A 57,671-nucleotide genomic window follows, 5' to 3' on the forward strand; every position below is an offset into this window, starting at 1 on the left:
GACCCGCTGCGCACCGACGCCGACCCGGATCGCGCCTACGCGCGAATCCGCCGTTCTCGCAGGCCGATCGGCGCGCTGCTGATGGACCAGAGCGTGATCGCCGGTGTCGGGAACGTCTACCGGGCCGAAGTGCTCTTCCGGCACGGCATTTCGCCCTACCGTCCCGGCGTCGATCTGAGTGCCGAAGAGTGGCGCGCCCTCTGGGCGGATCTGGTCGAGCTGATGCCGGTCGGTGTGGCGACCGGGCGCATGCACGTGGTGCGCCCCGAACACGACCACGGCGAGCCGTCTTACGCCCCCGATCGTCCGCGCACCTATGTGTACCGCCGCCCCGGCGCGGGTTGCCGAGTGTGTGCCGGACCGGTTGCTCACGCGGTGCTGGAGGGGCGCAACCTCTTCTGGTGCCCTGCCTGCCAGCCGAGTTGAGCGCGTTCCGCGCGTCTGCCGGGCCCCGGTGCGCCCGCGGGCGCACCGGGTTGCCGAGTTCAGCCGGCGACGGCCGCGTCTACCTCCGGTTCGTCGGAATCGGAGAACGCGAACCGTCGCCCACCCGCCGTCTTGGCCGTGTACATCGCCCGGTCGGCGCGTCGGAGCAGATCGGTGAAGTCGCACGGGGCGCCCGGCGGGTTGTAGGCGGTGCCCACACTCGCGGAGACCGGCACCGGGCCCGCCGACGACCACACCGGGTCGCGCAGCGCACCCACGATGCGGTTGGCGATCTCGGTGAGGGTCTTGCCGTCCCGGTTCACCGCGAGCACGAACTCGTCACCGCCGTACCGGCAGATCACCGTGTCCGGCGGGCACACCTCCCGCAGCCGGTTGGCCAGCTCGACCAGCACCTCGTCGCCCACCGCGTGCCCGTAGCCGTCGTTGATCTGCTTGAACCGGTCCAGGTCGATCAGCAGCAGGCCGACGCAGCTGTTCGGGTCGGTGGCCATCCTGCGCACCTGATCCTGGAGCAGGGTGCGGTTGGCCAGGTCGGTCAGCGCGTCGTGGGTGGCCTCGTGGCGCAGCCGGTGCTGTAAGGCGGCGATCTCCTGCACGCGCAGCGACACCTTGGCCGACAGGCTCTGCTCCTGCTGGGCCAGCGCCCGCTCCTGCAAGGCCTGGGCGTAGCTGTCGATGGCCTGGCTGGCCACGAACGGCCAGCGGGTCGCCACCAGCGAGCCCGGCCTGCCCGACGGGAAGCCGAGCAGCCAGCGGCTGGCCTGGGCCAGCATCCTGGTCCGCTCGAAGGGCGGCTCGGCGAGGCGCGCGCCGAGCATCCGCGCCTCCGGCACGGGGAAGGGTTCGTGCTTGGCCAGATACAGCAGCCGTTCGACCAGCTCGATGAGAACAGGTTCCAGCTGCTGCGGTGTCGTGTGCGAGCCCGGCTCGGAGCACACGGCCCGTGCCCAGGCGCGACACATCGCGGCGACTGGCGGTTCGATGTCGGTCGCCATCGTCTTCACCGATCGCGGGCGACGTCGGTACCCGGGTGCCCTGTGTGCACACAGGTGCCGGCTTCACCCCGATCACTACTGCTACGCGGTTCTGTCCACCTCGCTCGGTGCACGCTCACCGCCCCCTTTCCAGATACCCCCGTCCGGCAAAAAGGATCCTAGCAAGCCACCCGGCACTGAAAAACGGCGTTTTACAACGAGTTTTCGATGCCTCGCGAATGGCGATCTGATGTGTGATCGTTACAGCGGCCCGGGCGTTACACAACGATTCGGGTTCGCTGGTGAGTCGCGCGTCGACACGCCGGGAGTGTGCTGAATCACCCGCTCGGGTGGGCTCTTCGGGCTCCGGCGGAGTGCGGGCCGCGTGGTTCGAGATGTCGGGATCGGGGTGGTCGGCGTCGGTGATGTTTTCGGTGTGTCGCCAGGGTCGGCGTGTCGTGTCGGTCGGCTCGCGGTCCGTTCCGTGCGGGACCTTCGTGCGGCCTGCCCGGATCCTGGTGCGCGCGGGGTGGGTCGGTATCGGTTCGGCGTGGGACCGCCGTTCCCGGGGACGGCTCGCTCGGCTTCGGAATATCGCGCACTGGATGATCAGGGCCGACGGCTCGAAGGGCGCCGTGTGGACGGGGGCGATTGGCGTTTCCGGAACCGGATTCGGTACAGTGCGTGGTGCACACGACATCGTGGCGATCCCATCGATGTCGTATGCCTGCGGGTGTAGTTCAATGGTAGAACCTCAGCCTTCCAAGCTGATGGTGCGGGTTCGATTCCCGTCACCCGCTCAAGGAACGATTCATACTCGTCGGTGGCCCCGCCACCGCGAGGCCACGGGGTGTAGCGCAGCTTGGTAGCGCATCCGCTTTGGGAGCGGAGGGTCGCAGGTTCAAATCCTGTCACCCCGACCATCTTTCGACCTTCCCGGCCCCGATGGTGTCCGGCTCGGTGAATGTGGCTGGGATTCCTCTCCGGACGGGGCGGTCCGGTCGCTGTCGGCGCGTCTCGATCGGAGAGGAATCCCGGGCGCCCCGAGTTTCGATGGGGGAGTGGGGGACTCGGGGCGCTGTCGGGATGCGCGGTAACGAGTGTCGGCGCATGGCATCTACCTCCTTTCGGGTGGGCGACCGTGAGTCAGCTGTAGAGCCGCGTGAGGAAGGCGTCGATGTTCTCGCGGACCCGGTCGATCTTCTCGTCGAGCGTCAGGTCTTCGCGGTAGCGGCTGCCGAGGGCGGGGCGCTTCTTCCCGCGCGCGTACAGCGAGCAGGCCAGATCGGTGCACATGTAGGTGCCGATCGAGTTGCCGCGGCGGCCGGAGTCGCCCGCCTTGTGCGCGGTCATCAGGACCACGTCGCCGCCGGTGTGCGTGGTCAGGCAGATCGCGCACATCTGCGGTTTGCCGGTCCCGCCCGTCTCGTGGCGCAGTGCGACGCCGATCAGCCGCTCGTCTCGCGGAACCACCAGGTAGCAGCGGCCGGGCAGCGATGGATCACCCCAACCGAGGAAATCCAGATCGTCCCATGGGCGCTCCTCGAGGTCGCGCGGCACGGACAACCGCTTCGCGTCTCCTTTGGAACAGTTGACGAACGACGACCTGATGTCGCGTTCGGTGACAGGTTTCATGACAGTGTCGACTCCTTTCGGTCGATAGCGGACAAACCGACGCGACGTTACGGACCCCGGCGCCCGCGAACAACGGATTTTCCGGCGCGGGACGCGGCGCACCGCGAGACCGCGGGCGCGTCGGCCGAGCCCCATGTCTTCCGTCGCGAGCCGGGGAGGAATCGGGCCCGCACCGCTCCGGCCCGGATCGCTTCGTGGCCGCGAATCGGCTGCCCCGGCGCGGAACCGATCCCGCTCGGTTGCGATGCTGGCGGCATGGAGGTCCCTTTCGATGATGCGCGGCCGCTGGCGGCTCGGGTAGCCCAACTTCTCTCCGTCGACGGCCCCTTGCCGATCGTCGCGGCGGGCGACCCCGTGCTGCGCAGGCCGAGCGCACCATTCGACGGACAGCTCGACGACGACCTGCTGGCGCGGTTCATCGCCGCACTGCGCGAGACGATGCACGCTGCACCGGGCGTCGGCCTCGCCGCCGCGCAGGTCGGAATTCCGTTGCGCCTGGCCGTGATCGAGGACTTCGCAGAGGTCTCGGACGAGGTCCGCGCCGCCCGTGAGCGGCGGCCGGTGCCATTCCGCGTCCTGATCAACCCGAGGTATCGGCCGACCGGCCCGGCCGAGGCCGCCTTCTTCGAGGGTTGCCTCAGCGTCCCCGGTTGGCAGGCCGTCGTCGCCCGTCCCGCCGAAATCCACCTCACCGCCCACGACGAACACGGCCACCCGATCGACGAGATCGTCCGAGGCTGGCCCGCCCGCATCGTCCAGCACGAAACCGACCACCTCGACGGCACCCTCTACCTGGACCGCGCCGAACTCCGCTCCCTGTCGACCAACGACGCCGTCGCCACCCGCTGGCCGCACCCCACCCCGCACTCCGCCGCCGAATCCCTCGGCTTCGACCTCCCTGGGTGAGTCACCCGTAACGGATTCGCGTGCAACACTTTCGACCGCCTGTGTCGGCGTTCTGGGGGGTATCCTCGAATACGCCGAGCCGCCCTGCGGCGCGGGCTCAGTCAGGGCACCCGTACGTCGGTGCCGAACCGCCACCGAGATGACCCGGCCACCCGGTGTCGCCGGATCGGCCTTTCACGATGGATCACCTCAAAGTATTCAACGTGCGAAACTTCGGCGGGCCCGGTGGGAGCGATGAGGGCCTGCGCCAAGACGGCCCCGCGCTGATCACCGAGATCGACCGGATGATCACCGGGGTCCAAGAGTTCCTGGCGTCCTTCCTCGGCCAAGCACGAGAAGACCTCGGAATCGGCGACTCCTGAGCCGCACGCGGCGCGCGATCCGCCCTCAGCGGATGGCGGCCAACCGCGTCAGGTGGCCGGCGAGGGCGGGTTGGGTGACAGGGGCCAGTGTGAGATCGGTGCTGGTGGTCAGCAGGTAGCGTCCGTCGTCGGTGAAGTCCAGCCAGGTGCGGTGGCGGGTCGGTGGCGACATCGGGTCTTCCGGTGCGACGGTGACGGTGATGAAGCCGCGGGCGTCGATCGGCCGGTGCAGCGTCTGGCGCAGGGCGGCGGCGCGCAGCGCGTCCTCGGACTGCTGCTGCCAGTGATTGGGGTCGTCGTAGAGGACGGCTTCCCGTGGTTCCCGCATCGGGGCGAGCTTGCCCGCTGGCGCGGAGCCCATAGCCGCCACCAAGTGCTGCGCGACTTTCTTTGCGTGGCAAGCGATCACGGTGACGTCGCAAGGGCCGGCGACGATCGCAGTGCCCCACACCAGGTGGGCGGCGCCGAAAGCGAGGATGGGTTCGTCGGTCCGCCCGTCCCGCGCGTACCGGTCGCCGGAGACCGTGATGGTGGTGACGTCGCCGCGGGCGCAGAGGGTGAGCGCGCCGGTCAGGTCGGGGTCGGCGTTGGGCGCGAAGCGTTCGGCGAGTTTGAGCTTGTCCCAATCGTTCTCGCTGCGGACCGTGCCGCGGTGAGCCATGTTGATGGGGTAGGGACGACGGTCGAGACCGGTCTCCGCCGACCACACGTAGGTGAACTCGTCCGGCGTGAAGACCCACCTCACCGCGCGGCCTCGCCGCTCGGATCGGGCCTGCCGAAGACGGGCACGGCGTCGCCGGACGCCACCAGGGTCGAGTTGTAGCCGAAGGTCAGGGTGTCCTGGGCGTCGGCGAGCGCCTCGGCGGCGGCGATGTCGTGCGCCATCTTGCGCGGTCCGCCCTCGATGGCCTCCAGCACCGGGTCGGGATTCGGCGCGTAGGGTTCGGGCGGCGGCGCGATGGCGTCGCGGATCGCCTGCGCCGCCGCGGAATTCGCCTCCATCAGCCGGTGCAGTTCGGCACACACGTCGCGGACGGCCGCGCCGGCGCGGAGGAAATGTTCGGTCGATTCGCGGGCGGCTGCTGCCGCCTCACCGTGCCAGTCCGCGAATTCGTGGCGCACCGCGGCCGCGAATGCCGTGAACAACTCGTCGAGCGCGTCGGCGCCCGCCTGCCAGCCCTCGGCGACGCGGCCGAGTTCGGCGGGACGCAGCGCCTCGTGCACGAGTTCCCAGATCTCACGATGGGTGTAGGCGTCGAAGGACTCCCGATCGGTGACGTACGGCGGGTCGGTCGCCGCATCGACGCGGTCGGGCGCGCTGTTCATGCGCCGTCGTCCAAGCGGTCGGCGGCCAGTTCCAGCGCCGCGCGGTGGGCGGCGTCGGCCTCGGACACCAAGTGTCCGGCCGCCAGGTATCCGGCTTTGTAGCGCAGCGTCGCCTCTTGGAGCGCGGTCAGCGTATCCGCGAATTCCCTTCCCTTGGTGGCGAAGCCGCGAGCGAGCGCGATACCGGAGGGTAGCTCGGGAAAGCCGTTCACCTCGGCGAGGTCGGTCGTGCGTAGCTGCCGCAATCCGTCCAGGAGCGCGTCGCAGGCGGAGGCGAGTCGCAGCGCCGTCTGCTCCGACATGCGCAGTTCGCCGGTCAGCGCGGCGTCGAACAGTCCGGCGGCCCGTGCCTGTTCCGGTTGCACTGGATTCGGCCCCCTAGCTGTCGCTCGGCACGACGGTCGTCGAGCACAGCAGCCTATCAGCGCCCGACCGTGCGTTTCCGCCGAATGGCGCTGGGTTCATCGATCGCACAACACCGTCGGCGAGGTGCTGTGTCGGGTCATCGGTGCGCCGAGAGCCTGTCGACGGACCGGTATCTGTGCCACGATCGGCACATGTCCTATGTAGCCGACCCACGTGTCGATGCCTACATCGACGCACTACCCGACTGGCAGCGGGCGATCTGCCGCGAGGTCCGCGATCTGGTGCACGCCGCGGATCCGGAGGTTCAGGAGACCGTCAAGCGCACCGTCCAGCCGTACTTCGTGCTCGACGGCAATATCTGCGCGCTGCTCGCCGCGAAGACGCACGTCAACGTGTTCCTCTACGACGGCGGCATCGTCCCCGATCCCGAGGGCATCATCACCGGCGGGCACGACAACAAGACCGCGCGGACGGTCGCGATTCGTGAAGGCGAGACCGTCAACGCCCGCGCGCTGTCGGCCATGTTTCGCCGGATCATCGCCGACAATCGCGCGGGCGGCTGGCGAAAACTGAAGGGCCGCTGACCTTTCCGCTCAGCTGGCTGCGGCCTCCGGCTCGGCCGGAATGGGATCTCGGCCGCGGGCGGTGCGGGCGATGCGCTCGGCACAAGCGGCCAGCATCGGCAGGCGCGCGTCGCCGACCGACATGGCGTGGTTGCCGAGGTGATTGGTGACGAAGGCGACGGACAGGCCGAGCCCGGGGAACGCGATCCCGCCGGATCCGCCGATCCCGAAGTGGCCCAACGCCCTTCGCGTGACGCGCGGGCCGACAATGGCGCGGTGGTAACCGAGTGCGAAGTGCGGCGGCGCGCCGAGTACGTAGTCGTAACGGCTGTTCGGCGGCATCTCCGCGATGCGGCGGGTCGACTCGGCGCGCAGCAGCCGTCGGCCGTCCACCATGCCGTCGTTGGCGATCGCGCCGTACATCTTGGCCAGCGCGCGGGCGGTGAACACGCCGTTCCATCCGGGCATCATCGCGTCGTAGGGGTGGGTGCCGAGCGACATGTCGGCCCAGCCGTCGTAGAACGCGCCGCGGGCGGCGTACATCAGTTGCAGCGGCGCGAACGGCGCGATCAGGCGATCGAGCGGGACCCTGGCGATGCCGAGTCGCGGCGCGAGCTTGGCCACCCGAGGCCGCTCGCGTTCGGGGACGCCGAAGAAGAAGTCGCGCTCGCCCAGCGGTCCGGCGAGTTCCGACCGGACCAGGTCGGTGAAGTCGCGACCTGTCGCGCGCTGGGCGATCTCGGCCACCAGGGTGCCGAAGGTGATGGCGTGATATCCGGAGGCGCGCAGCCGCAACGGATCCGGCGCGGAAGCCGCCATCGCGGCCGCGACCGCGTCGTGGTTCAGCAGGTCACGCGGGTCGGGCAGCAGGCCGCGGATGCGCTGCAGACCCGCGCGATGGTTCAGCACCTCGCGCAGCGTGATGTCGGCCTTGCCGTTGGACGCGAAATCGGGCCAGTAGTCGCCCACCGGGGCATCCAGGTCGAGCAGCCCGCGGTCGACGAGCCGATGGGCGACGGTCGCCGCCACGCCCTTGCCGGTGGAATACGACAGCGACATGGAGTCGGCCCGCCAGCGACGGTCGCTGTCCGCCCAGCCGGCCCACACGTCGAGCACCGGTTTGCCGTCCAAATAGACCGCGAGTGCGCCGCCGCCCTGGTTCCTGCGGCGGAACATGCCGAAGAATTTCGCGGCCAGCCCGGTGAAGCGGTCATCGATCAGCATCGTCCGTGCGTCGGCGTCCTCGTACCCAGGGCCGTGTGTGCTGGCAGCAGGCATGGTCAGACTCCTTTGTCTGTCGGCTCCGCGCGATCGAGCCGCGCACGCCTGCGCTTACTCTTGCAAGCGCCTTGCTAGCAAATGTAACGGCCGTCACGGAGCGCCCGCAATGGTCGTTCCCGCTGAATGGGGAGTACCCCGCGTGAACCATGGGACACCTCAGCGCTTCTCGTTGCGCGCTCGTCTCGCCGATGGCACCGTCTCTGACCTGCGATGATCAACAGAAGCCGCTATGCGGCAAGCATCGTCGGCCGAAGCCCGAGGCGCCGACGAACTTGCAAGCACGGACCGGAAGCCCTCTGGACGCTCGTGTGCGCCCCGACTGCCTGAACCAGCGGTGAGATCGGACGGCGCCGCGCCCCTGCGGGTGGCGATCGCCGCACGTCCGCGTGGCCCGTTGTTCGTGTCGCCGAGGTCGCGCGCCGACCGTCGCTACACGGCCGCGCACCTCGATGTTCGTGCCGCCGAGGTCACGCGCTGGCCATCGCCACTTGGCCGTGCACCCCGATGTTCGTGCCGCTGAGGCCGCGGTTGCGGGTCCTGGCAGACCTTCCCATCCGGGCCGCGCGCCGGGGCCGCCGTTCACAGGCGCGGGTCCACGGGTTCCGATTCGAGGGCCAGCACCGCGAACACCGCCTCGTGCACCCGCCACAGCGGCTCGCCCGCGACGAAACGGTCCAGCGCCTCCAGCCCGAGCGCGTACTCGCGCAGCGCCATCGACCGTTTGCGCCCGAGGCCGCGGGTACGCAGACGACGCAGGTTCGGTTCGCGTAGGTACTCCGGTCCGTAGATGATCCGAAGGTATTCGGGTCCACGGCATTTCACACCCGGCTGGACGAGACGCGTGGACTCGCCCCGAGTAGCGGCGCTGCCCGGCCCCGAAGCATCCGGTGCCGGACCGGTTCCGTCGGCATCCGGACCGCGCTCCCCGGGCGCGTCGGCGCCAGGGCGGTCGACCGAGCGGCTCCGGACCAGGGAATCGAGCGGCTTCACGACCATCCCTTCGCCGCCTGCGGTAGTGAGTTCGGTCCACCATGCGGTCGCGATGGCTTCGCCGTCGGGATCCGCGAGGTCCACCACCATCCGGCGCGTCGGTGTGAACAGGTCCGAATCCGCGGCGACCAAGCGATCGATCACGGCCAGGTGCCAGGCGTGATCACGGGTCGCGTGGTTGACGCCTTCCGTGGCCAGCAGCTGGAACGGCGCGAGGCGCAGCCCGGCCAGGCCGTCGGTCGTCCAGCAGTAGCGGCCGTAGGCGGCGGTGAAGGCCGCGGCGTCGGCGCGTCGTCCCGCGGTGCGCTCGGCCAGCTCGGTGACGTCGTGGCCGCGTGCGGCGACCGCGCTGAACACCGCCTCGGCGCCGACGAGCGCGGCCTTGGCGGCGGCGCCGACCGCCGCGTACTGGGAGCGCAACAGGCCGATTGCCTTGGCCGACCACGGCAGCAGCTCCGCGTCGAGCAACAGCCATTCGCTGCGCAGCTCCTCGAACAACCCGGCGGCCTCGGCAGCCGCACGGATGCGCGCCAGCAAGCTTTCCGTCACCGCGGGATCGTCGAAGAACGGTCGGCCGGTGCGCGTGTAGATCGCGCCCGTACCGTCGTCCTCGACGCCGAAACGGTCCCGCGCGGCCGCAGCCGAGCGGGTCACCAGAACAACGGCGCGCGAGCCCATGTGCTTCTCCTCGCACACCACGCGGTCCACACCTTCGCCCCGGTAGTAGGCGAACGCCTCGGCCGGGTGCTCGAGGTAGCCGTCCAGCGACGAGGTCGCGCACGGCGACATCGTCGGCGGCAGGTACACCAGCCAGCGGGGATCGATGGCGAAGCGGCTCATCACTTCGAGCGCCGCTCCCGCGTTCTCCTCTTGCACGCCGATGCGGCCGTGGCTGCGCGTGTGCACGACGCGGCGGCCGATCACGTCGTCGAGATCCAGCACTCCGGGATCACGGTGCGCCACGGCCTCGGTCGCCTCGGCGGGGGCCAGCGGACGTGTCGGCTCGTACCAAACCTGTTCGGCCGGAACCGAAACCGGCTCGCGCTCGGGATAGCGCAGCGCGGTGAGGCGCCCGCCGAACACCACGCCGGTGTCCAAGCAGAGTGTGTTGTTCACCCAGCGCAGCTCGGTCATCGGCGTGTGCCCGTACAGCACGGTGGCCCGGCCGCGATAGTCCTGCGCCCACGGGTAGCGCACCGGAAAGCCGTATTCGTCGGTCTCCCCGGTGGTTTCGCCGTACATGGCGAACGCGCGAACGCGACCGGACGCGCGTCCCTGGTACTCCTCCTTCAGTCCCGCGTGCGCGACGACGAGATTGCCGCCGTCGAGCACGTAGTGACTGAGCAGTCCGCGGCAGAAGTCGAGCGCCGCCTTGCGGAAGTCCTCGTCCTCGGCCTCGAGCTGGTTCAGCGATTCGGCGAGACCGTGCGCGACCTTGACCTTCTTCCCGGTAAGGGCGCGCACCAGCTTGTTCTCGTGATTACCGGTGACGCACAATGCCGTTCCCGCGCCGACCATGCCCATCGCCAACCGCAGGACGCCGGGGGTATCGGGTCCGCGGTCCACCAGGTCGCCGACGAACACCGCGGTGCGTCCGTGCGGATGACGGGCGCCGACCGCGCGTCCGGCCGCGTCGCGCTCCACCGCGTACCCGAGCTCGTCGAGCAGCGTCTCCAATTCGGCGCGGCAACCGTGCACGTCGCCGATCACGTCGAACGGGCCGGTGAGCTCGCGCTTGTCGTTCCACGCCTTCTCGTCGACGAGGGTCGCGCCGTCGATCTCCTCGACCCCGCGCAACACGTACACCTTGCGGAAGCCCTCGCGCTCCAGCCCGCGCAGGCCGCGGCGCAGCTCGCGCTGCTGGCGATGCACCACGTGCGCCGCGAGGTGCGACCGATCCGAACGCAGCGAATTACGTTCCAGGCATACCGAATCCGGCACATCGAGCACGATCGCCACCGGCAGCACATCGTGGGCGCGCGCCACCGCGACGAGTTCCTGACGCGCCCGCGGCTGCACATTCGTGGCGTCGATCACCGTGCGCAGCCCGCGGCGCAGCCGGATGCCCGCGATGTGGTGCAGCAGCGCGAACGCTTCCGGCGTGGCCGACTGGTCGTTCTCGTCGTCGCTGACGATGCCGCGGCAGGCGTCCGACGAGACGATGGCCGTGTGCGGGAAGTGCCTGCGCGCGAACGTGGACTTGCCCGAGCCGGTGCTGCCGATCAGAACGACGAGCGAGAGCTCGGGGACGGACAGTTCGGTCATCGCGCGGCTGCTTTCGTGTCCTCGCCGGTGGGCCCGGGTGCTTCGGTCTTGGTGAACAGTGCGAGCTGGGTGGGCGCACCGAACTCGGGATGCTCGGCGCCGACGGGCCGCAGCTGAACGTGGTATCCGTTGCGCTGCGCGACGCCGGTCGCCCAGGAGGTGAATTCCGCCCGAGTCCATTCGAAACGGTGGTCGTCGTGGCGGAACTTGCCCGCGGGCAGGCTCTCGTAGGCCGTGTTGTATTCCGAGTTCGGCGTCGTCACCACGACGGAACGCGGTGCGGCCGTGGCGAATACAGCGTGCTCCAGCGCGCCGAGCCGAGGCGGGTCGACGTGCTCGATCACCTCCATCAGCACCGCGGCGTCGTAGCCGCGCAGTCGCGCGTCGGTGTAGGTGAGCGAGCCCTGGAGCAGGGTGAGCCTGCCCGCGACGCGCTCCGGCATCCGGTCGACCCGCAGCTTGCGCTTGGCGATGTGCAGCGCCCGCATCGACACGTCGACGCCGACGATCTCGGTGAACATCCGGTCAGCCAGCAACTCTCGCAGCAGCGCGCCCTCGCCGCAGCCGAGATCGAGTACCCGTCGCGCGCCGACATCCCCCAACGCGGCGAGCACGGCGGCCCGCCGCTGCACGGCCAGGGACGGCGCCCGGCCTACCGCTTCGTCGCTGTCCGGACCGGCGCCGTGCTCGGGCGTCATCGCATCGGCGGCAGGCGCGCCGGGCGAGTGGCCGCTCCCGTCGGCCTCCTCGGCGTCGGGTCCGACGAGTGCGTCGGTCCGCACCGGTGTGTCGTCGTCTGGTGAACCGGAGGAGCGCGCCGAAATCGTGAGACTATCTGGTGAATCGGCGGCGTCCGCGCCGTGCGTCCCGCTCGCCGGTGCGTCGACCGGCGAACCGGAAGTGATGTCGCCCACCCCGTTCTCGGCCTCGACATAGTCCTCCTCCGCGCCGAGTTCGTCCGGATCCGTCTCATCGATCTCCGCCAGGCGCGCCAGCGCCGTGCGTACCAGCGACTGACGGCGGGCCAGATAGCGCCGGGTGATCCACCCGCGTTCGGGGTGCTCGGCCAACCAGCCGCCGCCGGCGCGGATGAGCTTGTCGACCTCGTCGGCGGCCATCCAGTAGTGCTTGGCGCCGTCGAGGACCGGCAGCAGAACGTAGAGGTGCGACAGGGCGTCGGCGAGCCGGATCTCGCCGGTCAGCGCCAGACGCAGGTAGTGCGAATCGCCCCACTCCGGGAAGGCCGGGTCGAGGGGGATCGGTGTGGTCGACACGGTCCAGCCGAGCGGCTCGAAGACCCGCTCGGCGACCTCGGCCCCGCCTTTGCACGGCACCGCGGGCAGTTCGATGCGCAACGGCAGTGCGGCGAGCGCGAGTTCGGGGCGGGCCTTGCACTGCCCGTGCAGCGCCGTGCGGAACACCGCGCCGATCGCGACCGACAGCAGCGACGACGCCGCGTACGGCCGGTCGTTGACGTACTGACCGAGGCTGAAATCCGGTGTGCCACGGGAACGTCCGCGCACCAGGCGGATCGGGTCCACCTCCAGGACCAAGGCCGCCGTGCAGCGCGCCGGATCCGCCTCCGGATACACCACGTGCGCGGTGCCGTACGACTGCTCGAACGCCTGCACCCGCTCGGGGTTCTTGTGCAGCAAGAATCCGAGATCGGTCGCGGGCCAGGCCGCGCCTTCGGGTCGCGTGCAGGTGATCGTCAACAGCATGCTGCGATCGTCGCCGACCCGCCCGGCACCCGCAAGGAAGTTTCCACAGGTGCCGCGTATTTCCATATGGCACAAAATGATCGGCCGCCGCCCTGTGGACAACTGGTTGCGGCGGCCGATGTCGTGCGATCCTCAGAGACCGGGTTCGGGCCAGGCCCACTCCGCGACGCAGGGGATATCGGTGCCGTTCGCCCTGGTCCACGCGCGGGCCCGCCAGCGGGCGTCGACCATCTCCTGACGCAGCCCAGCGGCCTTCTCACGCAGGTCGGGTACCCGATCGATCACATCCATCACGAGGTGGTAGCGATCCAGGTCGTTGAGCATCACCATGTCGAAAGGCGTTGTGGTGGTGCCCTCTTCTTGATACCCGCGGACGTGCATCTCCGCGTGGTTGGTGCGTCGGTAGGTCAGCCTGTGCACCAGCCAGGGATAGCCGTGGAAGGCGAAGATCACCGGACGATCCCTGGTGAACAGGGTGTCGAACTCGCTGTCCGGCAGGCCGTGCGGATGGGCGTCGGCGGGCAGCAGCCGCATCAGGTCGACGATGTTGATCACGCGAACCCGCAAGTCCGGCAACCGGTCACGCAGGATCGCCGCGGCGGCGAGCGTCTCCAGCGTCGGCACGTCGCCTGCGCACGCCAGCACGACATCCGGTGTGCTGCCCACGGTGTCGTTGTTGCCCGCCCAGTCCCAGATGCCCACGCCGCGTGCGCAGTGCACCGCCGCGTCGGGGACGGACAGCCAGTCCTCCTGCGGCTGCTTGCCCGCCACCACCACGTTGACGTAGTGCCGCGAGCGCAGGCAGTGGTCGTACACCGAGAGCAGCGTGTTGGCATCCGGCGGCAGGTACACCCGCACGATCTCGGGCTTCTTGTTCAGCACCACGTCGAGGAAACCGGGGTCCTGGTGGGTGAACCCGTTGTGGTCCTGCCGCCAGACGTGCGAGGACAGCAGGTAGTTCAGGCTGGCGATGGGCCGCCGCCACGGCACCGCCGCGCTGGCGTCCAGCCACTTGGCGTGCTGGTTGAACATCGCGTCGACGATGTGGATGAAGGCCTCGTAGCAGGTGAACACGCCGTGCCTGCCGGTCAGTAGATACCCCTCCAGCAGGCCCTGGCACATGTGCTCGGAGAGCACCTCGATCACCCGGCCGGTGCGGTCGAGCGCGACGTCGTACTCGCCGATCTCGGCCTGCCAGTCGCGTCCGGTCACCTCGAGGATGTCCTGGAGCCGGTTGCTGGCCAGCTCGTCCGGGGCGAACGTCAGGAAGTTGTGCGGATTGCGGCGGGTCACCTCGCGCAGCCAGCCGCCGAGCACGCGGGTGGCCTCGTGTTTCGTGCCGCCGGGCGTGGCCACCTCGACGCCGAAATCGCGCCAGTCCGGCAGGCGTAGATCGCGAACGAGCATGCCGCCGTTGGCCACCGGGTTCGCGCTCATCCGCCGATCGCCCTCGGGCACTAGTTCGAGCAGTTCCGGCGCCGGGTGACCCTCGGCGTCGAACAGTTCCTCCGGCCGGTAGGAACGCAGCCATTGCTCCAGCACCTGGCGGTGTGAATCGTTGCCGCGGGCGGCGGGCAGCGGTACTTGGTGCGCCCGGAAGGTGCCCTCGACGGGTTCGCCGTCGACGACCGGTGGACAAGTCCAGCCCTTCGGGGTGCGCAAGACGATCATCGGCCAGCTGACCGGTCCGCCGTTGGCGCCCGACCTGGCGGCCTGCTGGATCCGCTCGATCCGGTCGAGGCAGCCGTCCATCGCGCGGGCCATCGCCTGGTGCACGGTCGCCGGGTCGTCGCCCGCGACGACGACCGGCTGGTAGCCGCAGCCGCGCAGCAGTTCCACCAGCTCGTTCTCCGGAATCCTCGCGAGGATGGTCGGGTTGGCGATCTTGTACTGGTTGAGGGCCAGTATCGGCAGCACCGCGCCGTCGCGGCCCGGGTTGAGGAACTTGTTCGCGTGCCAGCTCGCCGCGAGCGGGCCGGTCTCGGCCTCGCCGTCGCCCACCACACAGAACACGGTCAGGTCCGGATTGTCCAGCGCCGCGCCGTACGCGTGCAGCAGGGAATAGCCCAGTTCGCCGCCCTCGTGGAAGGAGCCGGGCGTCTCGGGCGCGCAGTGACTCGGCACACCGCCGGGAAAGGAGAACTGGGCGAACAGCGAACCCATTCCCTCGGCATCGCGCGGAATGTGGCTGTACAGCTCGGAATAGGTGCCCTCCAGCCAGGCGCACGCGTTCGGGCCCGGCCCGCCGTGCCCGGGCCCCGCGACGAACACCGCGTTGAGCGCGCGCAGGCGGATCGCCCGATTGGCGTGCACCCAGACCAGATTCAGCCCTGGCACCGTGCCGAAATGGCCGAGCAGCCGTGGCTTGATGTGCTCGGGCAGCAGCGCTTCGCGCAGCAGCGGGTTCCGCATCAGATAGATCTGGCCGACGGAGAGGTAGTTCGCCGCGCGCCACCAGGCGTCGATCGCGGTCAGCTCCGCGCGATCCAGCGGGCCGGGCGCCTCGTCCAGTCGATAGGGCCGGGGCGCGATGGAGACGCCTCCCTGCGCGCCGGCATTGTCCGCCGAGGTGTCGCCCCCGGGACTGGCCATCTTGGTCATTCGCCGACTCTCCTCACGCTCGCTGGGAAATCCGCCTCACCGGCGGCATTACCCGTTTCCGTGCGGCGACACCGCGACACGGCGGGAAAGCGTCGCTGGGCGCGCGGGCGTCCGGTGGTCTAGGGTCCGCCGCATGCACACACTCGGCAGGATCATCGGTGTCGGCGCCATCGCCGCGGCCGCGTTCACGCTGGCCGCCTGCGGCTCCGACGACAAGGACACCGCCGCCACCACGACGGCCACCACCGGCGCCGTCGGCCAGGCGAAGCACGGCCGGGAATGCACCGCCGAGGACATCGGGGTGACCGGCGGCTTCGGTCAAACGCCGATCGTGACCATTCCCGGCGACTGCGACCCGCCCACGAAACTGGTCGTCAAGGACCTGGTCGAGGGCAGCGGTCCCGGCGCGGTGGCCGACCAGCCGCTCACCATGAACTACGTGCTGGTGACCTGGTCGGACAAGAAGAAGCTGGACAGCTCGTTCGACCGCGGCAAGCCCTTTCAGCTGAACCTCGGCGCGGGCGAGGTCATCCCCGGCTGGGATCAGGGTCTCGTCGGTGTTCAACAGGGCGCGCGCAGGCTGCTGATCATCCCGCCGAACCTGGGCTACGGCGCGGGCAGCGGCGGCATCAAGCCCAACGAGACGCTGGTTTTCGTCACCGACGCGGTCGGCGTCGGCAACTGAACCCGGTCGGTCGGGGCGCGGCAGGGGTGCGCCGCACCGTGACCGATTGCAGGCCGCACAGGCCGGTCAACTACCCTGGCAGGGATGCGTACGCGCACCCCGCTGGGAGTCGCGCCTCAACCCGAACGAACACCGAACCAAGGAGCATGTCCGTGAAGAGCACCGTCGAGCAGCTGAGCCCGACCCGGGTCCGGATCAATGTCGAGGTGCCCTTCGAGGAACTGAAGCCGGACTTCGACCGCGCCTACAAGGCTCTCGCCAAGCAGGTCCGCATCCCCGGCTTCCGCCCGGGCAAGGCCCCCGCGAAGCTCCTCGAAGCCCGCCTCGGCCGCGGCGCCGTCCTCGAGCAGGTCGTCAACGACGTGCTGCCCGGTCGCTACAGCGAGGCCGTCACCACTTCCGAGGTGAAGGTCATCGGCCAGCCCGACATCGAGATCACCAAGATCGAGGACGGCCAGGAGCTCGCCTTCACCGCCGAGGTCGACGTGCGCCCCGAGATCGACCTGCCGACCTACGAGGACATCGAGGTCACCGTCGACGCGTTCAGCATCGGCGACGAGGACATCGAGGAGCAGCTCACCTCGCTGCGCCAGCGCTTCGGCACCCTGACCGGCGTGGAGCGCGCGGTCGAGAACGGCGACTTCGTCTCCATCGATCTCGCCGCCACCGTGGACGGCCAGGAGGTGGCCGACGCCGCCACCAGCGGCCTGTCCCACGAGGTCGGCTCCGGCCAGCTCATCGAGGGCCTCGACGAGGCGATCATCGGCCTCTCCGCCGGTGAGTCGAAGGAGTTCGCCTCCACGCTGGTCGCGGGCGAGCACGCGGGCAAGGAAGCCGTCATCACCGTGACGGTGCAGTCGGTGAAGCAGCGCGAGCTGCCCGAGGCCGACGACGAGTTCGCTCAGCTCGCTTCCGAGTTCGACACCCTCGACGAGCTCAAGGAAGACCTGAAGAGCCGCGTCGAGCGGGTCAAGAAGGTGCAGCAGGCGGGCGAGATCCGCGACAAGGTCCTGGAGACCTTGCTGGAGACGACCGAGATTCCGCTGCCGGAGAAGGTCGTGCAGGCCGAGATCGACGCCGTGCTGCACGACGCCGTGCACGGCTTCGACCACGACGAGGACAAGCTGGCCGAGGCGCTCGAGGCGCAGGGCTCCAGCCGCGAGGAGTTCGACAAGGACACCAAGGAAGCCGCCGAGAAGTCGGTGAAGACCCAGCTGCTGCTGGACGCCATCGCCGAGGCGGAGAACACCCAGGTCGGCCAGGAGGAGCTCACCGAGCGGATCCTGTTCCAGTCGCAGCGCTACGGCCTGTCGCCGGAGCAGTTCATCCAGCAGGTGCAGCAGGCCGGCCAGCTCGGCGCCGTGTTCGCCGACGTGCGCCGCGGCAAGGCGCTCGCCGGTGTCGTCGGCAAGGTGAAGGTCACCGATTCCGAGGGCAACGCCGTGGACACCGCCGAAATGTTCGGCGCGCCTGCGGATTCCGCTGACGAGGCCGAGGGCGCGGAGAGCGCCGAGTAAATCCGTGGAACACCAGCGGCATATTACGGCCGTGTGGTTTCGTGGGCGCACAGCGCGGCTGAGCGCCAGCGAAGTTGCGCAGTGAGGGAGCGGAGCGAGTGAACCAGAATCGCAGCGCGCCCTCGCGCACAGCGCGGCTGAGCGCCAGCGAAGTTGCGCAGTGAGGGAGCGGAGCGAGTGAACCAGAATCGCAGCGCGCCCTCGCGCACAGCGCGGCTGAGCGCCAGCGAAGTTGCGCTGTGAGCGAAGAAAGGGCGGTACCGGGAGTTCGGTGCCGCCCTGCTTCGTTAATGTTTGTGACAGACGAACCAGTGATGGCTGTGTGGCACTCAGCGCTGTTTAGCTTTCAGTGACAAGCCGGTGAGAAGAGAAGGCAGGTATCCGTGACAAACAACCAGGCAGGGGTCATGACATCCGCGACTGCTGGTCTCAACCTCAGTGATTCGGTCTACGAGCGCCTGCTGCGGGAGCGCATCATCTTCCTCGGCACCCAGGTCGACGACGACATCGCGAACAAGCTGTGCGCGCAGATCCTGCTGCTCACGGCGGAGGATCCGACCAAGGACATCTCGCTCTACATCAACTCGCCCGGTGGCTCGGTGACCGCGGGCATGGCCATCTACGACACCATGCAGTTGTCCGAGTGCGACATCGCCACCTACGGCCTGGGCCTGGCGGCATCGATGGGCCAGTTCCTGCTGACCGCGGGCACCAAGGGCAAGCGCTACGCCCTGCCGCACGCGCGCATCATGATGCACCAGCCCTCGGCGGGCATCGGCGGTTCCGCGGCCGATATCGCGATCATGGCCGAGCAGTTCGCCCACACCAAGCGCGAGCTCAACGAGCTCCAGGCGCTGCACACCGGCAGGCCGGTGGAGCAGGTCACCGCCGACGCCGACCGCGACCGCTGGTTCACGGCGAAGGATGCCCTCGAGTACGGGTTCATCGACCACGTGATCAGCCACGCCAACCAGGCCAATGGCTTAGCCAAGTGAGCGGCGGCCGGACCGGTTCCGGCCCGCGCCGTCAGTGAACCGTCGTTGAACACACAGACTTTGGAGACGAAATGGCTCTGATCGACCCACGCGCCGGCCTCTCCGGCATCGCGCCTGCCTCGCCGCAGTCGCGCTACATTCTGCCTTCGTTCATCGAGCACTCGAGCTTCGGTGTCAAGGAGTCCAACCCGTACAACAAGCTGTTCGAGGAGCGCATCATCTTCCTCGGCGTGCAGGTCGACGACGCCTCGGCGAACGACATCATGGCGCAGCTGCTGGTGCTGGAATCGCTGGATCCCGACCGCGACATCACGATGTACATCAACTCGCCGGGTGGTTCGTTCACCTCGCTGATGGCCATCTACGACACCATGCAGTACGTGCGCGCCGACGTGGCCACGGTCTGCCTCGGCCAGGCGGCCTCCGCCGCGGCCGTGCTGCTCGCCGCGGGCACCCCCGGCAAGCGTGCCTGCCTGCCCAACGCTCGCGTGCTGATCCACCAGCCTTCGCTGGAGGGCGGCATCCAGGGTCAGGTCTCGGACCTGGAGATCCAGGCCGCCGAGATCGAGCGCATGCGCCGCCTGATGGAGACCACGCTGGCGCGGCACACCGGCAAGGACGCGGACACCATCCGCAAGGACACCGACCGCGACAAGATCCTGACGGCCGAGGAGGCCAAGGAGTACGGGATCATCGACACGGTGTTCGACTACCGCAAGCTCAGCGCGCAGAAGTAAGACGCTCGCGGGCGGCGCCGAGTCCGGCGATCGCTCGCAAGTTGCTGTGCGTCAGGCGAATCCGGCCGGGCGGTGTGCCGACGGCACACCGCCCGGCCGCTTCCGCTACGGTGACATCGACCGTTCGCGAGGGTGGCGGACGGCGCGAACACCATGGCGGTCGGCCGGGCGTCGGGACCGGCCTCTCACGGGTGGAACGTGTGCCGAACGTGTTTCGATGTCGTGAGAACCCGCACAACCCCGGCGAGAAACATGCTCGAGTTGTCGACCTCCGTCGCGCACACCGGGTACGGTCAACCTAGGGACCTTTGCTCTCGGTTGACGGCAAGCTCGACCCGCCCGAATTACTCGAAGTGTTCGCGATTACACCCGAGTTCGGCGGATTGCTGGCAACCTGGACAGACGGTTGCACGCGGACAAGGAAGTAGGGACCCACGAGATGGCGCGCATCGGAGACGGCGGCGATCTGCTGAAGTGCTCGTTCTGTGGAAAGAGCCAGAAGCAGGTCAAGAAGCTCATTGCGGGACCTGGCGTGTACATCTGTGACGAGTGCATCGATCTATGCAACGAGATCATCGAGGAGGAACTCGCCGAGTCCAGCGAGGTCAAACTCGATGAGCTGCCGAAACCCGCCGAGATCCGTGAGTTCCTCGAGAACTACGTGATCGGGCAGGACACCGCCAAGCGCACCCTCGCCGTGGCCGTGTACAACCACTACAAGCGCATTCAGGCGGGGGACAAGGGCCGTGACAGCCGGGGCGAGACGGTCGAGCTGACCAAGTCGAACATTCTGATGCTCGGCCCCACCGGCTGCGGCAAGACCTACCTGGCGCAGACCCTCGCGAAGATGCTGAACGTGCCGTTCGCCATCGCGGACGCCACGGCGCTCACCGAGGCGGGCTACGTCGGCGAGGATGTCGAGAACATCCTGCTCAAGCTGATCCAGGCCGCCGACTACGACGTCAAGAGGGCCGAGACCGGCATCATCTACATCGACGAGGTGGACAAGATCGCCCGCAAGAGCGAGAACCCCTCGATCACCCGTGACGTCTCCGGCGAGGGCGTGCAGCAGGCGCTGCTGAAGATCCTGGAGGGCACCCAGGCCAGCGTGCCGCCGCAGGGCGGACGCAAGCACCCGCACCAGGAGTTCATCCAGATCGACACCACGAACGTGCTGTTCATCGTGGCGGGCGCGTTCGCGGGCCTGGAGAAGATCATCTCCGACCGCACCGGCCACCGCGGCATCGGCTTCGGCGCCGAGGTGCGCTCCAAGGCCGAGATCGACACCACCGATCACTTCGCGGAGGTGATGCCCGAGGATCTGATCAAGTTCGGTCTGATCCCGGAGTTCATCGGCCGCCTCCCCGTCGTCGCGTCGGTGACGAACCTGGACAAGGAATCCCTGGTCAAGATCCTGTCCGAGCCGAAGAACGCGCTGGTCAAGCAGTACATCCGGCTGTTCGAGATGGACGGCGTCGAGCTGGAGTTCACTCAGGACGCCCTGGAGGCGATCGCCGACCAGGCCATCCTGCGTGGCACCGGCGCTCGCGGTCTGCGCGCCATCATGGAGGAAGTCCTGCTGCCGGTGATGTACGACATTCCCAGCCGCGACGACGTCGCGAAGGTGGTCGTGAACGCCGATACGGTCAACGACAATGTGCTGCCGACCATCGTGCCGCGCAAACAGCAGCGTGCCGAGCGCCGGGAGAAGTCGGCGTAATTCCGAAGTCGCGATCCGGGCCCGTGGGAATTGTCCCCCGGGCCCGGATTTGTTTTCGAAATGTCCGAATTGTCGAGATTTGCTCGAAATTGTAGGTGTATCGGAGTCTTCGTTCGGGTACTCGAATCTCAGGGTTGAGTAGCCAGCCCAGCTCCGGGGCCTCGGGCGCCCGGCGCGAATACATCGCCCGGCGCGGGTTCAGCTGCCGGGTGCGACGGGACTGGGTTCCTCATGTCGACCATTCTTTCCACTCACTTCACCGAAGTCCGACCGCATCGTTCCGATCCCGCTGCGCGGGTGCGGGTTTCGATCACCTCCCCGAGCGACGAGATCACGCTGTGCGCCGTCGCGGGTGAGGTGGATCAATTCACCGTCGACGAGCTGCGTCGGCATCTGATCGGTGCGCTCGACACGGCCGCGCCTCGCGTGGTCGTCGATCTGTCCATGGTGTCGTTCTTCGGCGTCGCGGGCCTCCGGGTGCTGTTCGACGCACGTTCACGGATCGACCAGGCCGGCGGCAGGCTGCTCCTGGTCACCGGCCCGCCATGCGTGGACCGGCTGCTTCAGGTGGCTGCCGACGTCGTGGCCTTCGAGACGACGCACGTTCTGGCTGGTGCGCTGCTCGACGCCGCATAACCCTGGAGAAACCTCGACGCCGCCCGGGATGCGATTCCCGGGCGGCGTCGGCGGCGTGGACGGCTCAGATCGGCTCGCCGCGCATGTCGTCCTGGCTCCAGTAGGCGCGCATCTTGATGATCTTGCCCTGCTCGTCGAACTCCATCGTGTCGATCGGCGTGAGCGTGAAACGCTGATCGCCGACCATGGTGACGACGTCGAACATGAAGGCGGCGTGGTTGCCCGCGACCCGCACGGTGTCGGCGTGCAGCGCGGTCGACCGGTCCAGGTTGTCGAACACGGAGTAGAACTCGCGGATGGCGTCGTGGCCTTGGCGGACGGGGGTGCCCGCGGGATCCTCGACGGTCGCGTCCGGCGCGTAGAGCTCCACGATGGATTCCGTGGGCCCGGTGCCGACCAGCTTGACGTACTGCTCGACGACATCGCGAATCTGTTGTGTCATGTCAACCCCTGACGAATTGAAACGTGTTCCAATTCGGAGGCTAGCAGTCCATGCCCGCGCCGGATAGCCCGAAGGCCGTTCATCGGGACGCGGGTCGTTGTGCGGTTGTGTCTGCCTCGCCGGGACGCGGTGACGATTCGTCGTGGACGAATCGCGCCCGAGGTGGGGAGCGCCGTTGATCCCCCTGGTTCGCCATTGAACCTTGATCCCGTTGCGAAGGCTGCTGTATTTTCTTTCGCCGCCGTCACGCGATGTGTTACGTGGGTCACATTTTTTCGTTCGGTGGTGTGTGCCGGCTACTCGCCGAGGGTGCCGTATTCGGGGACGCCTGCGGCGCGGTAGGTGCCGATGTGGACGCCGGCCGGTGTCGTGCGCGAGTCGGTCAGGTGGAAGGCGGCGGGGCTGGATCCGGTCCGGAAGAGACGTTTGCCGGTGCCGAGGAGCACGGGGAAGGTCAGCAAGTACAGGGTGTCGACGAGGCCGGCGGCGAGCCGGGTGTGCGCGAGGCCGCCGCTGCCGTGGACCTGCAGTTCGCGGCCCGGGCGGGATTTGAGGTCGGCGACTTGCCGGACGAGGTCGTCCCGCAGCAGTTCGGTTCCCGTCCACTCGGCGCGCTCGAGGGTATGGGTGCCAACGTATTTCGGCAGCGCGTTGAGTTTCGAGGCGATCGGGTCGGCGGGGTCGTCGTGCTGTGGCCAGTATCCGGCGAAGATCTCGTAGGTCCGCCTGCCGAGCAGGAAGGCATCCGCGCGAGCGAACACCTCGCTGACGAATTGACCCCCTGCCTCGTCGAAGTACGGTGCGGTCCAGCCGCCGTGCGTGAAGCCGCCCTCGGTGTCCTCGTGCGGCCCGCCCGGCCCCTGGCAGACGCCGTCGATGGTGACGAACTGGGTGAGCGACAGTTCCATGGGCGGGCTTCCTTTCGTCCGTTTCGCGCACTTCGCGCGGGTTGTTCACCTGTTCTGACGACGACGCGCCAGAAAACTCATCGCAACATTTGACCGGTGTGTCGGCGGTCCGCCACCGGTGCCGTGCTGTTTACTCGGTGCGGTCAACCAGATGTTCGAGTGACGAGTGAAAGCGGAGGAGACATGGCACTGCCCACGATGACCGCCGAGCAGCGCACCGAGGCGTTGGCCAAAGCGGCTGCGGTGCGCAAAGCGCGCTCCGAACTGATCGGCAAGGTCAAGGCCGGCAAGGTGTCGGTCGCCGACCTGCTGAAGAAGGCGGAGTCGGATGATCTGGTGAAGAAGACCAAGGTCGCGGCGGTGATCAAGGCCCTGCCCGGCGTCGGTCCGGTGAAGGCCGCGAAGCTGATGGATCAGGCCGAGATCCCCGAGGACCGCCGCATCGGCGGCCTGGGCGCCCGGCAGCGCGAGGCGCTGCTCAAGGCTCTCGACGCCTGACGGCGTCGCAGCGACCTCGCTCGAGCCGGAGGCGCACGCCAGTACGCCCGAGGCGACCTACCCGGCCACGCGCCGACGGTCGCCCGGGCCCCTCGTGCGACGCCTCCGGCCAGGCACCTTCCGGGCCTCAGCGCATCGGACGGCGGCGCGGGAAGCGGAACTCGATGGGCCGGGGATCGGGCGCCTCCGGCCCACGCGGAGTCACCAGCAGACAGGCCGCGCCGAGCGCCAAGAGGGCCGCGGCGGCCAGCAGGCTCAGCGTGAAGCTGACGCCGCTCATCGCGTCCGGCTTGTGAAACGCGTGGTAGATCACATGCGGGGTGGCGAAGACGAGCCAGCCCAGCCCCGCGGCCTGCGCCAGCGCGCTGCCTCCGCGCCACAGCGCGAAGCCGCTCGCCGCAGCGAGGGCAAGGAAGAAGGCCCCGACGTCGCTGGCCAAGTGGTGGTTGTAGGGGCCGTCCACGGCGACCCACTGCATCCCGAATCCGGGGAAACTCGTATACCAGGAGTGCGGCGCGAGCACCGCCCACAGACCCACCACCGCGCCCTGGAAGGTCAGTATCCCCAACATGATTCGCACGGCCAGCCACCGGCGGCGGTGCTGCTCGAAACGCATCCGGACGCGCACGCCGCCGGACTTTCCTTCCACCGAGATCCGCATCATCGCTCCGTTCCTCGCCGGGGGGTGTTCGGGCGTGCAGTCACGGTAGAACGGACATCGAGTACCGGGCAATAGGCGTCGCGGCGGCGAGCCGACATCAGCTCGCGGGACGCGCCGCCGATCGCCGGTCCACGCGGTGCGCGCCGGCATAGATGTTCATGGTGTCGCCGCGCAGGAAGCCGACCAGGGTGAGACCGGATTCGTCCGCCAGGTCCACCGCCAGCGAGCTCGGGGCCGACACCGCTCCGAGCATCGGCACACCGGCCATCACCGCCTTCTGGACCAGCTCGAAGGACGCCCGCCCGCTCACGATGAGCACCAGATCGGACGCGGGGATCCGGTTTTCACGCAGGGCCCAGCCCAGCACCTTGTCCACCGCGTTGTGCCTGCCGATGTCCTCCCGCACCGCGAGCGCCGTCCCGTCGGCGGTGAACAAGCCCGCCGCGTGCAGGCCGCCGGTGGCGTCGAAGACCGATTGCCGCTCGCGCAGCGTCTCGGGCATGCCTGCGAGTACGGCCGAGTCGACGGCGGGCGTGTCGTCCGGGAGTGGATAACGGGTGTGGGCCCTGACCTCGTCGAGGGCGGTCTTGCCGCAGAGCCCGCACGAACTGGTGGTGAGGAAGTTGCGCGCGCGGGCGGGTACGGGGACACGCAGCTCGACGTCGAGCACGTTGTAGGTGTTGCGGCCGTCGGCGTCGGTGCCCGCGCAGTAGCGGGCGCTCACCATGTCATCGGCCGATTCGATGATGCTCTCGCTCAACAGGAATCCGTGCACCAGGTCGACATCGGCGCCGGGGGTGCGCATGGTGACGGTCAGCGACCGCCCGCCGAGCCGGATCTCCAGCGGCTCCTCCACTGCCAGGGTGTCGGGTCGCTGGATCTCTCCGGACGGGGACAGGCGCAGTGTGCGACGGCGCGCGGTCACCCGGCTCACGACGCAGCCTCGCTGCCGCTCGGCCGCGTCGTGCGCCGGGACGCGCTGTGCCTTTGGTTCACTCGCTGACGCTCCTTCACGACCCAGCCTCGCTGCCGCTCGGCCGCGTCGTGCGCCGGGACGCGCTGTGCCTTTGGTTCACTCGCTGACGCTCCTTCACGACCCAGCCTCGCTGCCGCTCGGCCGCGTCGTGCGCGGGGATGCGCTGTGCTTTCGGTTCACTCGCTGACGCTCCTTCACGACTCAACCTCGCTGGCGCTCGGCTGCGTCGCGCGCGGGGATGCGCTGTGCTTTCGATTCACTCGCTGACGCTCGCTCATGATTCGGCTCCGACGTGCACATGCCGCTCCAGCCGGATGGTCACCGCCTTGGAAACGGGCGTATTGGATCGCGCCGCGACGTGATCCAGCGGGACGAGTGCGTTGGTCTCGGGGTAGTACGCGGCGGCGTTGCCGCGCGGCGTCGGGTAGCCGACGACGCGGAAGGCTCGGACACGTCGCTCGATGCCGTCGGTCCACTCCGAGACCAGATCGACGAGATCGCCGTCGGCGAAGCCGAATTCGGCGATGTCGTCGGTGTTCACCAGGATCACCCGGCGTCCGCCGTGCACGCCGCGGTAACGGTCGTCGAGGCCGTAGATGGTGGTGTTGTATTGGTCGTGGCTGCGCAGTGTCTGGAGCACGAGCCTGCCCTCGGGTACCGGAACCCAGGTCAGCTCGTTCACCGCGAAATTGGCGCGGCCGGTGGCGGTGCGGAACTCGCGGCTGTCGCGCGGGGGATGTGGTAGCACGAAGCCGTTGCGCTGCCGGACTTTGGTGTTGTAATCGGCGCAACCGGGCACCACGCGCGCTATTGCGTCGCGAATCTTGTCGTAATCGCGCCGGTATCGCGCCCACGGCACCGGATGGTCCTCGCCGAACAGCGCGAGGGCCAGTTCGCAGACGATGGCGACCTCGCTGCGCAGCTGATCGCCGACGGGTTCGAGGCGGCCGGTGGACAGGTGCACCATCGACATCGAATCCTCCACCGACACATGCTGTTTCACGCCGCCCACGACGTCCTTGTCGGTGCGACCGAGGGTGGGCAGGATCAGCGCGGTGCGTCCGTGCACCACGTGGCTGCGGTTCAGCTTGGTCGAGACCTGCACGGTCAGTGCGCAATTGCGCAGCGCGGCCTCGGTGACCTCGGTGTCGGGCGTGGCCGAGACGAAGTTGCCGCCCATGCCGAAGAACACCTTGGCCCTGCCGTCGCGCATGGCGCGGATGGAATGCACTGTGTCCCATCCATGTTCGCGGGGGCTGGTGATGCCGAACTCGCGGTCGAGCGCGTCGAGGAAGGAGTCGGGCATCTTCTCCCAGATGCCCATGGTGCGGTCGCCCTGCACGTTGGAGTGCCCGCGCACCGGGCACACGCCCGCGCCCGGTTTGCCGATCATGCCGCGCAACAACAGCAGATTGGTCGCCTCCTCGATGGTGGCGACGCCGTGCGCCTGCTGGGTCAGACCCATCGCCCAGCAGATGATGGTGCTGCGCGATTCGGCGAGCAGGCGCGCGGTGCGCCCGAGTTCCGCCCTCGACAGTCCGGTCGCGGCTGCGACGACGTCGAGATCCACCGCGCGCGTGTGGCTTTCGTATTCGGCGAAGCCGGCGCAGTGCGCATCGACGAACGCGCGGTCCACGACGGTGCCCGGCGCTCGGTCCTCGGCCTCGAACAGCAGCTTGCCCAGACCTTGGAACAGGGCCATGTCGCCGCCGAGCCGGATCTGGAGGAAGTCGTCGGCGATCGCGACGCCCGTGGTGACGCCGCGCACGGTCTGCGGATCGCGGAAGCCGAGCAGACCCGTCTCCGGCAGCGGGTTGACCGCGACGACCCTGGCGCCGTTGGCCTTCGCGTCGGCGAGGGCGCTGAGCATGCGGGGATGGTTGGTGCCGGGATTCTGGCCCGCGACGATGATCAGATCGGCCTTGCCGAAGTCGTCGATCGAGACCGAGCCCTTACCGATGCCGATGGAGCCGATGAGCGCCGCGCCAGAGGATTCGTGGCACATGTTCGAGCAGTCCGGCAGATTGTTGGTGCCGTAGCTGCGGACCAGCAATTGGTAGAGGAACGCGGTCTCGTTGGCGGTGCGGCCCGAGGTGTAGAACACGGCCTCGTCGGGCGAGGCCAGCTCGCGCAGCTGATCGGCAATCACGCGGTACGCCTCGTCCCAGGAGAGGGGCGAGTAATGGGTGTCGCCCGGGCGCAGCACCATCGGATGGGTCAGCCTGCCCTGCTGGCCGAGCCAATATCCGGATTTCCCGGCGAGCTCGGCGACCGAGTGGGCGGCGAAGAACTCCGGCGTGACGGTGCGCAGCGTCGCCTCCTCGGCGACGGCCTTGGCGCCGTTCTCGCAGAACTCGGCGGGCCGCCGGTGCCCGGTGGGCTCCGGCCACGCGCAGCCGGGGCAGTCGAAGCCGTTGACCTGGTTGAGCCTGGTCAGCGTGCGCGCGGTGCGGACGACCCCCATCTCCTCGACCGAGCGTTTCAGCGCCACGGCCACGGCGGTGATGCCCGCTGCCTGCTCCTTGGGCGCGGTGACGGTCAGCGCGGATTCATCGATGTCCTCGGTGGGGCCCTGTCGATGCATGTCCTTATTGTCCTCTCCGCGCACTGACTGTCTCAGCAGGACTGCTGCCGCGCTCTTCGCATCGTAGGCCGCGGCGCGGGGCCCGGCATACCTCGTCGGGCCGGAATCGGCCGTCGCACCGCGGCAGCGCTGAGCAACGGCCGGGCGAGGCTCAGGAACGACGCGTTTGGGCGGTGGCCGGGTGGCGTTCGTCGGTGCGGTGGGTGAGCACCTTCTCGCCGATGCGGATGCGCCAGCCTGGCGGCAGCTCGACGGGGGCGGTGCCGATGCGCGTCCAGGTGTCGGTGCCCGGCCCCGCGACATAGGTGCCCGCGGGTGTGGACGCGTCGCGGACGAAGACCTTGCCCCGGTTCAGCGAGATGTAGGCGTGCACGCGGGAGACGTGCCGGTCCCTGGGCACCGACAGCGGGGACGCGATGGCGTTGCGCACCGAATCGTCGGTGGTGGGACTGCGGCCGATGACATACGGACGGTCGAGCGGGTAGGCGGTGTCCTCGAAGACCAGCGCCCCCGTCGGGGCTTCGGGCGAGCCCTTCGGCGGACGTGGCGGCGGGACGCGAACGCCGCGCGTGGCCGGATTCTTCTGCAACGCAACGGGTTCGGGTCGCGCGGAACCGAAGCCTGCGGTCTGGGACCAGGCGAGTGGCATCGCCCTGGTGCCGATGTCCTGCGGGTGAGCGGCGGACGGCCGACCGGATCCGGCGTTCGACTCGACGGGGGAGTCGGCGTCCTTTCGCGTGTCGTCGGAGTCGTCCGTCAACGCTTCGAAGCCCGCGGGCGCGGTCGCCGGTGGTTCGGCGGATCCGGGGTTCGCGGTGGCGGCGGCGCGTGGCGGAGTCTTCGGTGCGCTCGCCTTGCGCACGGCGACGCGCCATTCGAAGCCGCCGCCGGGCACGGCGCCCGCGCGGAGGTCGGTGCGGGGCAGCGGGGTGATCGGGGAGCCGGTGTCGGCGCCCACGGTGATCCGGCGCACCGGTTCGCGCACGATCTCGTCCACCCAGGTGAACGCCCGCGCGCCGGAGAGCCTGCGGGCGCCCTCCGCGCCGTGGATCTCGGCGGCGACCGGTCCGCGCAGCAGGATCACGGTGCCGTCGTCGGTCGGGGCGACCACGCCGAACGGCGGTGGCTCGGAGCCGCTGCCGAACACGACGGCGGCCAGCCGCTGGGCGATCGCGGCCCCGGGATGATCACCTTCGGCGACGGCCTCGATGGCGCCGAGGATCCGGTCGGTGGAAGCGGTTTCACCCGCGAGATACACCACCACCGCGCCGAAGCGTGCAATCAGACCATCGCCCGGCGCGATCCCTACGGTCGACGGGTTCTTGCGCACCCGCGCCTCCTTCCCGCGCACTACCGGCGTCCAGCATAGAGGCTCGCACAGGACGTGACGGGGCGGATCGGAACAGCAACAGGCCGCGGGGACCCGCCCGACCGGTCGCTCCGGCCGTGGAATCCGCAGGGCAGCGCGGAGAGTCGGGCGAGGTCGGCTGTCCGGTCCTCGCCCGGCGGATCGGTCGGCCGTGATCGAGCCGACTTCGCGGTCGTCCGGTGTTCTCGGGCTCTCCGCTGTCGTCCCGATCACGTGACGTCGCCTGCCCGGGTGTGCGTCTCATGGAGAGTGATCTCCTCGATGATCTGGAAATCCCCGCGACTTTCGCCCGGTGATCCGGCAATACTCCTGGCATGCCCTCCATCAGACCGGCGACCGAGGCCGACCTGCCCGTTCTGCGGGACATCGAGCGGGCGGCCGGAAAACCGTTCGCCGACATCGGTATGACCGCCGTCGCTGACGACGAGCCGCCGACGCTCGCCACGCTGCGCGAATTCCAGCAGGACGGGCGGGCCTGGGTCGCGACCGACGTTGTCGACCGGCCGATCGCCTATCTCGTCCTCGGCCTCGTCGACGGCAACGCGCACGTCGATCAGGTGTCGGTCGATCCGGAGTACGCCGGGCAACGCCTGGGCAAGCGGCTCATCGACCGCGCCGTCCACTGGGCGCGGGCCAACGGAGTGCTCACCATCACCCTGACCACGTTCGTCGAGGTGGCGTGGAACGGCCCGTACTACGAGCGCCTCGGCTTCCGGTACCTGACGGCCGCCGAGGAGACGCCGGGCCTGCGCGCCCTGCGCACCGCCGAAGCCGAGCACGGACTCGACCGCTGGCCCCGCGCTTGCATGCGCGCCGAACTCGATACGTGGGTCTTCGACTGACGTCGCGGACGCTCGGCCTGTCCCGCGCAGCCCGGAATACACGATGAGCGCGGAGCCGATCGCCGTCGATCAGATCGTGGCGAGCGCCGTGGTGGCCGCGGGCAGAGCTGCGGCGCGGTCCTCCGGAACCAGGCCGATGCGGGTGCGCCGATCGAGCAGGTCGTCGACGTGCAGTGCGCCCTCGTGCGAGAGGGCGAAGGCGAATTCGGCTCCGATGACGTCCATCCCGGGGGCGACCGGCTCGCGCAGGGCCGGGTCGAGGGCGGCGAGGGCGGCGACGGCGGGCGCTTCGCTGCCGTAGCGTTCCACCAGCAGCGGGGCGGCGGCGAGGCGATCTCGTGACGCACCGGAGACCGCGCCGACCAGCGGCAGACGTTTGGTCGGGCAGGGCGCCGCGTCGAGGCGGGCATGGCGCACCGCCGCGTCGACGACGTCCTCGGCCATCCGGCGGTACGTGGTGAGCTTGCCGCCGACGATCGTGATCACGCCGGTCGGCGAGGTCAGCACCGCGTGCCGGCGGGAGATGTCGGCGGTGCTGCCGTCGCCGGTCTTCAGCAGCGGACGCAGGCCCGCGTATCGGCCGCGAATATCGGCGTGGGTCAACGGTTCTCGCAACACGGTGTTGATGGTGTCGAGCAGGAAATCCACCTCGGCCTCGGTGGGCTGCGGTTCGTCGGGCACCGGGCCCGGCGCGTCTTCGTCGGTCAAGCCGAGGTACACCCGCCCGTGCGCGGCGGGGAAGGCGAAGACGAACCGGCTGGTGCTGCCGGGCACCGGCACCGTCAGCGAGGCGCTCAGACCGCCGAACGACTCGGCCGAGAACACCAGGTGGGTGCCCCGGCTCGGACGCAGCTCGATGCTCGAGTCGACCTGATCGGCCCACACGCCGGTGGCGTTGACGACCGCGCGAGCCCGCACGGAAAGCGTCTCGCCGGAAAGGGTGTCGCGCAGCGTGGCCGAATCCCCGGTCACGTCGAGGGCTTCCACCCTGGTGAGGATGGTGGCGCCCTGGGCGGCCGCGGTGCGAGCCAGCGCGACGACGAGCCGCGCGTCGTCCACCAGTTGCCCGTCCCAGGCCTGGAGCCCACCGCGCAGACCCGCCCTGCGCACGGTCGGAGCCAAGCGCAGCGCCTCCGCGGTGGCGACCCGTCGCGACCGCGGCAGGGTCGCGGCCGGGGTGCCCGCGCCGCGCCGCAAGGCATCGCCCGCCACGAAGCCCGCGCGGATCAATGCCTGTTGCGCCGCACCGATATTCGGCAGCAGGGGCACCAGCTGTGGCAACGGACGCACCAGATGCGGTGCGGTGGCGCCGATCAGGATGCCGCGCTCGACCGCGCTCTCGTGCGCGATCCCGATCCGGCCGCCCGCCAGATATCGCAGACCGCCGTGCACCAGCTTCGAACTCCACCGGCTGGTGCCGAACGCCAGGTCGTGCCGTTCCACCAGCACGGTGCGCAGTCCGCGCGCGGCGGCGTCCAGCGCGGCGCCCGCGCCGGTGACGCCGCCGCCGATCACCAGCACGTCGATCTCGCCGCCGTCGCCGAGGGCGCGCAGCTCGCGCGCGCGGCGCTCGGCATCGAGCGCGGAATCCCCTCGGGTCGCCGGATTGTCGGTCATGGCACAGCCTTTCGTCATTCGGGGTCGCCGGGGCGGAGGTAGCCGTCGATGGCGCGGGCCAGTTCGGTGTCCAGCTCGGGGGCGGGCAGCAACCCCGCGACAGTGCCCGCGGATTGCACCGCCGACTGCACGATGAGCAGCATCATGGTGGCCAGCTGGACGGGATCGCCGGGCCGGATGGAGCCGTCGTTCTGGCCGTCCCTGATCCCGGCGGCGAACAGTTCGACGAGGATGCGCTGATTGCGGCCGAGCCTGCCGAAGACATAGGTGAGCATCAGGTCGGTGTCGGTGCGAAAGATCTTGCCGAACAATGGGTTCGAGCGCACCATCCCCGCGCCCTCGACCACGCCCTCGACCAGCCGCGTCCGCGCCGGGCCCGCGTCGGGCATCGCGGCGGTGAGAATGCCGCGCAGTTCGCGAACCAACAGCTCGGCGACCAGCGCGCCGGTGTCGGACCAGCGGCGGTATACGGTCGGCCTGCTGACGCCCGCGCGGCGCGCGACCTCGGTGAGCGTGGTCCGGCGTACCCCGAACTCTTGGACGCAGGCGCGTGCGGCGTCGAAGATCGCCAGGTCGATGGCCGAAAGTTCGGCGTCCGGGTCATCGGTCACGGGAATCACCACCGGGCTGAGTGCGGGACGATAGTTACTGCTTGACAGTATATGTCAAACTGTAACGCATGGTCGAGACGCAGCAGGCAGGCGGGCATTCCGAGCCCGCGGCAAAGCCGGGCGCACACGCGCGGGTACCGAGTATGGTGTGGGACGCCTGGGGTATCCCGGCCGGACACAAGCCGCTTTCGGCGCAGATCCGCGGTCTGCTCGCGCAGGTCTTCGGAGTGTCCGGCGAACCGGTGGCGCGCCGCGATGAGGGTGATGTGCCACTCCGCGCGTCGGCGTTGACGCCGGCGCAGCGGGACGGGTTGGTCGCGGTGGTCGGTGCGGACAATGTGTCGGCCGACCATCACGATCGACTGCGGCACGCGGGCGGCAAGAGCACCCTCGATCTGCTGCGCCGCCGCGCCGAGGGCCCGCAGGACGCCCCCGACGCCATCGTCTTTCCCGCCGACCACGAGCAGGTGCTCGCGGTACTGGCCTACTGCGCCGAGCACGGAATCGCGGTGGTGCCCTTCGGCGGTGGCACCAGCGTGGTCGGCGGCGTGGATCCGGTGCGCGGGCAATTCGACACCGTCATCGCCCTCGACCTGCGCCGCATCGACGGGATCAGCGATGTCGACCCGGTGAGCGGCACGGCGACCCTCGGCGCGGGCCTCACCGGACCGCGGGCCGAGGAACTGCTCGCCGCGCAAGGACTTTCGCTCGGCCACTTCCCGCAGAGCTTCGAATTCGCCAGCATCGGCGGCTTCGCGGCCACCAGATCCTCCGGCCAGGCCTCGGCGGGATACGGCCGGTTCGACGACATGGTGCAGCGACTCAGGATCGCGACGCCGACCGGCTCGCTGGAGTTGGGGCGCGCGCCCGCCTCCGCCGCAGGGCCGGACCTGCGCGAGCTGTTCGTCGGCTCGGAGGGCGCGCTCGGCGTGATCACGGAGGTCACGCTGCGCGTGCATCCGCTCCCGGAAACCACCGCCTACCAGGCGTGGTCGTTCCCCGACTTCGCCACCGGCGCGGCCGCGCTGCGCGCCGTGGTGCAGGCGGGCGCGGCTCCGACGGTGCTCCGGCTCTCCGACGAGGCCGAGACCGGACTGAACCTGGCCCGCTCGGGTGACGTCGGCGGCCAGGCGGTGTCGGGCTGCCTGGCCATCACCACCTTCGAGGGCAGCGCGGAGCACGTCGCGTCGCGCTCGGCCGAGGCGACCGCGTTGCTGGCGGCTTCGGGCGGCACCGCGCTCGGCGAGCAGGCGGCCCGCGAATGGGAGCACGGCCGGTTCGCCGCGCCCTACATGCGTGACGCGCTGCTCGATGTCGGGGTGCTGTGCGAGACATTGGAGACCGCGACGACCTGGTCCAATATCGCCGAGCTGAAGGCGAAGACGACCGCGGCGCTGACCGATTCGCTCGGCGCGCAGGGCACGCCCGCACTGGTGATGTGCCACATCTCGCACACCTATCCGACCGGCGCTTCGCTGTACTTCACCGTCGTCGCCAAGCAACTCGACGACCCGATCGCGCAGTGGCAGACCGCCAAACGCGCGGTGGGCGACGCGATCATGGCCGCGGGCGGCACGATCACCCACCACCACGCGGTCGGCGCCGACCACCGGCCCTGGTTGCCCACCGAGGTCGGTGAGCTCGGCATCCGGGTGCTGCGCGCGGTGAAACGGGAATTGGACCCCGCGGGCATCATGAACCCTGGGAAACTGATCTGATGAGCCGCGAGGCGTCGAGCAGCATCCGCTCCGCACTGGTCGTCACGAACCGGTTGTCCGGCGCGGGCAAAGGACACGACACCGCGACGGTGGCCATCGCACGGCTCGCCGAGCGCGGCGTCGAGGTCACCGAGATCCGCGCGCCTTCGGCCGCCGAATCCGTTCGGCTGGTCCGTGATTCGCTGGCGAATCCGGATCCGGCCGCTCGCCCCGACGCGGTGGTGTGCGTCGGCGGCGACGGCCTGATCTGTGTGATTCTCGAGGCCGTCGCGCAGACCGGCGTGCCGCTCGGCTTGGTGCCGAGCGGCACGGGCAACGATCTGGCGCGGGCGCTCGGCGTCCCCACCGACGACCCGGCGGCCGCGGTCGACGTGGTGCTCGCGGGGCGCACCGCGGTGATGGACCTCGGCCGGATCGAGTCGGACGCACCGGATGCCACCCCGATGTGGTTCGCGACCGTCACGGGCACCGGTTTCGACGCGCGGGTGACGTTGCGCGCGAACGACATGCGCTGGCCCAAGGGCAGGCTCCGCTACACCGTCGCGGCGCTGGCCGAGATCACCGGTGGTTTCACCGTGCCCTATCGGATCGCACTGTCCGGCATCGCCGAAGGCGCGGTGGACAATCCGCCGGGCGACGGCGTGATCGAGACCGACGCGGTGATGGTCGCGGTGGGCAACACCCGCACCTATGGCGGCGGCATGTTGATCTGCCCCGACGCCGAGATGGACGACGGGCTGCTCGATCTCACGGTGGTCGGCGCAGTGTCGCGACTGGAGATGCTGCGCTTGCTGCCCGCGCTGTCGGCGGGCAAGCGCATCGATCATCCGGCCGTCGCGCAATATCGCGCCGCCGCGGTCACTCTCACCGCACCGGGCGCGCCCGCCACCGCGGACGGCGAACCGGCCGGGATGTTGCCCATCACGTTGCGCGCGGTGCCCGCGGCGCTGACGGTCCTGGTGCCCTGAGCGCGCTCACCCGTCGAACGCGACGCGGGACAGGCGATTGACGGTGGAACGGTCCACGATGACGACGGAGGAGGACGGAGCGGGCGCGGCGCGGTCGCCGGTGTCGAGCTCGCGGATCAAGCGGTCCCAGCGGCGGCAGTGCAGGGTGAAGAACATCCCGTTGATGCGGCGGCCGCGGGCATACTGTCCGGCCCTGGCCACCGTCGCAGGCACGTCGAGCATGATTACGTGCAGGTCCCTGCGGTAGCCGGCCGCCCAGCGCGCGATCATCCTGCGGCTCCAGCCGAAGGTGCCGCAGTCGTGGATCACCACCGGGCCGTCGGCGTCGCGCAGCGCCGCCCGGATGCTCGCGTAGTGCACGACGTGCACGACCGGACGCCACAGCGGATAGGGGAGCCAGCCGAGCCGGTGCCGCCAGCGGTTCCGCGCGTGCTGCGAATCCAGGACGATCGAACCGGACGGCCCGCTGAGCGGCGTCTCGGCCGTGGCGTCCGCGCCGAAGAACCTCCGCAACGCCGTGCTCTTGCCCGCGCCCGGCACTCCGGCGAAGATCAGTGCCGCCGTTGGGGGGTAACGCAATTCGTCGACCGTCTGGCCGCGCATGTCGTGCACGCCGACCGGCGTCACCGTGCAGGCGGCGGCCAGCGGGAAGCGCGGCTCGGGGGAGTACAGGGGTAGAGCATCGAGCGGGGGGTTCACCCCTTCCAGACTCCCTAGTCCGGTCCGATTCGGCAACCGGGAAAACCCTGAGATTCCAGCGGCGAATGGATGATTCGTCGCCGACCGGCCGGCTTTCCCGGCGCGCCCTGGCAACTCACCGCGCGCTGCGGCGCGGCCTCGCTCGCACATGCATGCGCTCGCCCTGGCTGCCGAACAGACTCAGGATCTCGACCGGACCGCGCCCGGCGCTGCCGAACCAATGCGGTTGCCGTGTATCGAATTCCGCGGTCTCGCCGGGGCCCATGATCAGGTCGTGTTCGCCGAGGATCAACCGCAGCCTGCCGGAGAGCACGTACAACCATTCGTAACCCTCGTGCACGCGGGGATCGGGGTCCTTGCGCTCGGGCGGGAGGATCATCTTGAACGCTTGCAGCGGGCCGGGGCGTGCGGTCAGCGGCAGCACGGTGTATCCGTCGACCTGCCGCGGTGTGGCGTGCACGCGCGGGTCCGCGATCTTGGGCGCCGCCACGAGCTCGTCCAGCGGCACCTGCAACGCCATCGCGATGGGCAGCAGCAACTCCAGGCTCGCCTTGCGCTGCCCGGATTCCAGCCGCGACAGCGTGCTCTTGGAGATGCCGGTGGTCGCCGACAGCGCCGTCAGGGTGAGGGAGCGGTGGGTGCGCAGCGCCTTCAGCCTGGGGCCGATGTCGGCGAGCGCCCGCATGATGCCCGGTTGGTCATACATGTCCCCAGTGCACGCCCCTTTCCCGGAAACGGCAAATTTCGTTGCCGGTATCGGGCCACGACCGGCAGCCTGAACGCGGAGGTGATCGCGCATGAGTGAACGGAGACAACGAATCATGTGCCAGCGCGCTTCGCGCATGCCGGAGCCGAGCGTCTGCGAGGTGGAGGCATGAGCGAACGGAGTGAGCGAATCATGTGCCAGCGCGCTTCGCGCATGCCGGAGCCGAGCGTCAGCGAGGTGGAGGCATGAGCGAACAGAACACGGAGCGGGCGACCTATGACGTGGTCGTCGTCGGCGGCGGCGCGGCGGGGCTGTCGGCGGCGCTGGTGTTGAGCAGGGCGCGGCGGCGAGTCGCGGTGGTCAAGGGCGGCGCGCCGCGCAACGCGCCCGCCCAGCACATGCACGGCTTCCTGTCCCGGGACGGCCTGCCGCCCGCCGAGTTGCTGGCGACCGGCGCCGCCGAGGTGGCTGGATACGGTGGCGAGCTGCTCGACGACGACGACGTCACCGGCGCCGAAAGAAACCGTGACACCGGCGAATTCACGCTCCACCTCGCGTCGGGCGGACAGCTGACGGCCCGCCGCGTGCTCATCGCCACCGGACTGCGCGACGTGCTGCCCGACCTGCCCGGTGTGCGCGAGCGCTGGGGCGCGGACGTCCTGCACTGCCCGTACTGCCACGGCTACGAGGTGCGCGATCGACCGCTCGGCGTGCTCGGCGGCACCGAACCCGGTGCGGTGGCCAGGGCCGTGCACGTCGCGCTGCTGCTGCCGCAGTGGTCGGCCGACGTGACGTTCTTCCCGCACACGATGGAGCCAAGCCGCGACGAGCTGGATCGGCTCGCCGCGCGAGGCGTGCGCGTCGTGACCGGCGAGGTCGCGCGGTTGGCGGTCGAGGACGGCAGGCTGCGCGGTGTGGAGCTGGCCGACGGACGCGCGGTGCCGCGGTCCGCGGTGTTCGTCGCGCCGACGTTCGTGCCCAACGGCGACGTGCTGACCGCGCTCGGGTGCGAGACGGGCCCGGACGGCTGGGTCGTCACCGACGCGCGCGGGCGGACCAGCGTGCCCGGGGTCTGGGCGGCGGGCAATGTCGCCGACCCGGGCGCCCAGGTGATCTCCGCCGCGGGCGCGGGATCGGCGGCCGCCATCGCGATCAACGGCGACCTGGTCGAACAGGAGTCGGCGCCGCGCGTCCTGGCGGATGCGGCGGACCCGGTGATGACGTCGGCGGAAGCTGAGAATTACTTGTGTATTCAGGGTCGCCCTCTGGATCGCCGGTAAGCTGTGAGGCGTAGGCGGAGTGTTCGGTGTCCCTCATCCACCGAAGGCTCCGCCTCCTTTCGTTTCCGCACCCCGGTCGCGCCGTGGAGCGCGGGCTGCGGGGAGGCGGCGAGGCCATGTCGAGCCAACCCCTAGAATCACGGAGTGACCAGCGCAGCCCCTGACAACTCGCGTAATCGTGCCGATGCCCTCCCCAAGAGCTGGGACCCCAGCGTCGTGGAGACCGAGACGTACGAGCGCTGGGTAGCGGCTGGGTACTTCCAGGCCGACACCGCGAGCGGCAAGCCCGCGTACTCCATCGTGCTGCCGCCGCCGAATGTCACCGGCACCCTGCACATGGGCCACGCCCTCGACCACACCCTGATGGACACCCTCGCCCGCCGCAAGCGGATGCAGGGCTACGAGGTGCTGTGGCTACCCGGCATGGACCACGCGGGCATCGCGACCCAGACCGTGGTGGAGAAGCAACTCGCCGTCGACGGCAAGACCAAGGAAGACTTCGGCCGCGAACTGTTCGTCGAGAAGGTCTGGGACTGGAAGCGCGAGTCCGGCGGCGCCATCCAGTGGCAGATGCGCGCCCTCGGCGACGGCATCGACTGGAGCCGCGACCGCTTCACCATGGACGAGGGCCTCTCGCGGGCCGTGCAGACCATCTTCAAGCGCCTCTACGACGCGGGCCTCATCTACCGCGCCGAGCGCCTGGTGAACTGGTCGCCCGAGCTGCGCACCGCCATCTCCGACATCGAGGTCAAGCACGAGGAAGTCGCGGGCGAGCTGATCTCGCTGCGCTACGGCTCGTTGAACGACGACGAACCGCACGTCATCGTGGCGACCACCCGGGTGGAGACGATGCTCGGCGACACCGCGGTCGCGGTGCACCCGGAGGACCCGCGCTACCAGGCGCTGATCGGCTCCACCCTGGAGCACCCGATCACCGGCCGCCAGATCCCGATCGTGGCCGACGACTACGTCGACCCCGAGTTCGGCTCCGGCGCCGTGAAGATCACGCCCGCGCACGACCCGAACGACTTCGAGATCGGCCTGCGGCACAACCTGCCGATGCCGACGATCATGGACGAGCGCGGCCGGATCGCGAACACCGGAACCGAACTCGACGGGATGGACCGTTTCGAGGCCCGCGTCAAGGTCCGCGAGCGGCTCGCCGCGGAAGGTCGTGTCGTCGCGGAGAAGCGTCCGTACCTGCACAGCGTCGGCCATTCCGAGCGCACCGGCGAGCCCATCGAGCCCAGGCTCTCCATGCAGTGGTGGGTCAAGGTGGAGTCGCTGGCCAAGGCCGCGGGCGACGCGGTCCGCAACGGGGACACCGTCATCCACCCGGCCAGCCAGGAGCCGCGCTGGTTCGAGTGGGTCGACAACATGCACGACTGGACCATCTCGCGTCAGCTGTGGTGGGGCCACCGTATCCCGATCTGGTACGGCCCCGAGGGCGAAGTGATCTGCGTCGGCCCGGACGAGACCGCCCCCGAAGGCTGGGTGCAGGACCCGGACGTGCTCGATACCTGGTTCTCCTCCGGCCTGTGGCCGTTCTCCACGATGGGCTGGCCCGACGCGACGCCGGAGCTGGCGAAGTTCTATCCGACCAGCGTGCTGGTCACCGGCTACGACATCCTCTTCTTCTGGGTGGCCAGAATGATGATGTTCGGCATGTTCGTCTCCGAGGATCCGGCCATCGTCGCGGGCAAGACCTCCGGCGCGGTGCAGGTGCCGTTCAAGGACGTCTTCCTGCACGGCCTGATCCGCGACCAGTTCGGCAAGAAGATGTCGAAGTCGCGCGGCAACGGCATCGACCCGCTGGACTGGATCAAGGGCTATGGCGCGGACGCGCTGCGCTTCACCTTGGCTCGCGGCGCCCAGCCCGGCGGCGACCTGTCCGTCGGCGAGCCGCACGCGCTGGCCTCGCGCAGCTTCGTCACCAAGCTGTTCAACGCCACCAAGTTCGCGCTCATGAACGGCGCCGAGCCCGGTGCGCTTCCCGACCGCGCGGCGCTCACCGACGCCGACCGCTGGATCCTGGATCGCCTGGATCAGGTTCTGGCCGAGGTGGATTCGGCCTTCGACGCCTACGAGTTCGGCAAGGCGTGCGAGGCGCTGTACCACTTCGCCTGGGACGAGCTGTGCGACTGGTACCTGGAGCTGGCCAAGGTGCAGTTCGCCGAATCCGAGGAGCGGGCGGCCACGACCAGGATCGTGCTCGGCAACGTGCTGGACTCGGTGCTGCGGCTGCTGCACCCGGTGATCCCGTTCGTCACCGAGGAGCTGTGGCAGGCGCTCACCGGCGGCGAGTCCGTGGTGATCGCGGCCTGGCCGCAGGTCAGCGGGATCGCCGCCGACACCGGTGCGGCACAGCGTGTTTCGGACGCTCAGCGGTTGATCACCGAGATCCGCCGGTTCCGCAGCGATCAGGGCCTGGCCGACAAGCAGAAGGTGGCGGCCAAGCTGATCGGCCTGGAGCAGGCCGACCTCACCGGGCTGGAGCCGTCGGTCGCCAACCTGGCCCGGCTCACCGCGCCCGGCGCCGCGTTCGCCGCCACCGCCTCGGTGGAGGTGCGGCTGAGCGGCGCGACGGTGACCGTCGAACTGGACACCTCGGGCGCGGTCGACCTGGACGCCGAACGCCGCCGCCTGGAGAAGGACCTGGCCGCCGCGGAGAAGGAGCTGGCGGGCACCGAGGCCAAGCTCGGTAACGAGGCGTTCCTGGCCAAGGCCCCGGAACCGGTGGTGGCCAAGATCAAGAACCGTCGCGATGTCGCCGCCGCCGAGGTGGACCGCATCGGGGCGCGGCTCGCGGAACTGGCAGTCAAATGAACGACGAGCCGGAGCGGCAGTACCGCGATGACAGCGGCGGCACCCGGCTCGGGTCGGGGCCATCGCCGGTGGAGCTCGCCGAGATGGCGCTGGTCGAGGCGGAACTCGACCAGCGCTGGCCGGAGACCAAGATCGAGCCCTCGCTCACCCGCATCGCCACCCTGATGGATCTGCTCGGCTCCCCGCAGCAGAGCTATCCGGCGATCCACATCGCGGGCACCAACGGCAAGACCTCGGTCACCCGCATGATCGACGCCCTGCTCACCGCGCTGCACCGGCGGACAGGCCGCATCACCAGCCCGCACCTGCAACTGGCCACCGAGCGGATCAGCATCGACAACGCGCCGATCAGCCCGGCCAAGTACGTCGAGACCTACCGCGAGCTACAGCCCTGCGTCGAGATGATCGACGCGCAGTCCGCCGCGGCCGGCGGTCCGGCGATGAGCAAGTTCGAGGTGCTCACCGGCATGGCCTACGCCGCGTTCGCGGAGGCCCCTGTCGACGTGGCGATCGTGGAGACCGGCATGGGCGGCACCTGGGACGCCACCAATGTGATCGACGGCCAAGTCGCGGTGATCACCCCGATCGGACTGGACCACGTCGACTACCTCGGCCCCGACCTCGCCGCCATCGCGGGGGAGAAGGCCGGAATCATCAAACGCGCTCCGGAGAGCCTGGTCCCGCGCGACAACGTCGCGGTGATCGCGCAGCAGGAGCCCGAGGCGATGGAGGTGCTGCTGCGCCGGGCCGTCGAGGTGGACGCCGCGGTGGCCCGTGAGGGCGCGGAGTTCCGGGTGCTGGCGCGTCGCGTCGCCGTCGGCGGTCAGCAGCTCGAGTTGCAGGGTCTCGGCGGGGTGTACGACGAGATCTTCCTGCCGCTGCACGGTGAGCACCAGGCCCGCAACGCGGTGCTCGCGCTGGCCGCGGTCGAGGCGTTCTTCGGCGCGGGCTCGGAGCGTCAGCTCGACATCGACGCCGTGCGCGCCGGGTTCGCTTCGGTCACCAGCCCAGGCCGTATGGAGCGGATGCGCAGCGCGCCGACCATCTTCATCGACGCCGCGCACAACCCGGCGGGCGCGCGAGCGCTCGCCGCCACCCTCGGCGAGGAGTTCGACTTCCGCAAGCTGGTCGGCGTCGTCGCCGTGCTCGGCGACAAGGACGCCGCGGGCATTCTCGAGGCGCTGGAGCCGGTGTTCGACGAGATCGTCGTCACCACCAACGGTTCGCCGCGCGCCATGGACATCGACAGCCTGGCGAATCTGGCGGTGCAGCGGTTCGGCGACGAACGCGTGGTCACCGCCGACACGCTGCCCGACGCGCTGGAGACCGCGATCGCCATCGCCGAGGAGGTCGGCGACCCGGTCGAAGCCGTCTCGGGCGCAGGCGTCGTCGTCACCGGCTCGGTGGTCACCGCGGGCGCGGCCCGGGCACTGTTCGGAAAGGACCCCGCGTGAACGGGGAATCCAGCATGCGACATCCACGAAGGGGCCGGTGAGCACGGCATGAGTGAGCCCAGCGAGCGCCGCGAGGACGCGGCCGCCGCCGAGCAACCCGGCACGAGCGCGGCCGCCGCGCCCGATCCGTGGAAGGGCCTGCGCGGCGTCATGGCGGGCACGCTGATCCTGGAGTCCATCGTGGTGCTGCTCGCGCTGCCGGTGGTCGCCGACGTCGGCGGTGGCGTCAGCTGGTTGTCCGGCAGCTACCTGGTGATTCTCGCGCTGCTGATGATTCTCGGCGCGGGCCTGCAACGCCGGTCCTGGGCGCTGCCGTTCAACCTCGGCCTCCAGGTCCTGGTGATCCTCGGTGTGTTCATCCACCTGTCCATCGGCATCATCGGCGTGCTCTTCGCGGCCGTCTGGGCGTTCATCCTGATACTGCGCTCCGAGGTCAAGCGACGGATGGACCAGGGGCTGCTGCCCAGTCAGCGGATGAACCGGTAGCGATCCGGAATCGGCTGCGAATTCGTCGAGCCGACGCGGATCGAACGCGGCCGGGAGCATCGCGGCCGATGCTGGTTCGGTAGTGGGCGGCGGGGTCAATTAGGCTGTGCGCCGTGACTGAGCAGACGTTGGTACTCATCAAGCCGGACGGCGTGGCCCGTGGCCTGGTCGGCGAGGTGCTGGCCCGTATCGAGCGCAAGGGCCTGAAGATCGTGGCCCTGGAGCTGAAGCAGGTGTCCGGGGAACTGGCCGGGGAGCACTACGCCGAGCATGCCGAGAAGCCGTTCTTCGGCTCCTTGATCGAGTTCATCACCTCCGGCCCGGTCGTGGCCGCAGTCCTGGAGGGCCCGCGCGCCATCGCCGCGTTCCGGCAGATCGCCGGCGGCACCGACCCCGTGGAGAAGGCCGTGCCGGGCAGCATCCGTGGCGACTTCGCCCTCGAGACCCAGTACAACCTCGTGCACGGCTCGGACTCCCCGGAGTCGGCCAAGCGCGAGATCGGGCTCTGGTTCCCCGAGTTCCCCGCCTGAGTTCCACCGCACACTCGCCGCGCCGCACCGGCGCGGCAAGACCCGCGCGGGCTCGCGCATCACATCATCCCTTGTCACGCCGGGTCGTGCCGATGCGGCAAACCCGGGGCATCGGGCCGCTCACGCGCCGATGGCGAACCATGGGCGCACGATGTGGGATACTGGCAGTGGTCGTCAACGACACCGACAGTTCGCGCAGGTACGCGAATGGTCGGTTGCGATGACGACCGGATGACACCGCGGTTCGATGCCGATCATCGCTGCCACGGACAATCGCGCCCGGTTGCTGAGGGTGTGGCGGTCCGCGCAGGCACGCTGGATGAGCGCTCGTTTCCGCGGAGTTCAGCCAACAGCCAGGCGCCGCGTGACCAGTTAGCCCGAAGACGAAGAACCAGGTGACAACCGGGCACGCGGGGCGAGACCACAGGACCTCGCGTCGACGGCGTGAGGTGTACGGACAGCGTCCCCCGCGTTGGCCGCGTCACTCCGTACCGGGAGGGACGCGCCCGGGGGCCCGAGGAGACTTCGTGGCCGATCAAGAGCCGCTGGAAACAACATCACAGGATGCCGATCAATTGCCGGAGCGAATCCGAGTTCACGCGCTTGCCAAGCGGCTGGGAGTGACGAGCAAGCGCATCCTGGCCAAACTCACCGAGCTGGGTGCCGACGCGCGCAGCGCGCAATCCAACGTCGACCGGGCGGTCGCGGAGTCGGTGCGCGACGCGCTCGGCGCCGCCGAACCCGATGCGGCGACTCCCCCCGCGACAGCCGAACCGCCTACCGCCGAGCCCGAGGCGGCGGAGGCGGCAGCGCCGGAGCCCGAGAAGCCCGAGGCCGCACAGCCGAGCGGGCTGCTCTTCTCCGCCCCGGATCCGGTGCACACGGGACTATCGACGGCGAGCGCCGAGCCGACGCAGCTGTTCACCCACGCCGAACCCGGCGAGCCGCAGGTCGCGGCGCCGTCGGTCTTCGAGGCGCCCTCCATCGCTGCGCCGCTGTTCCTGTCGCCCGACGCGGCGGCCGCCGAGCAGATGCGCAAGCAGCGCCGTGCCGAGCGCGAGGCCAAGCGCGCCGAGGAGGCCGCCACTCAGGAGGTCGTCGCGCAGGAGGTCGTCGAGGAGGAACCCGAGACCACCGAGGACGAGCAGGACAGCGCCGAGCAGCATGGCGACGGTGAAGGCCAGCCGCGCCGTCGCCGACGTGGCAGGCGCGGTCGCGGCCGTGGCCGCGGCGAGCAGCACGGCGACTCCGACACCGAGGGCGACGAGGGCGATCAGTCCGAGTCCGACACCGAGGACGAGTCCGCCGCCGAGACCGCCGAGGGCGCGGAAGCCGCCGAGGCGACCGAAGAGGGCGACGCCGACAGCGAGACCGAGGACGCGGTGCCCGAGGGCGCGAGCCGTCGTCGCCGTCGTCGCCGCCGCCGCAAGGTCGGCGGTGAGGGCGAAGCCGAGCCCGCCGACGACGACCCGCCGAACACTGTCGTGCACGAGCGCGAGCCGCGCGCCAAGAGCCGCGGCCGGGCCGCCTCGGACGAGGTGCAGGGCATCACCGGCTCCACCCGCCTCGAGGCGAAGCGTCAGCGTCGCCGCGACGGTCGCGAGGCCGGTCGCCGCCGCCCGCCGATCCTGACCGAGTCGGAGTTCCTGGCCCGCCGCGAGGCGGTGGACAGGGTGATGGTGGTGCGCGAGAAGTCGTTCCCCGAACACCCGGCCGCCACCCAGGTCGCGGTGCTCGAGGACAACATCGTCGTCGAGCACTTCGTCACCAACACCGGCCAGGCCTCCATGGTCGGCAACGTCTACCTCGGCAAGGTGCAGAACGTGCTGCCCAGCATGGAGGCGGCGTTCGTCGACATCGGCCGCGGCCGCAACGGCGTGCTGTACGCGGGCGAGGTGAACTGGGAGGCCGCCGGGCTCGGCGGCAAGGAGCGCAAGATCGAGCAGGCGCTCAAGCCCGGCGATCAGGTGCTCGTCCAGGTGTCCAAGGACCCGGTCGGGCACAAGGGCGCCCGGCTGACCACCCAGATCAGCCTGGCCGGTCGCTTCCTGGTGTACGTGCCCGGCGGCACCTCCACCGGCATCAGCCGCAAGCTGCCCGATACCGAGCGCAAGCGCCTCAAGGAGATCCTGCGCGACATCGTGCCCGCCGACGCGGGCGTGATCATCCGCACCGCCTCCGAGGGCGTCAGCGAGGCCGAGCTGGCCCGCGACGTGGAACGGTTGCAGACCACGTGGCGCTCCATCGAGAAGCAGGCGAACAAGGACGGCGGCGCGCCGAAGACGCTGTACGAGGAGCCCGATCTCCTGGTCAAGGTCATCCGCGACCTGTTCAACGAGGACTTCTCGCGGCTGGTCATCGAGGGCGACCGGGCGTGGAGCACGGTCGAGAGCTACATCCGCACCGTCGCGCCCGACCTGCTCGCGCGGGTCTCCCGGCACGACAACAACGGCGTGGACGTCTTCGAGACCTTCCGCATCGACGAGCAGCTGGCCAAGGCGCTCGATCGCAAGGTGTGGCTGCCCTCCGGCGGCACCCTGGTGATCGACCGCACCGAGGCCATGACCGTCATCGACGTCAACACCGGCAAGTTCACCGGGTCGGGCAACAGCAACCTGGAGGAGACCGTCACCAGGAACAACCTGGAGGCGGCCGAGGAGATCGTGCGCCAGATGCGGCTGCGCGACATCGGCGGCATGATCGTCGTCGACTTCATCGACATGGTGCTCGAGTCGAACCGCGACCTGGTGCTGCGCCGCCTGACCGAGGCGCTCGGCCGGGACCGCACCAGGCACCAGGTGTCCGAGGTGACCTCGCTCGGCCTGGTCCAGATGACCCGTAAGAAGCTGGGCACCGGGCTGGTCGAGGCGTTCTCGACTACCTGCGAGCACTGCCACGGCCGCGGCATCCTGGTGCACACCTACCCGGTGGAGCTCACGCCCGCCGAGGACACCTCGGCCCGTCGCGAGGGCGGCTCGCGTCGTCGGCGCGGCCGGGACAAGAGCGCGGCTCCCGCGGCCGCCACCAACGGCACGCCGCCGCCGAGCGAGGCGGCCGAGGAAGAGGCCGCCGTCAAGCGGGCGCATCCGGTGGCGCTGGCCATGGCCGCGCACAACGCCGATGCCGAGCAGGGCGCGGAGGCAGTCGCCGAGGCCGAGGTCGTCGCGACCGATGCCGATGCGGTGGCGGCGAATGTGGCCGACGCCGTGGCTGCCGCACAGGAGGCGGTTGCCGAGGAGGCCACCGAGGTCGAGCCGTGGGCCGAGGCGGTCGCCGAGGTCGAAGCGGTGACCGAGGAAGCCGTCGCGGTCGTGGCCGAGGAGGCCGTCGCGGAAGCGGTGGTCGCCGAGGAGGCCGAGGTCGAGAAGGTGGCCGAGCAGGTCGCCGAGGCGCTGGAGGAGCAGGTCGAAGCCGTCGTGACGGCGCCGGCGGAGGTCGCTCGGGTTTCGGTGACGGAGGAGCCCGCGCCGTCGGTGCGGGAGGAGGTGGCGGTCGCGGAAGCCGCTGTCGCCGCCGCCGATCGAGCGGTTGCCAACGGTGAACCGGAGCCCCGGCAGGTGCCTCGCCGTCGTCGGGTGGCGCGTTCGGCGGCCGCGCCCGCGGCCGACAGCGCCGGAGCCGTGTTCGTGCTGTCCAGCGCCGACCAGGGCGGCGCGCCCGCGGTCGACTATTCGCAGCAGCCCGAGCCGGTCGAACTGCCGCAGCGTGGGCGTCCGCGCCGCAGGGCCGTCGGCCGTCCCGCAGGCCCGCCGGTCGATTCGCCCAGCTGAGCGAGTGTGGTGATTCGGCCGGTCGGACCCGAGAGGGGCGACCGGCCGAATCCGTTCGGGCGTCGGACAGCTCGGTGAAATCCGCGCGTGACCGGGTTGCCGAGCGGGTGCCAGCCGCCGAATTGGGTCGTAGACCGGGGGTCTGGTAGCCTTGGACGGTCGCTGCCTGGCGATGCGCCCGAAGCTGCTTGACGCAGCGAGGTATGCGCCCCGTGCGGCAACCAGCCAAGACAATTCACGTCGCGACCTGTGGCGTGAATGAAGCACGAGAAGACATCGAGTGGAGGAAGCCGACCGATGGCAACGTACGCGATCGTCAAGACCGGCGGAAAGCAGTACAAGGTCGCGGTCGGTGACCTGGTGAAGGTCGAAAAGATCGAGGGTGCGCCGGGTTCCGCCGTCGAGCTCTCGCCCGTCCTCGTGGTGGACGGCGCCGAACTGACCACCGACGCGGCCAAGCTGGCCGAGCGTTCGGTGACCGCGGAGCTGGTCGAGCAGACCAAGGGCCCCAAGATCCGCATTCACAAGTTCAAGAACAAGACCGGCTACCACAAGCGCCAGGGTCACCGTCAGCCGCTGACGGTCCTGAAGGTCACCGGCATCAAGTAAGACATCCCGAGGAGACTCAGCTATGGCACACAAGAAGGGCGCGTCCAGCTCCCGGAACGGACGCGATTCCAACGCCCAGCGACTCGGCGTCAAGCGCTTCGGCGGCCAGACCGTCAAGGCAGGCGAGATCCTGGTGCGTCAGCGTGGCACCCACTTCCACCCCGGCGTGAACGTCGGTCGTGGCGGTGACGACACCCTGTTCGCCCTCGAGGCGGGCGCGGTCCAGTTCGGCACCAAGCGTGGCCGCAAAACCGTCAACATCGTCGTCCCGGAGCCGGTTCAGGCCTGACCGCCTAGCCGATCCAGACAAAGCCGAGCGGGTCAGGGTACGTCACCCTGACCCGCTTTTCGCGTTCTCATGGCGGCGAGCGCCGAAGAATCCGCGCGAGCCCTCGAAGAACGACCAGCCCAGAAGGAGGATGATTCGACCCATGTCGAAATTCATCGACCGTGTCGTGCTGTACGTGCGTGCCGGAAAGGGCGGTCATGGGTGCGCGTCGGTGCACCGCGAGAAGTTCAAGCCGCTCGGCGGACCGGACGGCGGCAATGGCGGCAACGGCGGCGACGTCGTCCTCGAGGTCGACGGCAACGTGCACACCCTGCTGGACTTCCACTTCCACCCGCACGCCAAGGCTGGTAACGGCAAGCCCGGCGAGGGCGGCAACCGGGACGGCAAGACCGGCGGCGACCTCTTGTTGAAGGTGCCGGACGGCACCGTCGTGCTGGGCAAGGACGGCGAGATCCTGGCCGACCTGGTCGGCGTGGGCAACCGTTACATCGCCGCCCGCGGCGGACGCGGCGGTCTCGGCAACGCGTCGCTGGCGTCGAAGGCGCGCAAGGCGCCCGGTTTCGCGCTGCTCGGCGAGGACGGCGAGGAGCTCGATCTCGTCCTGGAACTGAAGTCGGTCGCCGACGTCGGTCTGGTCGGCTTTCCGTCGGCGGGCAAGTCCTCGCTGGTCTCGGTGCTCTCCGCGGCCAAGCCGAAGATCGCCGACTACCCGTTCACCACGCTCGTTCCGAACCTCGGCGTGGTGGCCAGCGGCGACACCACCTTCACCATCGCCGACGTGCCCGGCCTGATCCCCGGCGCCAGTGAGGGCCGCGGTCTCGGCCTGGACTTCCTGCGCCACCTGGAGCGCTGCGCGGTACTCGCGCACGTCGTCGACTGCGCGACCCTCGAACCGGGCCGCGACCCCGTCTCCGACGTCGACGCGCTCGAGGCCGAGCTGGCCGCGTACAAGCCCGCGCTCGCCGCCGACGCCGGTCTCGGTGATCTGGCCGATCGCCCCCGCGTGGTGATCCTGAACAAGACCGACGTCCCCGACGCCGCCGAGCTGGCCGAGATGGTGACGGCCGAGTTCACCGAGCGCGGCTGGCCGGTCTTCGAGATCTCCGCCGTGAGCCGAGCGGGCTTGCGCCCCTTGACCTTCGCGCTCGCCGACCTGGTGCGCGAATACCGCGAGGCGCACCCGAAGGCCGCGCCGAAGCGTCCGGTGATCCGGCCGATCGCGGTGGACGAGTCCGGCTTCAGCGTGATCGCCGATCCGGAGGAGCCGGGCGGCTTCATCGTGCGCGGCACGCGCCCGGAGCGCTGGGTGCGGCAGACCCAGTTCGACAACGACGAGGCCGTCGGCTACCTGGCCGACCGGCTGGCCCGCCTCGGCGTCGAGGACGAGCTGGTGCGCCTCGGCGCCGAACCGGGCGCCCCGGTCACCATCGGCGACGTCAGCTTCGACTGGGAGCCGCAGATCTCGGCGGGTATCGATCGCGTGCCGACCGGTCGCGGCACCGATGTTCGTTTGGAGCAGAGCGACCGGGTCGGCGCCGCCGAGCGCAAGCACGCCTCGCGGGTGCGCCGCGGCCTGGTCACGGAGGACGAGGACCGGTCGTGAAAAGCGCCGCCGCCGAACGGTTTCTACCGTCCGGCGGCGGGACGGCCGGTGTGGTAGGCCGGACAGCACTTTCGGTTGCGGTACAGGGAGTTCAGTTGTGACGCAGGTGAATTCGGAGCTAGCGGACGCGGTGTCGCCCGGCGGGCTCAGTGAGGCGCGGCAGGCGATCGCCTCGGCGCGCCGTGTCGTGGTGAAGATCGGCTCGTCGGCCTTGACCAGCCTGAAGGGCGGTCTGGACACGACGCGGTTGGACCGTCTCGCCGACGCCGTCGAGGCCCGCATGCGCGCGGGTTCGGACGTCGTCGTCGTCTCGTCCGGCGCCATCGGCGCGGGTATCGCTCCGCTCGGGTTGTCCAGCCGCCCAAGGGATCTGGCGACAAAGCAGGCGGCGGCGAGCGTCGGTCAGCTGGCGCTGGCGCACGCGTGGGGCACCTCCTTCGCACGCTACGGCCGCACCGTCGGGCAGGTGCTGCTCAGCGCCGATGATTTCTCCCGCCGCGAGCACCACCGCAATGCCCAGCGCACCCTGGACCGGCTGCGTTCGCTCGGCGCGGTCGCGGTGGTGAACGAGAACGACACGGTCGCCACCGAGGAGATCAGGTTCGGCGACAACGACCGGCTCGCGGCCCTCGTCGCGCACCTGGTCGGTGCCGATGCCCTGATCTTGCTCTCCGACGTGGAAGGCCTCTACGACGGCGATCCGCGCAAGGGCGCCGCGAAGTTCATCCCCGAGGTCCGCAGCAGCGCCGATCTGGACGGCGTCATCGCGGGCAGCGGTGGCGCGCTCGGCACCGGCGGCATGGCCTCCAAGCTCTCCGCCGCGCGGCTGGCCGCCGACGCGGGCGTCCCCGTCCTGCTCGCCGCCGCCGAGGAGGCCGCCATCGCACTCGCCTCCGGCACCGTCGGCACCGCCTTCGCCGCCCGCCCGGTCCGCCTGTCGGCCCGCAAATTCTGGGTCCGCCATGCGGCCGACAGCCGCGGCGCCCTGGTCCTCGACGACGGCGCCGTCCAGGCCGTCGCCCAACGCCGCCGCTCCCTGCTCGCCGCGGGCATCACCGCCGTCCGAGGCCGCTTCTACGGCGGCGACGTGGTCGACCTCCTCTCGGCCGATCACCGCCTGATCGCCCGCGGCGTCGTTGAATACGACAGCACCGAACTCTCCACCATGCTTGGCCGCTCCACCACCGAACTCCCGGACACCATGCAACGCCCGGTAATTCACGCCGACGACTTGGTCAAAGCCTGAACCCTCCCCCTGGGCCACCCCGCCCGGCGCGCATCCCTCATCCACCCACCGGCTGTGCGGGGCGTATGCGACGCTGTGCGTATCGCAACAGCCCAGCGCCGCAACGGTACTGGCGTCAGAGTCACGCGCATCGGATACCGCCTGCACCCCCGCGGGGCTTGGGGCGGTGTACGAGGCCGCGCGAAACCGATTGTCGCAGTTGGTTTAGCCCGTGCTGGTACTGCGTGTCAGCGCCATACGCATCGGATACTGTCTCTACCCCTCGTGGGTCTTGTGGCGTGTGCTAGCGGTGCGAGATGTCTGCGAGGAGTACGAGCGGTGTACGAGGCCGCGCGAAACTGCCTGCCGCAGTTGGTCTAGCGCGTGCCGGTGCTGCCGTCAGCGCAATGGGTATCGGAACCGTCCGTACCCCGCGCGGCGCTTGTAGCGTGTACGAGGAGTGCGAAGCGGTGTACGAGGCTGCGCGAAATCGCCTGTCGCAGGCGGCTTAGCGCCGTGCTGGCACTGCCGTCAGCGTCACGCGCGTCGTATACCTATCTGTACTCCTCGCAAGGGGTTCCGCCGTGTGCGAGGAGCACGGAGGGTCTGCGAGGAGCAGCAGCGGTAGGCCGGACCGCGTACCGCAGCCCAGTTGCGCGTTGGTGCTGGGTGAGGCTGCGCTCTTCGCAATGCTGTGCGCGTGTGAGGTGTACACCGCTGTGCGGGACCGGGCGAAACCGCGTGCCGCAGATGGCGTAGCAGCCGAGGTTCTCGTCTGCCGACCATGGCGCATACCGCACTCTTCGCAGCGGTTACGGCATGTACGAGCGTGTTCGAGGCGGCGCGAAACCGATTGTCGCAGTTCGCCTAGCGCCGCGCTGGCACTGCTGTCAGCGCCATGCACAGCGGATCTGTCTGTACCCCTCGCGGGTGTGGCGTGTGCCTGGCGGTGCGAAATGTCTGCGAGGAGTACGAGCGGTGTGCAAGGCCGCGCGAAACTGCCTGCCGCAGTTGGCCTGGCGCCGCGCTGGTACTGCCGTCAGCGTCACGCGCCTCGCATACCGTCTGCACTCCTCGCAGGGGTTGCGGCGTGTGCGAGGAGTGCGGAGGGTCTGCGAGGAGTAGGGGCGCCATGTGCGCGACTGTGCGAACCACGTGCGTGCCGCAGCAGGTCAGCGCCGCCTAGGATCTGGTCTGCCGACCATGGCGCATATCGGACTCTTCGCGGCGTGGCGTGTGTCAGGCATGCGAGCGGTGTGCGTGGCCGCGCGAAACCGCTTGCCGCAGTGGGGCTTAGCGCCGAATTGGTGCTGGTAGGGCCACATGCAGCTCGCATACCTCTGCACTCCTCGCGGTGTTGTGGTGTGGGCGAGGAGTGCGAAAGGGGCGAGGCTCTGGGGGTTCCGGTGTGTTAGCTGGTTGCACCGGATTGGGGGACCACGCCGGGTTGGTCGGTGTGGGAGGAGCCCTGGTTTTGGGCTTCGGGGATGGGGCCGGTGACGCCGGGTTGGCCGCCCAGGTCGGGGAGCGGCTGGGTTTCGCCGGATGGTGGGGCGGGTGGCGGCGGAGCCTCCTGGGTGGGTGGCGGAGCGGGTGTGTGGTGGGGAGGCGGGGGTGCCTGCTGGGTCGGCGGAGCCGGGGGTTCCTGCGGAGGCGGTGCCTGGGTGGGCGGCGGGGCAGGAATGTCCTGGGTCGGCGGGGCTTGCGGTGCCGGGGGCTCTTGGGCGGGCGGGGGTGTGTCCAGGGTCGGTGGCGCCTGGGTTGGTGGCGGTGCCGGGGCTTCCTGGGTAGGGGGTGGGACGTCCTGAGTAGGCGGCTCGTGGATCGGCGGCGGCACCGGAGCCTCTTGGGTAGGCGACGGCGGGTTCTGGGTCGGCGGTGCCGGAGTTTCCTGGGTTGGTGGCGCGTCGAGAGTGGGTGGCGGTGCTGGAGCCTCTTGCGTGGGCGCTGGTGCGTCCTGGGTCGGCGGGGCCGGGATGTCCTGGGTAGGCGGTGGCGTGTCTTGGGTAGGCGGCGGTGCCTCGGTGGTCGGCGGTGCCGGGGCCTCCTGAGTCGGCGGTGGCACGTCTTGGGTAGGCGGCGGTGCCTCGGTGGTCGGCGGTGCCGGGGCCTCCTGAGTCGGCGGTGGCACGTCTTGGGAAGGCGGTGCGTCGGGGGTCGGCGTCCGCGATTCCGGGGCCGACGGATCGGGTACCGAATCGATGGGCGGTTCCGGCTGCGAATCCGACTCCGGCGGAACGCTTTCCGTCCCTTCGGGAGCTTCGCTGCCCGGTGCCCCGTACCCCGCGGATCCGTTCGACGACTGCGGGATCACCCCGGCATCCGGAACGGCGGACAGCACAGGCGGTTCCGGCAGTGCGGGGACGCCGTTGCCTGCCATCGTGTAGGCGGGCTTGTACACCATGTTCATCGCGAGCACGGCTTCCTGCCGCAGCGCTTCCTGCGCCATCTGCGCGTCGATGACGTTCGCCGCCTCGAGCAGTTGCGCGATGGCGCCGATCGGTCCGGAGCTGCCGGGCGGCACGACTGCCAGCTTGACCGCTTCGGCCGCCGCCGCCACGCCGCCGAGCCGCGCGCCGACCTGTCCCATCACGGCGCTGAGTTCGTCGACGGAGGAAGCGAAGCTGCGGGTGCTCGCATAGGCGGCGCTCGCGGCCGCGCCCTCCCATTCCATGCCGTTCATGACGCGATCAGCCCCGCCGCGGGTGAGCGGCATCGATGTGGCCAGCGCGGCGGCGACCTCGAGCCAGGTGACCGACGCGCGCAGGATCTCACCGGCGTCGATCTGCTGGGTCTTGGCGTAGATCTCCTCGTGCGGTATCGACTCGAAGTGCTCCATCGAGTTGATGTAGGTGGGGTCGGTGCCGGTCATCGGGGCAGCCTCGTTTCCACCGCGCGCAGCGCGGCCGCGTTGGCGGCGTCGGCTTCTTCGTAGAGTCCGGCGCTGATCAGGAACGCCTCCTTCATGCGGTAGGCGGCCTCGATGTAGTGGTCGAGCAGTGCCGCCGCGTCGCGTGCTTTGTGTCCGAAGCCTGCCTGTAGTTGCTGCGCGGAGACGAAGCCGCCGAATCCTTGTAGTTCGGCTACGGATTCGAGCCGTTGCTGCAGATAGATCAGCCGGTCGGCCTGATTCTCGTACATCTCGGCGCACCGCCGCGCGGCGTCCGGGTCGAACTTGACGGTGCCTGTCTGCGCTTCCTGCTTGAACCGCGCTATATCGGCTCGGCTGCTCTCGATCGTCATGCGCACCCCCGTTGATCGGTCGGTCCGCCTAAGCCTAATGGGTGCCGCCGGACGGAGTCCGTCGAAAACCGCAGCGAAGACGAAGGTATGCCTAACATGCGCCGCCGGACGAACCCGCGGCGACCGCTCACCTGGCCTGTGCCGGAATGCGTTTCTGGAGTTGTGTGGCGATCTGCTCCGGCGAGGCAGGCACGATGTGCACCGTGTCGCCTGCTTTGATCAGATAACGCCCGTCGCCCTGGACATCGATCCAGGTGTAGTGGATCGCGGGGACTGGTTCGTCCCGGTCCAGCCGCGCTTCGATGCGCAGGTGTCCCTCGGCGGTGTGCGGCTTGAGCAACAGCCTGCGGATGAGGGTCGCGGCGGGCTGGGCGGCGACGACGGTCTCGGTGTCGCGGACCGCGGCGGCGGTGGCGGCGCGGGCGGGTTCGCGCCCGGCGGGTGTTCTCGGCAGCAGCGTGGCGATGCGGCTGCCGAGCTTGCTCGCGTGCCCGATCGAGATGCGCACGCGGCCGCCGAAATCGGCGCGGGCGCCGGGTTCCTGGACGGCGAGCACCGCGCGGTCGTACACCGTGCAGGCCAGCAGGCGCAGTTCGGTGTTCGGGGTGTGCGCGCCGCCGATGGCGACGATCCTGGTGTGCGGTTCGGCGAGGATTCGCAGGCAAGCCGACAGATCAGGGTCGGCGCCGAGCGGCAGGCGCTGGTTCAGCTGCGCGCGAAGCGCCTCGGCCTCGTGTTCGGTGCGCGGCGTCTCCAGGATGCGCAGCGGGTACGGGTGACGATCCACCGCTGTTTCCCGCCAGACGTGGGCGAACTCGTCCGGGGTGAACGTCCAACCCACGCCGAATCACTCCTCACCGAACCCACGAACTGCCCGCAGCATATCGGTGTCACGCGCCGCGCGACGAACTGTTCGGGAACTGGTACCACTGGATCAGGGGCTAACGCCAAGCCGACAACTCGGATATATCCAGACAAACCCTTGGTTTTCGCGTGGCCGATACCGAGCCCGGGGCGCCCGGCTCCGGCGCGTCGATCAGGGGCGATGGGAGAGATGCCGTGCAGGTACTCGGGTCGTGGGACGAACTGGCGACGATCGTCGCGCGGGCGGGCGGCAAGGCGCGCGGATTGCACGCCGTACAGAACGGCGGCTTCCGCGTTCCGGAGTGGGTGGCGCTCGGGACCGACGCGTTCGAGCGCTTTCTCGCCGAACACGGACTGGCCGAGCGGGTTTCCGCGATCGGCGCGGCGGACGACCTGGAGCGCGCGCTGGCGCTGGGCGCAGAACTGCGCGCCGCGATCGAATCCGCGCCGCTGCCCGCCGAGCTGCGGGAACTGATCGCCGACGGGTACGCCAGGATCGGCGGCGGGCCGATCGCGGTGCGCTCCTCGACGGTTGCCGAGGACGGCGCCGAGCACTCCTACGCGGGACAGTTCGACTCCTTCCTCAACGTCAACGGGGTCGCCGCGGTGGCCGACCGGGTGCGGGACTGCTGGGCGTCCGCCTTCTCCGAGCGGTCGATACGGTACGCCTTCGCGCGGGCGCTTCCGGTCGGCGGCGCGCCGGGCGTGGTGCTGCAACGGCTGGTGGCGGCACGGGCCGGCGGCGTGCTGTTCACCGCTAATCCCAGCACCGGCGCGCCCGGTGAACTGGTGATCAGCGCGGTGTACGGCCTCGGCGAGGGCCTGGTGTCCGGTGCGGTGGACGCGGACACGGTGACCGTCGAGAAGGCGACCGGCGCCGTGCTGGACACGGTCGTCGGCGACAAGGAGAGCCGCTACACCCCCGCCGCGGAGCAGGGGTGCGAGGTCGGCGAGGTGGCGGCGGCGCTGCGCGAGCGCGCCGTGCTCACCGACGCCGAGATCGCCGAGCTGGCGGAACTCGGTCGCAAGATCGAAATCGTTTGCGGCGCACCGCAGGACATCGAGTGGGCGCTCGACGACGTGGGATTGTGGGTACTCCAGTCCCGCCCGATCACCACCGAACTGCGGCCCGCGAACACACCGGACGCACTGCTGCGCGGCGCGGGTGAGCGGCTCGCGCCCGGCGAACTGCGGATCTGGGACAACTCGAACATCATCGAGAGTTTCAGCGGCATCACCTCCCCGCTGACCTACACCACCGCCGCGGACATCTACGGTCGCGTGTACCGCGGCTACGCCGCCTCGCTGCGGGTGCCGACCGCCCAGCTGCGGCAGACCGACACGTGGACTCCGGTGCTGCTCGGCTACTTTCACGGCCGGGTGTACTACAACCTGCTGCACTGGTACCGGATGGTGGGCATCGCGCCGGGCTACCCGCTCAATCGCCGGGTGCTGGAGGCCGCGCTCGGGGTGGCCGAGCCGCTGGCCGAGGATCTCGCGAAGACATTGCGGCCCTTCGTCTTCCGCAACCCGCTCGCCCGCCTGCGCTCCCGCGCGGTGACCACGGCGACCTATCTGCGCCGGCTGTTCGGCATCGACGTCATGGTCGACGACTTCCTCGCCGAGTTCTACCGCGTCTACGACGAATACGACGGACTCGACTACGCGTCGCTGTCCGGCGAAGAGGCCTATGTCGCCTACCGCAGGGTCGATCGCGATCTCGTCGAGCGGTGGGGCCCGCTGATGGTGCTCGACGCGATCCTGCTGACCTGTACCGGCCTGCTCTACGCGCTGACCAAAGCGTTGCTACCGAAGGCGCCCGAGTGGTTCCTCTACGCGGTCGTCGGGCCCGGCGCCGACGTCGAATCGGCCGAGCCCGCCCGCGCGATGACCGCGCTCGCCAGGACGGTGGACGCGGATCCGGAGCTGACGGCGCTGGTGCGGTCGACCCCGCCGGACCGGCTGTTCGCCGCACTGGCCGATCATCCCGGCTTCGGCGCCGAGGTGGACGCCTACCTGGACCGCTACGGCTACCGCAGCCTGGACGAACTGAAGCTGGAGACGCCGGATCTGCGTGAGGACCCCTCGGGGCTGTTCATCATGCTGCGCAGCGCGCTCGGCCGGGTGCACGAGGCGGCCGCGCCGTCGGATCGGGGCGACGAGGCGGAGGCTTATCTCGACGCCCATGTGCGCGGCGCACGCCGCCGGGTCTACGAGCGCCTGCGGGGCAAGGTGTCGCGGTGCGCCGCCCATCGCGAGCGCCTGCGGTTCTGCCGCACCAGGGCTTTCGGCATGGTGAAGCGGATGATCCGGGCGATGGGCCGGGATCTGGCGGAACGCGGCGTGCTGGACGAGTTCGCCGACGTGTTCCACCTGACGGTGGACGAACTGCGCGGCTGCTACGAGGGCGCCGACACCGGTCCGTTGCGCGCGCTGGTCGCCGCCCGCAAGGCGCAGTGCGCCGCCGACGCCGAGCTGGTCGCGCCCGCGCGGTTCGTCACCAGGGGTGGCGCGTTCGGTCGGGCGGAACTGGCCGCGCAGGGCTGGGTGCCGGTCCGTGAGATGCCCGCGGCGGCGGTGGGCACCGTCCTCGGCGGCACGCCGTCGGCGGCGGGAATCGTGGAAGGCGACGCGGTGGTCGTCGGCGAGCCGGGCGATGTCGCGGGCGGCATCCTGGTGGCCTACCGGACCGACCCCGGCTGGGTCGCGGCGCTGCCCTCGGCGTCGGCGCTGGTGATCGAGCGCGGCAGCCCGCTGACCCACGTGGCGATCGTGGCGCGCGAGCTCGGGGTGCCGACCGTCGTTCAGGTCAAGGACGTCACGAAGAGAATACGGACCAGTATGCGAATTCGGGTGGACGGAACGGCCGGAACGGTTACTGTGCTGTCCGAAGGAGATCACCGCGATGGTATCTGACAAAGATGTTGCGGCCGTGCGAGATTGGCTCCTGCGGCCGGCGCGGGAGACGGGCGTCCACCTGGCCGACGAGGCCGACGGCTGGGAGTTTCGCAGCTATCACGAACTCGCCGAGCAGTCGTGGTCCATCGCCGCGCTGATGCGGGAACACGGACTCGCGGGCGGCGCGGGCGCCTGCGTGATCATGCCCACCGGATTCGCCTGCACCGCAGCCTTTTACGCGGTCTGGGCCTGCGGCGGTGTGTTCACG

48 protein-coding genes and 2 tRNA genes (2 of these 50 only partly in view) are annotated in these 57,671 nt (G+C 69.8%); 28 read left to right on the plus strand and 22 right to left on the minus strand.

Annotated features, from left to right (window positions below; genetic code table 11):
* Positions 1-426 carry the 3' portion of an Fpg/Nei family DNA glycosylase gene (locus AC3ERS_RS01495; RefSeq protein ID WP_431962632.1) on the plus strand. Its footprint begins 375 nt before the window's first position, so the window shows 426 of its 801 coding nt (coding positions 376-801); its start codon lies beyond the left edge, outside the window; the stop codon is at positions 424-426.
* A gap of 59 nt (positions 427-485) precedes the next feature.
* On the opposite strand, the gene AC3ERS_RS01500 is transcribed toward AC3ERS_RS01495, so the two are convergent.
* A complete protein-coding gene (locus tag AC3ERS_RS01500) occupies positions 486-1,442 on the minus strand; it encodes a diguanylate cyclase domain-containing protein (protein WP_431962634.1) in 957 nt (318 codons plus the stop codon).
* Between the two features lie 708 nt (positions 1,443-2,150).
* Here AC3ERS_RS01500 and AC3ERS_RS01505 point away from each other — a divergent pair.
* Positions 2,151-2,221 (plus strand) — tRNA-Gly (locus AC3ERS_RS01505).
* 46 nt (positions 2,222-2,267) lie between these two features.
* Positions 2,268-2,344, plus strand: a tRNA-Pro gene (locus tag AC3ERS_RS01510).
* 223 nt (positions 2,345-2,567) lie between these two features.
* Here AC3ERS_RS01510 and AC3ERS_RS01515 read toward each other — a convergent pair.
* On the minus strand, positions 2,568-3,056 hold the full coding sequence (locus tag AC3ERS_RS01515) for an FBP domain-containing protein (RefSeq protein WP_431962636.1): 489 nt from the start codon (positions 3,054-3,056) through the stop codon (positions 2,568-2,570).
* 255 nt (positions 3,057-3,311) lie between these two features.
* On the opposite strand from AC3ERS_RS01515, the gene AC3ERS_RS01520 reads away from it, so the two are divergent.
* Together AC3ERS_RS01520 and AC3ERS_RS01525 are read left to right on the plus strand one after the other, a co-directional pair.
* Positions 3,312-3,962, plus strand: a complete 651-nt coding sequence (locus AC3ERS_RS01520; RefSeq protein WP_431962638.1) for a peptide deformylase — start codon at positions 3,312-3,314, stop codon at positions 3,960-3,962.
* A 203-nt stretch (positions 3,963-4,165) separates the two neighbouring features.
* Complete coding sequence (locus tag AC3ERS_RS01525; protein ID WP_431962640.1) at positions 4,166-4,324, plus strand: hypothetical protein; 159 nt, start codon at positions 4,166-4,168, stop codon at positions 4,322-4,324.
* A gap of 25 nt (positions 4,325-4,349) precedes the next feature.
* On the opposite strand, the gene AC3ERS_RS01530 is transcribed toward AC3ERS_RS01525, so the two are convergent.
* From AC3ERS_RS01530 to AC3ERS_RS01540, 3 genes are read right to left on the minus strand one after another with little or no spacing between them, the layout of a single operon-like run.
* Positions 4,350-5,069, minus strand: coding sequence for an ESX secretion-associated protein EspG (locus AC3ERS_RS01530; RefSeq protein WP_431962642.1), 720 nt, complete (start codon positions 5,067-5,069; stop codon positions 4,350-4,352).
* Positions 5,066-5,650 carry a hypothetical protein gene (locus AC3ERS_RS01535; protein WP_431962644.1) on the minus strand — a complete coding sequence of 195 codons (585 nt, stop codon included), beginning with the start codon at positions 5,648-5,650 and terminating at the stop codon, positions 5,066-5,068. Before AC3ERS_RS01535 ends, AC3ERS_RS01530 begins: the two co-directional genes overlap by 4 nt.
* Positions 5,647-6,015, minus strand: a complete 369-nt coding sequence (locus tag AC3ERS_RS01540; protein WP_431962646.1) for a hypothetical protein — start codon at positions 6,013-6,015, stop codon at positions 5,647-5,649. Before AC3ERS_RS01540 ends, AC3ERS_RS01535 begins: the two co-directional genes overlap by 4 nt.
* Before the next feature lie 192 nt (positions 6,016-6,207).
* Here AC3ERS_RS01540 and AC3ERS_RS01545 point away from each other — a divergent pair, with 192 nt between their 5' ends.
* Positions 6,208-6,600 carry a DUF1801 domain-containing protein gene (locus AC3ERS_RS01545; RefSeq protein WP_431962648.1) on the plus strand — a complete coding sequence of 131 codons (393 nt, stop codon included), beginning with the start codon at positions 6,208-6,210 and terminating at the stop codon, positions 6,598-6,600.
* 9 nt (positions 6,601-6,609) lie between these two features.
* Here the strand turns inward: AC3ERS_RS01545 and AC3ERS_RS01550 are convergent, their stop codons facing one another.
* The 4 genes from AC3ERS_RS01550 to AC3ERS_RS01565 form a co-directional block, all read right to left on the minus strand.
* Entirely contained in the window at positions 6,610-7,857 is a 1,248-nt protein-coding gene (locus AC3ERS_RS01550) for a serine hydrolase domain-containing protein (protein ID WP_431962650.1), read from the minus strand.
* A 582-nt stretch (positions 7,858-8,439) separates the two neighbouring features.
* Positions 8,440-11,115 (minus strand): polynucleotide kinase-phosphatase, encoded by a 2,676-nt coding sequence (locus AC3ERS_RS01555; protein WP_431962652.1) that lies wholly within the window; start codon positions 11,113-11,115, stop codon positions 8,440-8,442.
* Positions 11,112-12,836, minus strand: a complete 1,725-nt coding sequence (locus AC3ERS_RS01560) for a 3' terminal RNA ribose 2'-O-methyltransferase Hen1 (RefSeq protein WP_431962654.1) — start codon at positions 12,834-12,836, stop codon at positions 11,112-11,114. Before AC3ERS_RS01560 ends, AC3ERS_RS01555 begins: the two co-directional genes overlap by 4 nt.
* Before the next feature lie 132 nt (positions 12,837-12,968).
* Complete coding sequence (locus tag AC3ERS_RS01565; protein WP_431962656.1) at positions 12,969-15,437, minus strand: phosphoketolase family protein; 2,469 nt, start codon at positions 15,435-15,437, stop codon at positions 12,969-12,971.
* A 133-nt stretch (positions 15,438-15,570) separates the two neighbouring features.
* Here AC3ERS_RS01565 and AC3ERS_RS01570 point away from each other — a divergent pair, with 133 nt between their 5' ends.
* From AC3ERS_RS01570 to AC3ERS_RS01595, 6 genes are all read left to right on the plus strand, one after another.
* Positions 15,571-16,122 (plus strand): FKBP-type peptidyl-prolyl cis-trans isomerase, encoded by a 552-nt coding sequence (locus AC3ERS_RS01570; protein WP_431962658.1) that lies wholly within the window; start codon positions 15,571-15,573, stop codon positions 16,120-16,122.
* Between the two features lie 152 nt (positions 16,123-16,274).
* Positions 16,275-17,639 carry a trigger factor gene (tig, locus tag AC3ERS_RS01575; protein ID WP_431962660.1) on the plus strand — a complete coding sequence of 455 codons (1,365 nt, stop codon included), beginning with the start codon at positions 16,275-16,277 and terminating at the stop codon, positions 17,637-17,639.
* A 407-nt stretch (positions 17,640-18,046) separates the two neighbouring features.
* Entirely contained in the window at positions 18,047-18,634 is a 588-nt protein-coding gene (locus AC3ERS_RS01580; protein ID WP_431962662.1) for an ATP-dependent Clp protease proteolytic subunit, read from the plus strand.
* 71 nt (positions 18,635-18,705) lie between these two features.
* Entirely contained in the window at positions 18,706-19,371 is a 666-nt protein-coding gene (locus AC3ERS_RS01585) for an ATP-dependent Clp protease proteolytic subunit (protein ID WP_067787453.1), read from the plus strand.
* Positions 19,372-19,810: 439 nt separating this feature from the next.
* Positions 19,811-21,091 carry an ATP-dependent Clp protease ATP-binding subunit ClpX gene (clpX, locus tag AC3ERS_RS01590; RefSeq protein ID WP_067787500.1) on the plus strand — a complete coding sequence of 427 codons (1,281 nt, stop codon included), beginning with the start codon at positions 19,811-19,813 and terminating at the stop codon, positions 21,089-21,091.
* A 231-nt stretch (positions 21,092-21,322) separates the two neighbouring features.
* A complete protein-coding gene (locus AC3ERS_RS01595) occupies positions 21,323-21,727 on the plus strand; it encodes an STAS domain-containing protein (protein WP_431962665.1) in 405 nt (134 codons plus the stop codon).
* A 64-nt stretch (positions 21,728-21,791) separates the two neighbouring features.
* Here the strand turns inward: AC3ERS_RS01595 and AC3ERS_RS01600 are convergent, their stop codons facing one another.
* Both AC3ERS_RS01600 and AC3ERS_RS01605 read right to left on the minus strand, forming a co-directional pair.
* Positions 21,792-22,169 (minus strand): nuclear transport factor 2 family protein, encoded by a 378-nt coding sequence (locus AC3ERS_RS01600; RefSeq protein WP_431962667.1) that lies wholly within the window; start codon positions 22,167-22,169, stop codon positions 21,792-21,794.
* A 296-nt stretch (positions 22,170-22,465) separates the two neighbouring features.
* Complete coding sequence (locus AC3ERS_RS01605) at positions 22,466-23,077, minus strand: dihydrofolate reductase family protein (protein ID WP_431962669.1); 612 nt, start codon at positions 23,075-23,077, stop codon at positions 22,466-22,468.
* 183 nt (positions 23,078-23,260) lie between these two features.
* On the opposite strand from AC3ERS_RS01605, the gene mihF reads away from it, so the two are divergent.
* The gene (gene mihF / locus AC3ERS_RS01610; RefSeq protein WP_068062535.1) at positions 23,261-23,575 is read left to right on the plus strand and encodes an integration host factor, actinobacterial type; all 315 of its coding nucleotides are present in this window, start codon (positions 23,261-23,263) and stop codon (positions 23,573-23,575) included.
* A 127-nt stretch (positions 23,576-23,702) separates the two neighbouring features.
* Here mihF and AC3ERS_RS01615 read toward each other — a convergent pair whose 3' ends face one another.
* The 4 genes from AC3ERS_RS01615 to AC3ERS_RS01630 all read right to left on the minus strand — a co-directional run bounded on the left by AC3ERS_RS01615 (position 23,703) and on the right by AC3ERS_RS01630 (position 29,126).
* A complete protein-coding gene (locus tag AC3ERS_RS01615) occupies positions 23,703-24,239 on the minus strand; it encodes a hypothetical protein (RefSeq protein WP_431962671.1) in 537 nt (178 codons plus the stop codon).
* A gap of 94 nt (positions 24,240-24,333) precedes the next feature.
* On the minus strand, positions 24,334-25,170 hold the full coding sequence (gene fdhD / locus AC3ERS_RS01620; RefSeq protein WP_431962673.1) for a formate dehydrogenase accessory sulfurtransferase FdhD: 837 nt from the start codon (positions 25,168-25,170) through the stop codon (positions 24,334-24,336).
* 316 nt (positions 25,171-25,486) lie between these two features.
* On the minus strand, positions 25,487-27,796 hold the full coding sequence (locus AC3ERS_RS01625; protein ID WP_431962675.1) for an FdhF/YdeP family oxidoreductase: 2,310 nt from the start codon (positions 27,794-27,796) through the stop codon (positions 25,487-25,489).
* A gap of 151 nt (positions 27,797-27,947) precedes the next feature.
* Positions 27,948-29,126 carry an FHA domain-containing protein gene (locus tag AC3ERS_RS01630; protein WP_431962677.1) on the minus strand — a complete coding sequence of 393 codons (1,179 nt, stop codon included), beginning with the start codon at positions 29,124-29,126 and terminating at the stop codon, positions 27,948-27,950.
* Positions 29,127-29,479: 353 nt separating this feature from the next.
* Here AC3ERS_RS01630 and AC3ERS_RS01635 point away from each other — a divergent pair, with 353 nt between their 5' ends.
* Positions 29,480-30,007, plus strand: coding sequence for a GNAT family N-acetyltransferase (locus tag AC3ERS_RS01635; protein ID WP_431962680.1), 528 nt, complete (start codon positions 29,480-29,482; stop codon positions 30,005-30,007).
* A gap of 69 nt (positions 30,008-30,076) precedes the next feature.
* Here the strand turns inward: AC3ERS_RS01635 and AC3ERS_RS01640 are convergent, their stop codons facing one another.
* Both AC3ERS_RS01640 and AC3ERS_RS01645 read right to left on the minus strand, forming a co-directional pair.
* Entirely contained in the window at positions 30,077-31,624 is a 1,548-nt protein-coding gene (locus AC3ERS_RS01640) for a glycerol-3-phosphate dehydrogenase/oxidase (RefSeq protein ID WP_431962682.1), read from the minus strand.
* Between the two features lie 14 nt (positions 31,625-31,638).
* A complete protein-coding gene (locus AC3ERS_RS01645) occupies positions 31,639-32,241 on the minus strand; it encodes a TetR/AcrR family transcriptional regulator (RefSeq protein ID WP_431963567.1) in 603 nt (200 codons plus the stop codon).
* Between the two features lie 62 nt (positions 32,242-32,303).
* Between AC3ERS_RS01645 and AC3ERS_RS01650 the strand changes: the two genes are divergently transcribed.
* Entirely contained in the window at positions 32,304-33,953 is a 1,650-nt protein-coding gene (locus AC3ERS_RS01650) for an FAD-binding oxidoreductase (RefSeq protein ID WP_431962684.1), read from the plus strand.
* Positions 33,953-34,921 (plus strand): diacylglycerol kinase family protein, encoded by a 969-nt coding sequence (locus AC3ERS_RS01655; RefSeq protein WP_431962686.1) that lies wholly within the window; start codon positions 33,953-33,955, stop codon positions 34,919-34,921. The genes AC3ERS_RS01650 and AC3ERS_RS01655 overlap by 1 nt, the downstream gene beginning before the upstream one ends.
* Positions 34,922-34,927: 6 nt before the next feature.
* Here the strand turns inward: AC3ERS_RS01655 and AC3ERS_RS01660 are convergent, their stop codons facing one another.
* Positions 34,928-35,620 (minus strand): AAA family ATPase, encoded by a 693-nt coding sequence (locus AC3ERS_RS01660; protein ID WP_431962688.1) that lies wholly within the window; start codon positions 35,618-35,620, stop codon positions 34,928-34,930.
* A gap of 115 nt (positions 35,621-35,735) precedes the next feature.
* Positions 35,736-36,326, minus strand: coding sequence for a helix-turn-helix domain-containing protein (locus AC3ERS_RS01665; protein ID WP_431962690.1), 591 nt, complete (start codon positions 36,324-36,326; stop codon positions 35,736-35,738).
* A gap of 245 nt (positions 36,327-36,571) precedes the next feature.
* Here AC3ERS_RS01665 and AC3ERS_RS01670 point away from each other — a divergent pair, with 245 nt between their 5' ends.
* The 10 genes from AC3ERS_RS01670 (at position 36,572) to proB (ending at position 50,419) form a co-directional block, all read left to right on the plus strand.
* Positions 36,572-37,606: an NAD(P)/FAD-dependent oxidoreductase gene (locus AC3ERS_RS01670; protein WP_431962692.1), complete on the plus strand. Its 1,035-nt coding sequence runs from the start codon at positions 36,572-36,574 to the stop codon at positions 37,604-37,606.
* A gap of 144 nt (positions 37,607-37,750) precedes the next feature.
* Positions 37,751-40,432, plus strand: a complete 2,682-nt coding sequence (locus tag AC3ERS_RS01675; RefSeq protein WP_431962694.1) for a valine--tRNA ligase — start codon at positions 37,751-37,753, stop codon at positions 40,430-40,432.
* Entirely contained in the window at positions 40,429-41,886 is a 1,458-nt protein-coding gene (folC, locus tag AC3ERS_RS01680) for a bifunctional tetrahydrofolate synthase/dihydrofolate synthase (protein WP_431962696.1), read from the plus strand. Before AC3ERS_RS01675 ends, folC begins: the two co-directional genes overlap by 4 nt.
* Before the next feature lie 48 nt (positions 41,887-41,934).
* Positions 41,935-42,372 (plus strand): DUF4233 domain-containing protein, encoded by a 438-nt coding sequence (locus tag AC3ERS_RS01685; RefSeq protein ID WP_431962698.1) that lies wholly within the window; start codon positions 41,935-41,937, stop codon positions 42,370-42,372.
* 113 nt (positions 42,373-42,485) lie between these two features.
* Positions 42,486-42,902 carry a nucleoside-diphosphate kinase gene (ndk, locus tag AC3ERS_RS01690; protein ID WP_431962700.1) on the plus strand — a complete coding sequence of 139 codons (417 nt, stop codon included), beginning with the start codon at positions 42,486-42,488 and terminating at the stop codon, positions 42,900-42,902.
* A 527-nt stretch (positions 42,903-43,429) separates the two neighbouring features.
* The gene (locus tag AC3ERS_RS01695; protein WP_431962701.1) at positions 43,430-46,672 is read left to right on the plus strand and encodes a translation initiation factor IF-2 N-terminal domain-containing protein; all 3,243 of its coding nucleotides are present in this window, start codon (positions 43,430-43,432) and stop codon (positions 46,670-46,672) included.
* Between the two features lie 297 nt (positions 46,673-46,969).
* Positions 46,970-47,281 carry a 50S ribosomal protein L21 gene (rplU, locus tag AC3ERS_RS01700; protein WP_068065454.1) on the plus strand — a complete coding sequence of 104 codons (312 nt, stop codon included), beginning with the start codon at positions 46,970-46,972 and terminating at the stop codon, positions 47,279-47,281.
* Positions 47,282-47,303: 22 nt separating this feature from the next.
* Positions 47,304-47,570, plus strand: a complete 267-nt coding sequence (gene rpmA, locus AC3ERS_RS01705; RefSeq protein ID WP_068065451.1) for a 50S ribosomal protein L27 — start codon at positions 47,304-47,306, stop codon at positions 47,568-47,570.
* 142 nt (positions 47,571-47,712) lie between these two features.
* A complete protein-coding gene (obgE, locus tag AC3ERS_RS01710; protein ID WP_431962704.1) occupies positions 47,713-49,173 on the plus strand; it encodes a GTPase ObgE in 1,461 nt (486 codons plus the stop codon).
* A gap of 130 nt (positions 49,174-49,303) precedes the next feature.
* Entirely contained in the window at positions 49,304-50,419 is a 1,116-nt protein-coding gene (gene proB, locus AC3ERS_RS01715; RefSeq protein WP_431963569.1) for a glutamate 5-kinase, read from the plus strand.
* Positions 50,420-51,809: 1,390 nt separating this feature from the next.
* Here the strand turns inward: proB and AC3ERS_RS01720 are convergent.
* The 3 genes from AC3ERS_RS01720 to AC3ERS_RS01730 all read right to left on the minus strand — a co-directional run bounded on the left by AC3ERS_RS01720 (position 51,810) and on the right by AC3ERS_RS01730 (position 54,482).
* On the minus strand, positions 51,810-53,270 hold the full coding sequence (locus AC3ERS_RS01720; protein ID WP_431962706.1) for a hypothetical protein: 1,461 nt from the start codon (positions 53,268-53,270) through the stop codon (positions 51,810-51,812).
* Positions 53,267-53,641: a hypothetical protein gene (locus tag AC3ERS_RS01725; RefSeq protein ID WP_431962708.1), complete on the minus strand. Its 375-nt coding sequence runs from the start codon at positions 53,639-53,641 to the stop codon at positions 53,267-53,269. Before AC3ERS_RS01725 ends, AC3ERS_RS01720 begins: the two co-directional genes overlap by 4 nt.
* A gap of 127 nt (positions 53,642-53,768) precedes the next feature.
* Positions 53,769-54,482 (minus strand): ESX secretion-associated protein EspG, encoded by a 714-nt coding sequence (locus AC3ERS_RS01730; RefSeq protein WP_431962710.1) that lies wholly within the window; start codon positions 54,480-54,482, stop codon positions 53,769-53,771.
* A 218-nt stretch (positions 54,483-54,700) separates the two neighbouring features.
* On the opposite strand from AC3ERS_RS01730, the gene AC3ERS_RS01735 reads away from it, so the two are divergent.
* Both AC3ERS_RS01735 and AC3ERS_RS01740 read left to right on the plus strand, forming a co-directional pair.
* Positions 54,701-57,421 (plus strand): phosphoenolpyruvate synthase, encoded by a 2,721-nt coding sequence (locus AC3ERS_RS01735; protein ID WP_431962712.1) that lies wholly within the window; start codon positions 54,701-54,703, stop codon positions 57,419-57,421.
* A 16-nt stretch (positions 57,422-57,437) separates the two neighbouring features.
* Positions 57,438-57,671: the 5' end (the start) of an AMP-binding protein gene (locus AC3ERS_RS01740; protein WP_431962714.1), read on the plus strand. 3,420 nt of this gene lie beyond the right edge of the window; only the first 234 of its 3,654 coding nucleotides appear in the window; its start codon is at positions 57,438-57,440; the stop codon falls past the right edge of the window.

The organism is Nocardia sp. bgisy134, from assembly GCF_057708325.1.

Bases quoted from the DNA above. Each gene is read 5' to 3' on its own strand.
- clpX (WP_067787500.1), top strand. From the start codon at position 19,811: ATGGCGCGCATCGGAGACGGCGGCGATCTGCTGAAGTGCTCGTTCTGT.
- AC3ERS_RS01560 (WP_431962654.1), bottom strand. From the start codon at position 12,836: ATGCTGTTGACGATCACCTGCACGCGACCCGAAGGCGCGGCCTGGCCC.
- AC3ERS_RS01640 (WP_431962682.1), bottom strand. From the start codon at position 31,624: ATGACCGACAATCCGGCGACCCGAGGGGATTCCGCGCTCGATGCCGAG.
- AC3ERS_RS01635 (WP_431962680.1), top strand. From the start codon at position 29,480: ATGCCCTCCATCAGACCGGCGACCGAGGCCGACCTGCCCGTTCTGCGG.
- folC (WP_431962696.1), top strand. From the start codon at position 40,429: ATGAACGACGAGCCGGAGCGGCAGTACCGCGATGACAGCGGCGGCACC.
- rplU (WP_068065454.1), top strand. From the start codon at position 46,970: ATGGCAACGTACGCGATCGTCAAGACCGGCGGAAAGCAGTACAAGGTC.
- obgE (WP_431962704.1), top strand. From the start codon at position 47,713: ATGTCGAAATTCATCGACCGTGTCGTGCTGTACGTGCGTGCCGGAAAG.
- AC3ERS_RS01655 (WP_431962686.1), top strand. From the start codon at position 33,953: ATGAGCCGCGAGGCGTCGAGCAGCATCCGCTCCGCACTGGTCGTCACG.
- AC3ERS_RS01595 (WP_431962665.1), top strand. From the start codon at position 21,323: ATGTCGACCATTCTTTCCACTCACTTCACCGAAGTCCGACCGCATCGT.
- AC3ERS_RS01685 (WP_431962698.1), top strand. From the start codon at position 41,935: ATGAGTGAGCCCAGCGAGCGCCGCGAGGACGCGGCCGCCGCCGAGCAA.
- AC3ERS_RS01520 (WP_431962638.1), top strand. From the start codon at position 3,312: ATGGAGGTCCCTTTCGATGATGCGCGGCCGCTGGCGGCTCGGGTAGCC.
- AC3ERS_RS01600 (WP_431962667.1), bottom strand. From the start codon at position 22,169: ATGACACAACAGATTCGCGATGTCGTCGAGCAGTACGTCAAGCTGGTC.
- AC3ERS_RS01555 (WP_431962652.1), bottom strand. From the start codon at position 11,115: ATGACCGAACTGTCCGTCCCCGAGCTCTCGCTCGTCGTTCTGATCGGC.
- AC3ERS_RS01545 (WP_431962648.1), top strand. From the start codon at position 6,208: ATGTCCTATGTAGCCGACCCACGTGTCGATGCCTACATCGACGCACTA.
- AC3ERS_RS01570 (WP_431962658.1), top strand. From the start codon at position 15,571: ATGCACACACTCGGCAGGATCATCGGTGTCGGCGCCATCGCCGCGGCC.
- AC3ERS_RS01720 (WP_431962706.1), bottom strand. From the start codon at position 53,270: ATGACCGGCACCGACCCCACCTACATCAACTCGATGGAGCACTTCGAG.
- rpmA (WP_068065451.1), top strand. From the start codon at position 47,304: ATGGCACACAAGAAGGGCGCGTCCAGCTCCCGGAACGGACGCGATTCC.
- AC3ERS_RS01585 (WP_067787453.1), top strand. From the start codon at position 18,706: ATGGCTCTGATCGACCCACGCGCCGGCCTCTCCGGCATCGCGCCTGCC.
- AC3ERS_RS01515 (WP_431962636.1), bottom strand. From the start codon at position 3,056: ATGAAACCTGTCACCGAACGCGACATCAGGTCGTCGTTCGTCAACTGT.
- AC3ERS_RS01615 (WP_431962671.1), bottom strand. From the start codon at position 24,239: ATGATGCGGATCTCGGTGGAAGGAAAGTCCGGCGGCGTGCGCGTCCGG.
- AC3ERS_RS01565 (WP_431962656.1), bottom strand. From the start codon at position 15,437: ATGACCAAGATGGCCAGTCCCGGGGGCGACACCTCGGCGGACAATGCC.
- AC3ERS_RS01535 (WP_431962644.1), bottom strand. From the start codon at position 5,650: ATGAACAGCGCGCCCGACCGCGTCGATGCGGCGACCGACCCGCCGTAC.
- AC3ERS_RS01605 (WP_431962669.1), bottom strand. From the start codon at position 23,077: ATGGAACTGTCGCTCACCCAGTTCGTCACCATCGACGGCGTCTGCCAG.
- mihF (WP_068062535.1), top strand. From the start codon at position 23,261: ATGGCACTGCCCACGATGACCGCCGAGCAGCGCACCGAGGCGTTGGCC.
- AC3ERS_RS01670 (WP_431962692.1), top strand. From the start codon at position 36,572: ATGAGCGAACAGAACACGGAGCGGGCGACCTATGACGTGGTCGTCGTC.
- AC3ERS_RS01725 (WP_431962708.1), bottom strand. From the start codon at position 53,641: ATGACGATCGAGAGCAGCCGAGCCGATATAGCGCGGTTCAAGCAGGAA.
- AC3ERS_RS01665 (WP_431962690.1), bottom strand. From the start codon at position 36,326: ATGTATGACCAACCGGGCATCATGCGGGCGCTCGCCGACATCGGCCCC.
- AC3ERS_RS01580 (WP_431962662.1), top strand. From the start codon at position 18,047: ATGACATCCGCGACTGCTGGTCTCAACCTCAGTGATTCGGTCTACGAG.
- AC3ERS_RS01625 (WP_431962675.1), bottom strand. From the start codon at position 27,796: ATGCATCGACAGGGCCCCACCGAGGACATCGATGAATCCGCGCTGACC.
- AC3ERS_RS01650 (WP_431962684.1), top strand. From the start codon at position 32,304: ATGGTCGAGACGCAGCAGGCAGGCGGGCATTCCGAGCCCGCGGCAAAG.
- AC3ERS_RS01500 (WP_431962634.1), bottom strand. From the start codon at position 1,442: ATGGCGACCGACATCGAACCGCCAGTCGCCGCGATGTGTCGCGCCTGG.
- AC3ERS_RS01550 (WP_431962650.1), bottom strand. From the start codon at position 7,857: ATGCCTGCTGCCAGCACACACGGCCCTGGGTACGAGGACGCCGACGCA.